51 protein-coding genes (2 of these 51 running past the window's edge) are annotated in these 54,457 nt (G+C 70.7%); 27 read left to right on the top strand and 24 right to left on the bottom strand.

Features of this window, described 5'->3' with window-relative positions; all coding sequences use genetic code 11:
- The 3 genes from ACODT0_RS24270 to ACODT0_RS24260 all read left to right on the top strand — a co-directional run.
- On the top strand, window positions 1-460 hold the end of the coding sequence (locus tag ACODT0_RS24270) for an MFS transporter (RefSeq protein WP_489042498.1). 848 nt of this gene lie to the left of the window's left edge; only the last 460 of its 1,308 coding nucleotides appear in the window; the start codon falls outside the window, past its left edge; it ends in the stop codon at window positions 458-460.
- Window positions 461-505: 45 nt separating this feature from the next.
- The gene (locus tag ACODT0_RS24265; RefSeq protein WP_489042497.1) at window positions 506-4,162 is read left to right on the top strand and encodes a hydantoinase B/oxoprolinase family protein; all 3,657 of its coding nucleotides are present in this window, start codon (window positions 506-508) and stop codon (window positions 4,160-4,162) included.
- Window positions 4,163-4,393: 231 nt separating this feature from the next.
- Complete coding sequence (locus ACODT0_RS24260) at window positions 4,394-5,470, top strand: hypothetical protein (RefSeq protein ID WP_489042496.1); 1,077 nt, start codon at window positions 4,394-4,396, stop codon at window positions 5,468-5,470.
- Between the two features lie 131 nt (window positions 5,471-5,601).
- Here ACODT0_RS24260 and ACODT0_RS24255 read toward each other — a convergent pair whose 3' ends face one another.
- Entirely contained in the window at window positions 5,602-7,305 is a 1,704-nt protein-coding gene (locus ACODT0_RS24255) for an electron transfer flavoprotein-ubiquinone oxidoreductase (protein WP_489042495.1), read from the bottom strand.
- Between the two features lie 138 nt (window positions 7,306-7,443).
- Here ACODT0_RS24255 and ACODT0_RS24250 point away from each other — a divergent pair, with 138 nt between their 5' ends.
- From ACODT0_RS24250 to ACODT0_RS24240, 3 genes are all read left to right on the top strand, one after another.
- Complete coding sequence (locus ACODT0_RS24250) at window positions 7,444-8,226, top strand: SDR family oxidoreductase (RefSeq protein ID WP_489042494.1); 783 nt, start codon at window positions 7,444-7,446, stop codon at window positions 8,224-8,226.
- 77 nt (window positions 8,227-8,303) lie between these two features.
- Window positions 8,304-9,134: an EamA/RhaT family transporter gene (locus tag ACODT0_RS24245; protein WP_412179531.1), complete on the top strand. Its 831-nt coding sequence runs from the start codon at window positions 8,304-8,306 to the stop codon at window positions 9,132-9,134.
- Window positions 9,131-9,553 (top strand): acyl-CoA thioesterase, encoded by a 423-nt coding sequence (locus ACODT0_RS24240; RefSeq protein WP_057597070.1) that lies wholly within the window; start codon window positions 9,131-9,133, stop codon window positions 9,551-9,553. The genes ACODT0_RS24245 and ACODT0_RS24240 overlap by 4 nt, the downstream gene beginning before the upstream one ends.
- A 16-nt stretch (window positions 9,554-9,569) precedes the next feature.
- On the opposite strand, the gene ACODT0_RS24235 is transcribed toward ACODT0_RS24240, so the two are convergent.
- Complete coding sequence (locus tag ACODT0_RS24235) at window positions 9,570-10,934, bottom strand: sensor histidine kinase (RefSeq protein WP_057597069.1); 1,365 nt, start codon at window positions 10,932-10,934, stop codon at window positions 9,570-9,572.
- Window positions 10,935-10,937: 3 nt separating this feature from the next.
- Entirely contained in the window at window positions 10,938-11,606 is a 669-nt protein-coding gene (locus ACODT0_RS24230; RefSeq protein ID WP_057597068.1) for a winged helix-turn-helix domain-containing protein, read from the bottom strand.
- A 164-nt stretch (window positions 11,607-11,770) separates the two neighbouring features.
- Here ACODT0_RS24230 and ACODT0_RS24225 point away from each other — a divergent pair, with 164 nt between their 5' ends.
- Together ACODT0_RS24225 and ACODT0_RS24220 are read left to right on the top strand one after the other, a co-directional pair.
- Window positions 11,771-12,469, top strand: a complete 699-nt coding sequence (locus ACODT0_RS24225; RefSeq protein ID WP_489042493.1) for a phosphatase PAP2 family protein — start codon at window positions 11,771-11,773, stop codon at window positions 12,467-12,469.
- Between the two features lie 57 nt (window positions 12,470-12,526).
- A complete protein-coding gene (locus ACODT0_RS24220) occupies window positions 12,527-14,281 on the top strand; it encodes a phosphoethanolamine transferase (protein WP_296737128.1) in 1,755 nt (584 codons plus the stop codon).
- 30 nt (window positions 14,282-14,311) lie between these two features.
- On the opposite strand, the gene ACODT0_RS24215 is transcribed toward ACODT0_RS24220, so the two are convergent.
- The 4 genes from ACODT0_RS24215 to eat are packed head-to-tail and all read right to left on the bottom strand — an operon-like array spanning window position 14,312 to window position 18,552.
- Entirely contained in the window at window positions 14,312-14,890 is a 579-nt protein-coding gene (locus ACODT0_RS24215; protein WP_489042492.1) for a peroxidase-related enzyme, read from the bottom strand.
- A gap of 50 nt (window positions 14,891-14,940) precedes the next feature.
- Window positions 14,941-15,726 carry an ethanolamine ammonia-lyase subunit EutC gene (eutC, locus tag ACODT0_RS24210; RefSeq protein WP_413763087.1) on the bottom strand — a complete coding sequence of 262 codons (786 nt, stop codon included), beginning with the start codon at window positions 15,724-15,726 and terminating at the stop codon, window positions 14,941-14,943.
- Entirely contained in the window at window positions 15,723-17,117 is a 1,395-nt protein-coding gene (locus tag ACODT0_RS24205) for an ethanolamine ammonia-lyase subunit EutB (protein ID WP_489042491.1), read from the bottom strand. The genes eutC and ACODT0_RS24205 overlap by 4 nt, the downstream gene beginning before the upstream one ends.
- 7 nt (window positions 17,118-17,124) lie before the next feature.
- Entirely contained in the window at window positions 17,125-18,552 is a 1,428-nt protein-coding gene (eat, locus tag ACODT0_RS24200) for an ethanolamine permease (protein ID WP_489042490.1), read from the bottom strand.
- A gap of 130 nt (window positions 18,553-18,682) precedes the next feature.
- Between eat and ACODT0_RS24195 the strand changes: the two genes are divergently transcribed.
- On the top strand, window positions 18,683-19,093 hold the full coding sequence (locus ACODT0_RS24195; RefSeq protein WP_057597061.1) for an FKBP-type peptidyl-prolyl cis-trans isomerase: 411 nt from the start codon (window positions 18,683-18,685) through the stop codon (window positions 19,091-19,093).
- Window positions 19,094-19,096: 3 nt separating this feature from the next.
- Here ACODT0_RS24195 and ACODT0_RS24190 read toward each other — a convergent pair whose 3' ends face one another.
- The 3 genes from ACODT0_RS24190 to ACODT0_RS24180 all read right to left on the bottom strand — a co-directional run bounded on the left by ACODT0_RS24190 (window position 19,097) and on the right by ACODT0_RS24180 (window position 22,747).
- Window positions 19,097-19,858: an SDR family NAD(P)-dependent oxidoreductase gene (locus ACODT0_RS24190; protein WP_422096628.1), complete on the bottom strand. Its 762-nt coding sequence runs from the start codon at window positions 19,856-19,858 to the stop codon at window positions 19,097-19,099.
- Between the two features lie 174 nt (window positions 19,859-20,032).
- On the bottom strand, window positions 20,033-21,631 hold the full coding sequence (locus tag ACODT0_RS24185; RefSeq protein WP_422096629.1) for an OpgD/OpgG family glucan biosynthesis protein: 1,599 nt from the start codon (window positions 21,629-21,631) through the stop codon (window positions 20,033-20,035).
- A 282-nt stretch (window positions 21,632-21,913) separates the two neighbouring features.
- Window positions 21,914-22,747 (bottom strand): class I SAM-dependent methyltransferase, encoded by an 834-nt coding sequence (locus tag ACODT0_RS24180; protein ID WP_489042488.1) that lies wholly within the window; start codon window positions 22,745-22,747, stop codon window positions 21,914-21,916.
- Between the two features lie 208 nt (window positions 22,748-22,955).
- Between ACODT0_RS24180 and ACODT0_RS24175 the strand changes: the two genes are divergently transcribed.
- Window positions 22,956-23,996 (top strand): molybdopterin-dependent oxidoreductase, encoded by a 1,041-nt coding sequence (locus ACODT0_RS24175; protein ID WP_489042486.1) that lies wholly within the window; start codon window positions 22,956-22,958, stop codon window positions 23,994-23,996.
- A gap of 24 nt (window positions 23,997-24,020) precedes the next feature.
- Here the strand turns inward: ACODT0_RS24175 and ACODT0_RS24170 are convergent, their stop codons facing one another.
- The 3 genes from ACODT0_RS24170 to ACODT0_RS24160 all read right to left on the bottom strand — a co-directional run bounded on the left by ACODT0_RS24170 (window position 24,021) and on the right by ACODT0_RS24160 (window position 27,990).
- Window positions 24,021-25,073: a M24 family metallopeptidase gene (locus tag ACODT0_RS24170; protein WP_365958941.1), complete on the bottom strand. Its 1,053-nt coding sequence runs from the start codon at window positions 25,071-25,073 to the stop codon at window positions 24,021-24,023.
- The gene (locus ACODT0_RS24165) at window positions 25,070-25,972 is read right to left on the bottom strand and encodes a nitroreductase (RefSeq protein WP_057597440.1); all 903 of its coding nucleotides are present in this window, start codon (window positions 25,970-25,972) and stop codon (window positions 25,070-25,072) included. The genes ACODT0_RS24170 and ACODT0_RS24165 overlap by 4 nt, the downstream gene beginning before the upstream one ends.
- Before the next feature lie 110 nt (window positions 25,973-26,082).
- The gene (locus ACODT0_RS24160) at window positions 26,083-27,990 is read right to left on the bottom strand and encodes a sigma-54-dependent Fis family transcriptional regulator (RefSeq protein ID WP_489042485.1); all 1,908 of its coding nucleotides are present in this window, start codon (window positions 27,988-27,990) and stop codon (window positions 26,083-26,085) included.
- 236 nt (window positions 27,991-28,226) lie between these two features.
- Between ACODT0_RS24160 and adh the strand changes: the two genes are divergently transcribed.
- The 5 genes from adh (at window position 28,227) to ACODT0_RS24135 (ending at window position 32,954) form a co-directional block, all read left to right on the top strand.
- Window positions 28,227-29,747, top strand: coding sequence for an aldehyde dehydrogenase (gene adh, locus ACODT0_RS24155; protein ID WP_057597438.1), 1,521 nt, complete (start codon window positions 28,227-28,229; stop codon window positions 29,745-29,747).
- Window positions 29,748-29,827: 80 nt separating this feature from the next.
- Window positions 29,828-30,217: a DUF779 domain-containing protein gene (locus ACODT0_RS24150; RefSeq protein WP_057597437.1), complete on the top strand. Its 390-nt coding sequence runs from the start codon at window positions 29,828-29,830 to the stop codon at window positions 30,215-30,217.
- 119 nt (window positions 30,218-30,336) lie between these two features.
- Window positions 30,337-31,683 (top strand): DUF2325 domain-containing protein, encoded by a 1,347-nt coding sequence (locus ACODT0_RS24145; RefSeq protein ID WP_489042483.1) that lies wholly within the window; start codon window positions 30,337-30,339, stop codon window positions 31,681-31,683.
- Between the two features lie 22 nt (window positions 31,684-31,705).
- Window positions 31,706-32,629 carry a LysR family transcriptional regulator gene (locus ACODT0_RS24140; RefSeq protein WP_489042482.1) on the top strand — a complete coding sequence of 308 codons (924 nt, stop codon included), beginning with the start codon at window positions 31,706-31,708 and terminating at the stop codon, window positions 32,627-32,629.
- A gap of 115 nt (window positions 32,630-32,744) precedes the next feature.
- Window positions 32,745-32,954: a TOBE domain-containing protein gene (locus ACODT0_RS24135; protein WP_057597434.1), complete on the top strand. Its 210-nt coding sequence runs from the start codon at window positions 32,745-32,747 to the stop codon at window positions 32,952-32,954.
- A gap of 27 nt (window positions 32,955-32,981) precedes the next feature.
- On the opposite strand, the gene ACODT0_RS24130 is transcribed toward ACODT0_RS24135, so the two are convergent.
- The gene (locus ACODT0_RS24130; RefSeq protein WP_489042481.1) at window positions 32,982-33,449 is read right to left on the bottom strand and encodes an ASCH domain-containing protein; all 468 of its coding nucleotides are present in this window, start codon (window positions 33,447-33,449) and stop codon (window positions 32,982-32,984) included.
- 124 nt (window positions 33,450-33,573) lie between these two features.
- Entirely contained in the window at window positions 33,574-33,714 is a 141-nt protein-coding gene (locus ACODT0_RS24125) for a hypothetical protein (RefSeq protein WP_172705439.1), read from the bottom strand.
- Between the two features lie 192 nt (window positions 33,715-33,906).
- Between ACODT0_RS24125 and ACODT0_RS24120 the strand changes: the two genes are divergently transcribed.
- Window positions 33,907-34,389: a GNAT family N-acetyltransferase gene (locus ACODT0_RS24120; protein ID WP_479670177.1), complete on the top strand. Its 483-nt coding sequence runs from the start codon at window positions 33,907-33,909 to the stop codon at window positions 34,387-34,389.
- 21 nt (window positions 34,390-34,410) lie between these two features.
- On the opposite strand, the gene ACODT0_RS24115 is transcribed toward ACODT0_RS24120, so the two are convergent.
- On the bottom strand, window positions 34,411-35,013 hold the full coding sequence (locus ACODT0_RS24115; RefSeq protein WP_261206766.1) for a LuxR C-terminal-related transcriptional regulator: 603 nt from the start codon (window positions 35,011-35,013) through the stop codon (window positions 34,411-34,413).
- Between the two features lie 95 nt (window positions 35,014-35,108).
- Between ACODT0_RS24115 and ACODT0_RS24110 the strand changes: the two genes are divergently transcribed.
- From ACODT0_RS24110 to ACODT0_RS24100, 3 genes are all read left to right on the top strand, one after another.
- Window positions 35,109-35,909, top strand: coding sequence for a CoA transferase subunit A (locus ACODT0_RS24110; protein ID WP_057595048.1), 801 nt, complete (start codon window positions 35,109-35,111; stop codon window positions 35,907-35,909).
- A 1-nt stretch (window position 35,910) separates the two neighbouring features.
- Entirely contained in the window at window positions 35,911-36,549 is a 639-nt protein-coding gene (locus tag ACODT0_RS24105) for a 3-oxoacid CoA-transferase subunit B (RefSeq protein ID WP_057595049.1), read from the top strand.
- A gap of 77 nt (window positions 36,550-36,626) precedes the next feature.
- Window positions 36,627-38,006, top strand: a complete 1,380-nt coding sequence (locus tag ACODT0_RS24100; protein ID WP_489042480.1) for a CoA transferase — start codon at window positions 36,627-36,629, stop codon at window positions 38,004-38,006.
- On the opposite strand, the gene ACODT0_RS24095 is transcribed toward ACODT0_RS24100, so the two are convergent.
- Genes ACODT0_RS24095 through ACODT0_RS24075 form a run of 5 tightly spaced genes read right to left on the bottom strand, consistent with a single transcriptional unit; the run spans window position 38,003 to window position 43,605 of the window.
- A complete protein-coding gene (locus tag ACODT0_RS24095) occupies window positions 38,003-39,169 on the bottom strand; it encodes a pyridoxal phosphate-dependent aminotransferase (protein WP_261206774.1) in 1,167 nt (388 codons plus the stop codon). The genes ACODT0_RS24100 and ACODT0_RS24095 overlap by 4 nt on opposite strands.
- Window positions 39,170-39,224: 55 nt before the next feature.
- Window positions 39,225-40,406: an enolase C-terminal domain-like protein gene (locus ACODT0_RS24090; protein WP_489042479.1), complete on the bottom strand. Its 1,182-nt coding sequence runs from the start codon at window positions 40,404-40,406 to the stop codon at window positions 39,225-39,227.
- Between the two features lie 13 nt (window positions 40,407-40,419).
- Window positions 40,420-41,403: a Bug family tripartite tricarboxylate transporter substrate binding protein gene (locus ACODT0_RS24085; protein ID WP_489042478.1), complete on the bottom strand. Its 984-nt coding sequence runs from the start codon at window positions 41,401-41,403 to the stop codon at window positions 40,420-40,422.
- A 26-nt stretch (window positions 41,404-41,429) separates the two neighbouring features.
- Window positions 41,430-42,677, bottom strand: coding sequence for an aminotransferase class V-fold PLP-dependent enzyme (locus ACODT0_RS24080; protein ID WP_489042477.1), 1,248 nt, complete (start codon window positions 42,675-42,677; stop codon window positions 41,430-41,432).
- A complete protein-coding gene (locus tag ACODT0_RS24075) occupies window positions 42,658-43,605 on the bottom strand; it encodes a dihydrodipicolinate synthase family protein (RefSeq protein WP_489042476.1) in 948 nt (315 codons plus the stop codon). The genes ACODT0_RS24080 and ACODT0_RS24075 overlap by 20 nt, the downstream gene beginning before the upstream one ends.
- Before the next feature lie 176 nt (window positions 43,606-43,781).
- On the opposite strand from ACODT0_RS24075, the gene ACODT0_RS24070 reads away from it, so the two are divergent.
- Window positions 43,782-44,750, top strand: a complete 969-nt coding sequence (locus ACODT0_RS24070) for a LysR substrate-binding domain-containing protein (protein WP_489042475.1) — start codon at window positions 43,782-43,784, stop codon at window positions 44,748-44,750.
- Here the strand turns inward: ACODT0_RS24070 and ACODT0_RS24065 are convergent.
- Window positions 44,747-45,646, bottom strand: coding sequence for a LysR family transcriptional regulator (locus ACODT0_RS24065; protein WP_057595057.1), 900 nt, complete (start codon window positions 45,644-45,646; stop codon window positions 44,747-44,749). The two genes, ACODT0_RS24070 and ACODT0_RS24065, sit on opposite strands and share 4 nt — an antisense overlap.
- A 253-nt stretch (window positions 45,647-45,899) precedes the next feature.
- On the opposite strand from ACODT0_RS24065, the gene ACODT0_RS24060 reads away from it, so the two are divergent.
- The 5 genes from ACODT0_RS24060 to mmsB are packed head-to-tail and all read left to right on the top strand — an operon-like array spanning window position 45,900 to window position 51,034.
- Entirely contained in the window at window positions 45,900-47,423 is a 1,524-nt protein-coding gene (locus tag ACODT0_RS24060) for a CoA-acylating methylmalonate-semialdehyde dehydrogenase (protein WP_261206788.1), read from the top strand.
- Window positions 47,424-47,455: 32 nt separating this feature from the next.
- Window positions 47,456-47,818: a lysozyme inhibitor LprI family protein gene (locus tag ACODT0_RS24055; RefSeq protein WP_261206790.1), complete on the top strand. Its 363-nt coding sequence runs from the start codon at window positions 47,456-47,458 to the stop codon at window positions 47,816-47,818.
- Entirely contained in the window at window positions 47,815-48,969 is a 1,155-nt protein-coding gene (locus ACODT0_RS24050) for an acyl-CoA dehydrogenase family protein (RefSeq protein WP_261206792.1), read from the top strand. The genes ACODT0_RS24055 and ACODT0_RS24050 overlap by 4 nt, the downstream gene beginning before the upstream one ends.
- Before the next feature lie 28 nt (window positions 48,970-48,997).
- The gene (locus ACODT0_RS24045) at window positions 48,998-50,113 is read left to right on the top strand and encodes an enoyl-CoA hydratase/isomerase family protein (protein WP_261206794.1); all 1,116 of its coding nucleotides are present in this window, start codon (window positions 48,998-49,000) and stop codon (window positions 50,111-50,113) included.
- Window positions 50,114-50,140: 27 nt separating this feature from the next.
- Entirely contained in the window at window positions 50,141-51,034 is an 894-nt protein-coding gene (gene mmsB / locus ACODT0_RS24040) for a 3-hydroxyisobutyrate dehydrogenase (protein WP_296729667.1), read from the top strand.
- A gap of 30 nt (window positions 51,035-51,064) precedes the next feature.
- On the opposite strand, the gene ACODT0_RS24035 is transcribed toward mmsB, so the two are convergent.
- Window positions 51,065-51,235, bottom strand: coding sequence for a hypothetical protein (locus ACODT0_RS24035; protein WP_172705438.1), 171 nt, complete (start codon window positions 51,233-51,235; stop codon window positions 51,065-51,067).
- A 151-nt stretch (window positions 51,236-51,386) separates the two neighbouring features.
- Between ACODT0_RS24035 and ACODT0_RS24030 the strand changes: the two genes are divergently transcribed.
- The gene (locus tag ACODT0_RS24030; protein ID WP_489042474.1) at window positions 51,387-52,709 is read left to right on the top strand and encodes a lytic murein transglycosylase; all 1,323 of its coding nucleotides are present in this window, start codon (window positions 51,387-51,389) and stop codon (window positions 52,707-52,709) included.
- A gap of 13 nt (window positions 52,710-52,722) precedes the next feature.
- Here the strand turns inward: ACODT0_RS24030 and ACODT0_RS24025 are convergent, their stop codons facing one another.
- Window positions 52,723-53,805, bottom strand: coding sequence for a S1C family serine protease (locus ACODT0_RS24025; RefSeq protein ID WP_489042473.1), 1,083 nt, complete (start codon window positions 53,803-53,805; stop codon window positions 52,723-52,725).
- 173 nt (window positions 53,806-53,978) lie between these two features.
- On the opposite strand from ACODT0_RS24025, the gene ACODT0_RS24020 reads away from it, so the two are divergent.
- Window positions 53,979-54,457: the 5' portion of a hypothetical protein gene (locus ACODT0_RS24020; RefSeq protein WP_489042472.1), read on the top strand. 382 nt of this gene lie beyond the right edge of the window; 479 of the gene's 861 nt are visible here — the first part of the coding sequence; the start codon lies at window positions 53,979-53,981; its stop codon lies off the right edge, out of view.

Here is a 54,457-nt window from a genome sequence, read left to right as displayed (position 1 = left end):
GGGCGGCTACCAGTTCATGTTCATCGTCGGCGCCTTCGTCGGCTACCTCTGCGGCGCCTACCTGTCGGACCGGCTGGGCCGCCGCCGCGCCTTCATCCTGTTCGCCATCGGCGCGGGCCTGCTGGTCTATGCCTACACGCTGCTGCCGATCACCGACGGCCTGATGCTGCTGCTGGGCTTTCCGCTCGGTTTCTTCATGTCGGGCATCTTCAGCGGCGCGGGCGCCTTCCTGGCCGAGCTGTTCCCCAACGAGCTGCGCGGCTCCGGGCAAGGCTTTTGCTACAACTTCGGGCGCGGCATCGGCGCCACCTTTCCGGCGCTGGTCGGCGTGCTGAGCGACCGCATGCACCTGTCGCTGGGCACGGCCATCGGCATCTGCGCGGCGGTAGCCTATGCGATCGTGGTGGTGGTGGCGCTGTGCCTGCCCGAGACCCGCGGGCGCGACCTGCGCCAGAACTGAACCGATTCCGCTCCCTTTTCTCGCGAAGACCTATCCTTGTTCCCCATGACCACGCAAACCCTTCTCCCGTCCCGCTGGCAGTTCTGGATCGACCGCGGCGGCACCTTCACCGACCTCGTGGGCCGCGATCCCGAGGGCGGCCTGCACACGCTCAAGCTGCTGTCGGAAAACCCCGAGCAGTACCGCGACGCGGCCGTCGAGGGCATCCGCCGCCTGCTGAAGCTGGCACCGGGCGAGGCCGTGACGCCCGAGCGCGTGGAGTGCGTGAAGATGGGCACCACGGTGGCCACCAACGCGCTGCTCGAGCGCAAGGGCGAGCCCACGGTGCTGGTCACGACGAAGGGCTTCCGCGACGCGCTGCGCATCGCCACCCAGGCGCGGCCGCGCCTGTTCGACCGCCGCATCGTGCTGCCCGAGCTGCTGTACCGGCGCGTGATCGAGGCCGACGAGCGCATCGACGCGCAGGGCGGCACCGTGCAGGCGCTCGACGAGGCGCCGCTGCGCGCGCAGCTGCAGGCCGCCTTCGACGAGGGCCTGCGCGCCTGTGCGATCGTCTTCATGCATGGCTGGCGCCACACGGCGCACGAGCTCGCGGCCGAAGGCATCGCGCGCGCCATCGGCTTCACGCAGGTGTCGGTGTCGCACAAGACCAGCCCGCTGATGAAGCTGGTGCCGCGCGGCGACACGACGGTGGTCGACGCCTACCTGAGCCCGATCCTGCGCCGCTATGTCGAGCAGGTGTCGCAGCAGATGCCGGGCGTGCCGCTGTTCTTCATGCAAAGCTCGGGCGGGCTCACGCAGGCGAACCGCTTCCAGGGCAAGGACGCGATCCTCTCGGGCCCGGCCGGCGGCATCGTCGGCATGGTGCGCACCGCGCTCGATGCCGGCCATGCGCGCGTGATCGGCTTCGACATGGGCGGCACTTCCACCGACGTGTCGCACTACGCGGGCGAGTTCGAGCGCTCGTTCGAGACCCAGGTGGCCGGCGTGCGCATGCGCGCGCCGATGATGAGCATCCACACGGTGGCGGCCGGCGGCGGCTCGATCGTCTCCTTCGACGGCGCGCGGCTGCGCGTCGGGCCCGAGTCGGCCGGCGCCAATCCCGGCCCCGCGAGCTACCGCCGCGGCGGCCCGCTGACCACCACCGACGCCAACGTGCTGCTCGGCAAGATCCAGCCCGCGCACTTCCCGCGGGTGTTCGGCCCGGGCGCCGACCAGCCGCTGGACCGCGACGCGGCCGAGCGCGGCTTCGCTGCGATGGCACGGCGCATGACCGAGGCCACGGGCCGCGCGGTCGGTACCGAGGAGGTCGCGAGCGGCGCGCTGCGCATCGCGGTGGCGAGCATGGCCAATGCGATCAAGCGGATCTCGGTGGCGCGCGGCTACGACGTCACGCAATACACGCTGCAGTGCTTCGGCGGCGCGGGCGGCCAGCATGCCTGCCTGGTGGCCGATGCGCTGGGCATGCGCAGCGTCTACCTGCATCCGCTGGCGGGCGTGCTCTCGGCCTTCGGCATGGGGCTGGCCGACCAGCTGGCGCTGCGCGAGCGCGCGCTCGAGCGCCGGCTCGACGCGGCGGGCCTGGCCGAGGCGCGCGAGGCGGCCATCGGCCTGGCCGGGCAGGCCGTGGAGGAACTGCGCGGGCAGGGCGTGGCGGAAGCCGCGATCGAGGTGCGGCATCGCGTGCAGCTGCGCTACGAAGGGACCGACACCGCGCTGCCCTGCGCGCTGCCGATGGACACGCCGGCCGCCGAAGCCATCGCCGCGATGCGCGACGAGTTCGAGCAGGCCTACCGCCGGCGCTTCGCGTTCCTGATGAGCGAGCGCGCGCTGGTGATCGAGGCGGTGGCGGTCGAGGCCGTCGGCGCCGGCGAGCGCACGCGCGCCGCCGCCGCGGCCGGCGCGGCCGAATCGCATGTGCCCGAGTCGCTCGCGGCCGTGCGCATGTACTGCGAGGCCGACGAAGCCGCCGCGGGCTGGCGCGATGCCGCGCTGTTCGACGAGGCCGCGCTGCGCCCCGGTGCGGTGGTCGACGGCCCGGCGATCCTGGCCGGGCGCAACGCCACCACCGTGGTCGAACCCGGCTGGCAGGCACGCGCCACGGCCGACGGCGTGGAGCTGCACCGCGTGCGCGAGCGCGCCACCAGCCATGCGATCGGCACGCGCGCCGACCCGGTGATGCTCGAGGTCTTCAACAACCTCTTCATGAACATCGCCGAGCAGATGGGGCTGCGGCTGCAGAACACGGCCTACTCGGTCAACATCAAGGAGCGGCTCGATTTCTCGTGCGCGCTGTTCGACGTCGAGGGCAACCTGATCGCCAATGCACCGCACATGCCGGTGCACCTGGGCTCGATGAGCGAGTCGATCAAGACCGTGATCGCCTGCAACCCCGACATGAAGCCCGGCGACGTGTTCGTGCTCAACGACCCCTACCACGGCGGCACGCACCTGCCCGACATCACGGTGGTGACGCCCGTCTACCTCGACGCGGCCGATGCACGGCCTTCGTTCTACGTGGCCTCGCGCGGCCACCATGCCGACGTGGGTGGCATCACGCCGGGCTCGATGCCGCCGTTCTCGAAGACCATCGGCGAGGAGGGCGTGCTGATCGACAACTTCAAGCTGGTGGAGGGCGGCCGGCTGCGCGAGGTCGAACTCCGCGCATTGCTCGGCGGCGGCGCGCATCCCTCGCGCAACATCGAACAGAACCTGGCCGACCTGCGCGCGCAGATCGCGGCCAACGAGAAGGGCGTGCAGGAGCTGCAGGCCATGGTGGCGCAGTTCGGCCGCGAGACCGTGGCGGCCTACATGGGCCATGTGCAGGACAACGCCGAGGAGTCGGTGCGTCGCGTGATCACGGCGCTCAAGGACGGCGAGTTCGTGCTGCCGCTGGACAACGGCGCGCGCATCCAGGTGCGCATGAAGGTCGATGCGGCCGCGCGTTCGGCGACGGTGGACTTCAGCGGCACGAGCGCGCAGTTGCCGAACAACTTCAATGCGCCGCGCGCGATCACGATGGCGGCGGTGCTCTATGTGTTCCGCACGCTGGTCGACGACGACATTCCGCTCAACGCGGGCTGCCTGAAACCGATCGAGGTCATCGTGCCCAGCGGCTGCATGCTGAACCCGTTGCCGCCCGCGGCGGTGGTGGCCGGCAATGTCGAAACCTCGAGCTGCGTGACCAATGCGCTCTATGGTGCGCTGGGCGTGATGGCAGCGAGCCAGTGCACGATGAACAACTTCACCTTCGGCGATGGCGCGCACCAGTACTACGAGACCATCTCGGGCGGTTCGGGCGCGGGCGAGGGCTTCGACGGCACGAGCGTGGTCCAGACCCACATGACGAACTCGCGGCTCACCGATCCGGAGGTGCTGGAGTTCCGTTACCCGGTGCGTCTCGACAGCTACAGCCTGCGTTCGGGGTCGGGTGGTGCGGGGCGCTGGCGTGGTGGTGACGGCGGTGTGCGGCGGGTTCGGTTCCTGGCACCGATGACGGCGTCGATCCTCAGCAATGGGCGGCACCATGGTGCGTTCGGTGGTTCGGGTGGCGAAGCGGGCGCGGTGGGGATCAATCGTGTGGAGCGGGCCGATGGAACGGTCGAGCCTCTGGATCACATCGGGCAGGTGCAGATGGGGGCGGGGGATGTGTTCGTGATCGAGACGCCTGGTGGGGGTGGGTGGGGCGCTGTTCAGGGTTGAGGCCTTGAGGTCTGGGGCGGGCGCGCGCCGACGGGGTACTCCCCTCCGCGAATGTCCCCCGGCCTGCGGCCTCCTCCTTTATTTCGCTGTGGGGAGTACCCCATCGACACGCGCCTGGACGCAATGGTTGTTGGGCCGCCGGCACCACCGCAGCGCCCCCGGTAACAAGAAAGGCGTGACCAAGCACGAACGCATTGGATAGGCACAGGAGCCTGCGCTACCCTCTCGCGCATGAAAGCGCTGCCCCCAGATTTTCTCGCGACCCTGCGCCTGCCCGTGCAGCACGAGGACGACCTCGATGCCCAGGCGACCTTCTTCGATCGCGATGCGGTGTCCGACTTCTACCGCGCGACGGTGAAGGAGGGCACGGGCGACGAGGTGCTGGAGGCCGCGACCGCGCTGCTGCCCGACCTGCATCCGCTGCGTGCCGCGCTGTTCGCGATTCTTTGCGGCGGGCTGGTGGAGAACGGCGCCGATCCGCGGTTGCTGTTTCCGGCGGCGCTGCGACGCCTGGCCCGACTGCTCGAATCGCTCGCACCCTATTGCGCCGCGGAGCCGATGGAGGACGACGAAGAAGAAGCGTCCGAGGAGGAGCCGGCCGACGTCCTCGCCTGGCGCGCCGCCGAAGCCGCGCTCGAAGCGCTGCCGCCGGCCGAGCGCCTGCAGGTCGAAGCGAGCCGGCAGGCGGTCGACCTGCTGGTGCTGCCGCTGATGGCGATGCTGATGCGCGATGTCCGCAACCATCGCGAGCTGCTGGCCGACGAGGCACTGTGCGCGCGCATCGAGGCGTTGTCGGTCAACGGCACCTTGCCCTTCGAGGAACTGCACTTCCTGCACCGCACCGCCCAGATGGCCTATGAGGACGAGCTGGTCGTGCTGCTGCCGGCCTCGAACGCGGGGATGATCGTGCGTGCCCACGGCATCAACAACAACTTCCACGCCTTCTCGCTGCTGCAGGAGCTGTTCAGCGTGCATGCGAAGACCCTGGGCATCCGGCAGCCGCTGGCCGATCGTCTCGGTGCCGACGACGAGCCGCGCGACAGCGATTCGGCCCAGTACCTCTGGCTGCAGGCCAAGGCCTATGCCGGTGGTGAACTCGTCGACCGCATGGCCTGGGCCTGGGGCGAGGGGACTTTGCGCGAGAACGCGCGCCGGCAGGGAAGGCTGGTGCTCGTCGCGCTGGAGACCGAGGACAAGCCCGCGCGCGGCTGGAACGGTTTCAACCAGGCCTTCCATTCGGAGCAGAAGCCACAGGTGACGGTAGTGCGCTTCCTCACGGCCGACGAGGTAGCCACCTACCTCGCCTGACCCCCGCAGCGAAATCAAGGAGGAGGCCGAAGGCCGGGGGACATTCGCGGAGGGAAGTACCCGCTGTCCTGTGCACGCGCCCCGAACGAAAACAAGAAGGCCCTCCGAAGAGGGCCCCAGAAGAACAGACCTTACATCCCCACGTAGTTGGGCCCGCCGCCCCCTTCAGGCGTGACCCACACGATGTTCTGCGTCGGGTCCTTGATGTCGCAGGTCTTGCAGTGCACGCAGTTCTGCGCATTGATCTGCAGCCGCTGCTTGCCCGCGCTGGCCTCGTCGGGCACGAACTCGTACACGCCCGCCGGGCAGTAGCGGCTTTCGGGGCCCGCGAACTTCGCGAGGTTGACGTTGACCGGCACCGACGCGTCCTTCAGCGTCAGGTGGGCCGGCTGCTGTTCCTCGTGGTTGGTGTTGCTGATGAACACACTCGAGAGCCGGTCGAAGGTGAGCTTGCCGTCGGGCTTGGGGTAGGCGATCGGCTGGCATTCCGAAGCCGGCTTCAGGTACTGGTGGTCGGGCTTGGTGCGGCGCAGGGTCCAGGGGATGTTGCCCTTGAGCAGCCATTGCTCGATGCCGTTCATCAGCGTCGCGACCAGCAGGCCCTTCTTGAACCAGGCCTTGAAGTTGCGCGCCTTCTTGAGTTCGGCATGCAGCCAGCTCTTCTCGAAGGCCGCCGGGTAGGCCGTGAGCTCGTCGTGCTGGCGGCCGGCCTGCAGCGCGTCGAAGGCGGCCTCGGCGGCGAGCATGCCGGTCTTGATCGCGGCATGGCTGCCCTTGATGCGGCTCACGTTGAGGTAGCCGGCCTCGCAGCCGACCAGCGCGCCGCCCGGGAACACCGTCTTGGGCAGCGACTGCAGGCCACCGGCCGTGATCGCGCGCGCGCCATAGCCGATGCGCTTGGCCGGCTTGATGCCCTTGGCCTCGTCGCCTTCGAGGTACCAGCGGATGTTGGGGTGCAGCTTCCAGCGCTGCATTTCCTCGAACGGGCTCAGGTAGGGGTTGCTGTAGTCCAGGCCCGTGATGAAGCCCATGGTGACCTTGTTGTCCTCCATGTGATAAAGGAAGGCGCCGCCGTAGGTGTCGCTCTTCATCGGCCAGCCGGCCGTGTGCAGCACGAAGCCGGGTTCGTGGCGCTTGGGATCGATCTCCCAGACTTCCTTGACGCCCAGGCCGTAGGTCTGCGGATCCTTGCCCTCGTCGAGCTTGAACCTGGCGATCAGCTGGCGGCCCAGGTGGCCGCGCGCGCCCTCGGCGAACACCGTGTACTTGCCCAGCAGCTCCATGCCGAGCTGGAAGTTCTCGGTCGGCTCGCCGTCCTTGCCGACACCCATGTTGCCGGTGGCGACGCCGCGCACGGCCCCCTTCTCGTCGTAGAGCACCTCGGCGGCCGGGAAGCCCGGGAAGATCTCGACGCCGAGGTTCTCGGCCTGCTGCGCCAGCCACTTGGTGAAGGCACCGAGGCTGATGATGTAGTTGCCGTGGTTCTGGAAGCAGTCGGGCAGGAAGGCGTTGGGCGTGCGCAGGCTGGCCTTCTCGCCGAGGAACACCATCGCGTCGTCGGTCACGGGCTGGTTCAGCGGCGCGCCGAGTTCCTTCCAGTCGGGCAGCAGCTCGTTGAGCGCGCGCGGGTCCATGATGGCGCCCGACAGGATGTGGGCGCCGGGCTCCGAGCCCTTCTCGAGCACGACGACGGAGACCTCCTTCTCGTGCTGGGCGGCGAGCTGCTTGAGGCGGATCGCGGTCGAGAGGCCGGCCGGCCCGCCACCGACGACAACGACGTCGTACTCCATGGCTTCGCGGGGACCGTACTGGGCAAGGATTTCGTCGTGGGTCATGGGGGTCTCGTCGATATGATGGGAGGCACTGGCGCTTCGTGGCTGCCGGGCATTTTATGCGGGCGCCACGGGCCGCCCCGCGGGGCGTGTCGCCCGTGTTTTCACGTCGCCTTGGCGACTCCACAGGAACAGCACTCCATGGCGTACAGCATCGATCTCTCGGGCCGCGTGGCCTTCGTCACCGGCGCCTCGAGCGGCCTCGGCGCGCAGTTCGCGAAAACGCTGGCGCGCGCGGGTGCCGCCGTGGTGCTCGCGAGCCGGCGCGTCGACAAGCTCAAGGAGCTGCGCGCCCGCATCCAGGGCGAGGGCGGCGACGCCCACGTGGTCGAGCTCGACGTGACCGACATGGCCAGCATCAAGGCCGCGGTGGCGCGCGCCGAGACCGAGGTCGGCGCCATCGACGTGCTGGTCAACAACTCGGGCGTGAGCACCACCCAGCGGCTGCAGGACGTGACGCCCGAGGACTACGACTTCATCTTCGACGCCAACCTCAAGGGCTCGTTCTTCGTCGCGCAGGAGGTCGGCAAGCGCATGCTGGCGCGCGCCAAGGGCGCGGCGCCGGGCACCTACATCGGCGGGCGCATCATCAACATCGCCTCGGTGGCCGGGCTCAAGGTGCTGCCGCAGATCGGCGTCTACGCCATGAGCAAGGCCGCGCTGATCCAGATGACCAAGGCCATGGCGCTCGAATGGGGCCGCTTCGGCATCAACGTCAACGCGCTGTGCCCGGGCTACATCGAGACCGAGATCAACGAATCGCACTGGAGCACCGAGGGCGGCGCCAAGCTCGTGAGCATGCTGCCGCGCAAGCGCGTGGGCAAGCCCGAGGACCTCGACGGCCTGATCGTGCTGCTGGCCAGCGGCCAGAGCCATTTCGTGAACGGCGCCGTGATCGCGGCCGCCGACGGGTTCGCGCTCTGAGCCCGCGCGCCTGGATCGGCATCGCGGCCGGCCTGGGCGCGGGCGCGCTCTGGGGGCTGGTGTTCGTCGTGCCGCGCATGGTCGGGCACTTCGCCATGGTCGACATCGTCTCGGCGCGCTTCGCCGTCTTCGGCGCCGTGTCGGCGCTGGCCGTGTTCGCGCGGCCAGCGGCGCGGCGCTGGCCCACGGGGCGCCAGGCGCTGGCCGCGCTCGGCCTCAGCGTGCTGGGCTTCAGCGGCTACTACCTGCTGCTGGCCTTCGGCATCGTGGCCGCGGGTACCGAGGTGCCGAGCCTCATCATCGGCACCATCCCGGTCTGGATGATGCTGCTGGGCCGCCCGCCGGGGCTGCGCATGGCCGCGCTGCTGCCCGGCCTGCTGCTCACCGGCGCCGGCATCGCGCTGATGATCTGGGGCGCCTGGTCGGCCCGGCAGGGCGGTGCGCACGGCGGCGGGCATTTCGCCTGGGGCATCGTGCTCTCGCTCGGCGCGATGGCGAGCTGGACCGTCTACGGCCTGCTCAACGCGGCCTGGCTGCAGCGCCACATCGAGATCCACGCGGCCGACTGGGCCAACTGGCTCGGCATCGCCACCGGCCTGGGCGCCATCGGCCTCTGGCTCGCGGCCGGCAGCGAGCTCGCGGCGCTGCGGGCCCAGCCCGATGGCCTGCTGTTCGTCGTGCTGGCGCTCGCGGGCGGCTTCGGCTCCTCGTGGCTCGCCACCATCCTCTGGAACCTCGCGAGCCAGCGGCTGTCGGCCAGCCTCTGCGGCCAGCTCATCGTGAGCGAGACGCTGTTCGCGCTGGTCTATTCCTTCGTCTGGGACGGCCGCTGGCCGCAGGCCACCGAGCTGGTGGCGGCGCTGCTGTTCGTCCTCGGCATCCTCGCCTCGATCAAGGCCCACCGATGAGAATCGAAATCCCCGAGAAGAAGAAACTGGTCTACGAAATGTCGATCCCGATCCGCTGGGGCGACATGGACGCGATGGGCCATCTCAACAATGCCAGCTACTTCCGCTACCTCGAGACCGCGCGCATCGACTGGATGCATTCGATCGGCTTCGAACCCGAGCCCGGCGGCGAGGGCATGGTGATCGTGAATGCCTTCTGCAACTTCTACCGCCAGATCGAGTACCCGGGCAACGTGCTGCTCAGGATGTACGTGAGCGACCCGGGCCGCACCACCTTCGAGAGCTGGGCCACGATGGCGCGCGCCGACCAGCCCGAGGTGATCTGCGCGGCCGGCGGGGCGACCACGATCTGGGTCGACTTCCCGAAGCAGAAGGCGCTGGCGCTGCCCGACTGGCTGCGCGCGCTGGTGAGCGACTGAGGGTTGGCGCCGGCCCTCAGGCCGGCCGCAGCACGATCCGTGCCTCGAAGCCGTGGGCCGCGCCCGCCGGTGGCGAAGCCAGCTCGAGCTTCGCGCCGTGCTTCTCGACGATGGTGCTCACGATCGAGATGCCCAGGCCGTAGCCGGCGCGGTCGGAGCTGTGGCGCACATGGCGTTCGCGCAAGGTCGCGAGCTGCTCGGCGTTGACGCCCGGGCCGGCATCGCGCACCGCGAGCACGCAGGGCGCCATCACCTCGATCACGACGCGGCCGTCGCCGCCGTAGCGCAGCGCGTTCTCCGCCAGGTTGCGCAGCGCGATCGCGAGCGCGTCGACATCGCCCAGGGCCACCGGCGCCACGCTGTCGGGCACCTTGAGCGCGAGGCGCTCGGCATGCTGAGGGTCCTGCCAGAACTCCTGGGCCACCGTGCCGGCCAGTTGCACCAGGTCGACCCGCTCGCGCGCGAACGAGGCGCCCGACTCGGCGCGCGAGAGCTGCAGCAGCTTCTCGGCGCGGTGGCTCAGGGTGCGCAGCGCGTCGAGCGCGGCCTGCACGTCGTTGCGCTGCAGGTCGTGTTCGAGCGCGGTCTGCAGCCGCAGCCGCGCGGCCGCCAGCGGCGTGCGCAGCTCGTGCGCGGCATTGGCCGCCAGCGCGCGCTCGACGTCGAGCGAATGCGACAGGCGCTGCAGCAGCAGGTTGACGTGGTCGCCGACGGTGCGCAGCTCGCGCGGCAGGTTCGGCAGGGCGATCGGGCGCAGGTCGGCGCCGCTGCGCTTCTCGATCTCGCCGGTGAGCTGCTGCAGCACGCGCAGCTCGGTGCGCGCCACGTTGCGCAGCACCAGCGCCAAGAGCGGCAGCACCGCGCCGAAAGGGATGATCAGCCCGAACAGCGTGCGGTTGAGCGCGCGGCGGCGCTCGTCGAGCGGATCGGCCACCTGGAAGAACAGGCCCAGCGTGGGATGGCGCACCGTGTAGATGCGCCAGTTCGGGTTGTTCGCGAAACCGGCCGCGAGCGGCACGTCGAAGGTGTCCTCGGGGGCCTCGGCCGAGCGCAGCAGCACGTGCTCGTGCAGGTCGACGATCTGGTAGATCACCGCATCCTCCGAGAACAGCTGCTTGGGTGCGATCAGCGGCGCGCGCGGCGCCTCCTCGCCGGGGTGCTGCAGCTTCTCGAGCTCCTGCACCGCCATCGCGAACATGCGGTGCGAGACCTCGACCAGTTCGTTGTCGAAGTTGTGGTTGATCTCGCGGTCCACATACCAGACCACCGCGAACACGCACAGCAGCCAGACGCCGCCGACCCACAGGATCAGCGTGCGGGTGAGCCGGCCGGCCAGGGTGTCGCGCTCGCTGCGCGCGCGAGGCCGCGCCGCTTCGGTCATCGGCTATTCCTCCTCGTCGGCCGAGAGCCGGTAGCCGAGCCCGCGCAGGGTCTGGATGTGGCTGCGGCCGAGCTTGCGCCGCAGCCGGCTGATGAAGACCTCGAGCGTGTTGCTGTCGGCTTCGTCGCCGAAACCGTAGAGCGCATCGGCGAGGTTCTCGCGCGTGTGGATGCGCTCGGGCCGCGTGGCCATCACGCGCAGCAGTGCCCACTCCTTCTGCGTCAGCGTCACGGGCTGGCCGTCGCGGCGCACGCGGTCGTGCGCGATGTCGATCTCGAGCGTGCCCAGCTGCAGCACGGGCGAGTTGCTGGCGCTGCGCCGGCGTTCCACCGCGCGCAGCCGCGCCAGCAGCTCGGCCGGGTCGTAGGGCTTGATCAGGTAGTCGTCGGCGCCGGCATCGAGGCCGCGGATGCGGTCGGTGACCTGGTCGCGCGCGGTCAGCACGATGACGATCGGCGGCTCGCGCAGCGCGCGCACCTGCGGCAGCAGCGACAGGCCGTCGCCGTCGCCCAGGTGCAGATCGAGCAGCACGGCCGCGTACTGCACCGAGAGCAGCGCGCCGCGCGCATCGGCCAGGCTCGGCGCCACGTCGACCACGAAGGCCTTGGCCAGCAGGTAGCCGCAGACTGCGTCCGCCAGCGCCACATCGTCTTCGACCAGCAGTATGCGCACGCGGTGGCACTCCTCGGATTCGGTGGGAAAGCCGCAGTCTAGCGTCCGGGACGCGGTCAGCTGGCGCTCAGATGGCTTCAGCTTCGGTTCATGTGGCTTCAGCCCTGGTTCATTCGCGCGGCCTAGGCTGGCATCCATTTTTGCCGATGGCCGCTTTTTCCTCGATGACTCGCCGCTTTCCGAACCTCCACCTCGGCGCCTGGACCCTGATCTCGTTCGCACTGCTGCTGCTCTGGGACGCCAGCGGCGCCGACCTGCCGCTGGCGCGCTGGATGGGCACGCCGATGGGTTTTCCGCTGCGCGAGAACCCGTTCCTGGTCCAGGTGATGCACACCGGCGCCAAGAACCTGAGCTGGGCGCTGCTGGTCGCGCTGTTCCTCGCGATCCGCTGGCCCGTGGGCTTCCTGCGGCGCCTCGACCGTGCCAGCCGGGCGCAGCTCGCGCTGACGGTGCTGGCCTCGGTGCTCGCTGTCAGCCTGTTCAAGCATGCGAGCCATACGAGCTGCCCCTGGGACCTGCAGGAGTTCGGCGGCATGGCGCACTACGTCTCGCACTGGTCCTGGGGCGTGCGCGACGGCGGCCCGGGCGGCTGCTTCCCCGCCGGCCACGCCTCCACCGCCTTCGCCTACCTGGGGGGCTACTTCGTGCTGCGGCGCGTCTCCCCTCGAATCGCCTCGACATGGCTGGCCGTCGCGCTGATCGGCGGCCTGCTGCTCGGCGTGACGCAGCAGTTGCGCGGCGCCCACTACATGAGCCATACCCTCTGGAGCGGCTGGGTCTGCTGGACCGTGGGCCTCGCCATCGACACCATGGTCCGTCGCGCCCGCCGCTCCGCGGACGTTGTTGCATTGCAGCAGGCCTGAACGCCGTCTGAACTTCGAGTTCAGGCTCCTTTCAGGCCCGCTTCCTATATTTGTCGCATGTCTGTCACGCGCATAGAGCCCGCGCCGCTCCGGTCCGGCATCCCATCGATCTCCGAACCCTCGCCGGGCCCCGCGCCCGCATCCTCGTGGGAGACGGTGCGGCAATGGCTGGAGCGGCCGCGATCGGCCCGGCAACTGGTGCTGTGGCTGGCCCTGTACCTGGGCGTGGCCGCCAACTGGCCGCTGTGGAACGAGCTGGCCCGTATCGGCGGCGCCCCCAGCACCTACCTGCCGACCATCGCCGCGATGAGCCTGCTGAGCTTCTGCGGCACGGTGGCCATGCTCTCGTTCACCGCCTGGTCGCGCTGGATGAAGCCCCTGTGGTTCGCGGTGGCCGTGCTGGCGGCGCTGGTGCAGCACTACATGCTCGAGTACCGCGTGGTCATGGATCCGACCATGATCGCCAACGTGCTGCAGACCGATCCCAACGAGGCGCGCGACCTGCTGAGCTGGCGCATGGGCTTCAACCTGCTGGTGGTGGTCGCGCCGGTCGGCGTCGTGCTGTGGTTCGCGCGCATCGTGCCGATGCGCTGGCTGTCGCAGCTCTGGCGCAACGCCGTGCTGCTGCTGCTCATGGTGGTCGTCGCGCTGGTCGCGGCCGTCGCCATGAACCGGCAGCTGGCGCCGCTGATGCGCAACAACGTGCACCTGCGCTACATGATGAACCCGATCGCCAGCCTCTATTCGACCGGCGCGGTGTTCATCAAGCCGCTGTTCAAGCGCAGCGGCAAGCTGATCCCGATCACCGCGGGCACCACGCTGGGCGCGAGCTACGCGGCCCAGCAGAAGCCGCCGCTGTTCGTGGTGGTGGTGGGCGAGACCGCGCGCGCCGATCACTTCGGCCTCAACGGCTATGCGCGCGACACCACGCCCGAGCTCGCGAAGCGCGGCGTGCTGAGCTACCGCGAGGTCTATTCCTGCGGCACCAACACGCTGGCCTCGGTGCCCTGCATGTTCTCGCCGCTGGGCAAGCAGGGCTACGAATCGCGCAAGGACGACTACGAGAACCTGGTCGACGTGCTGCAGGCCGCCGGGCTGGCCGTGTTCTGGCTCGACAACCAGGCCGGCTGCAAGGGCGTCTGTGCCCGCATTCCCAATGCCTCGGCCTTCGACAACCTGCCGCCCGCCACCAAGAGCGCGCTGTGCGACGGCGAGGAGTGCCTCGACGACGTGATGCTCGAGGGCCTCGATGCGCGCATCGCCGCGCTGCCGGCCGAGCGCCGCGCCAAGGGCGTCGTGCTGGTGATGCACCAGATGGGCAGCCACGGGCCCGCCTACTACAAGCGCTCGGGCGCCGACATGAAGCGCTTCCAGCCCGAGTGCAAGACCAATGCGCTCGCCGAGTGCGGCCACACCGAACTGATGAACGTCTACGACAACTCGATCGCGCAGACCGATCGCTTCCTCGGCCGCACCATCGACTGGCTCAAGGGCCAGTCGAAGCAGTACGACCCGGGCCTGCTCTACGTGAGCGACCACGGCGAATCGCTGGGCGAATTCGGCCTGTTCCTGCACGGCGTGCCCTACAGCTTCGCGCCCGAAGCGCAGAAGCATGTGCCGATGGTCACCTGGTTCAGCGAGGGGCTCGATGCGCGGCGCCAGCTCTCGCGTTCGTGCATGGAAGCCGGGCTCGACACGCCGTTGACGCACGACAACCTCTACCACACGGTGCTCGGTGTGATGGACGTGAATACGCCGACCTACAAGCCGGGGCTCGACATGCTGGCGTCGTGCCGCGGCAAGAAGGGGTAACGGATTCGGGATCGGACCTTCGATCCCGATCTACTTTTTCTCGCGCGGCAGTCGCCCCATCAGGAAGAACTCGGGATTCGGCTGCATGCCGCTGAAGCTCGCGAGCCGGTTGCTCAGGCCGAAGAAAGCGGTGATCGACGCGATGTCCCAGATGTCCTCGTCGTCGAAGCCGTGCGCGTGCAGCGGCGCGAAGTCGCTGTCGTCGATCTCGTGCGAGTGTTCGCAGACCTTCATCGCGAAGTCGAGCATCGCGCGCTGGCGCGGCGTGATGTCGGCCTTGCGGTAGTTCACGGCCACCTGGTCGGCCACCAGCGGCTTCTTCTCGTAGATGCGCAGCAGCGCGCCGTGCGCCACCACGCAGTAGAGGCACTGGTTGGCCGCGCTGGTGGTGGTCACGATCATCTCGCGGTCGCCCTTGGTCAGCGAGCCTTCCTCCTTGAGCATCAGCGCGTCGTGGTAGGCGAAGAAGGCGCGCCATTCGGCGGGCCGGCGCGCGAGCGCGAGGAACACGTTGGGCACGAAGCCGGCCTTTTCCTGCACCGCGAGGATGGCGGTGCGGATGTCCTCGGGCAGGTTCTCGAGTTCGGCGAGGGGGTAGCGGGTGGTCATGGTGTCTCCGGGTGGTTCTGCGCGCCATCATAGGCACGCCGGCCCGGTGGCTACGCGCCTGGCAGCGCCTGCGACCCACCACCCGCCTCCAGCACCGCCAGATCGCTCTCGTCCTTGAGCCCCACGCCGCTGAGCCCGCGCCGCAGCGCCTCGCGCATCAGCCAGGTCAGCTTGAAGGCGGCGAGCTCGTACGACAGGCCTTCGGGCCGCACGTTCGAGATGCAGTTGCGCTCGGCATCGTGGCGGCCCTTGCGCGGCGCGTGGGTCAGGTAGATGCCGAGGCTGTCGGGCGAGCTGAGGCCGGGCCGTTCGCCGATCAGCATCACGGAGAGCGTGGCGCCGAACAGCTCGGCTGCCTCGTCGGCGAGCGCGACGCGCGCCTGGGTCGCGATGACGACGGGGGCGAAGCGGGTATCGGGCGGCAGGTGAGGGCGCAGCGCCGCGAGCAGCGGCGCCGCGTGGCGCGCGACCGCGAGCGAGGACAGGCCGTCGCCGATCACGATGCAGACGTCGACCGGCGCATTCGCGCCGGCGCGCAGCCGGTCCGCGTCGCCGGCATCGAGCTGCCGTCCCAGGTCCGGCCGCCGCAGGTAGGTGGCGCGGTCCTCGGCGCGGCTGCGGGCACGCACGGTCCGCCAGCCGTCGTGCCGCAGCGCGGCTTCGAGCGCATCGACGTCGAGCGCCGCATGGATCGCGTCGCGCGCCATCGCATGGGCCCAGCCGAAGCGCAGGGTCTCGTCGGTCGGCATGCCGGCGCCGGCGCGCCCGAGCGCGAGCCGTGCGGGCGTGGCCGAGCGCCACTGGCCCCAGGGGTTGGGCGTGACAGCGTCGCTCATGAAGACAGCGCCGACAGGGCCCCCATGCCGGCCAGCAGCCGGTTGGAGGAGGGCGGCGCGATCCGCCCCGCCGCATCGGTGATCTGCATGCGCTGCAGCCAGGCCTCGAACTCGGGCGCGCGCTTCAGGCCCAGGGTCTGGCGCAGGAACAGCGCGTCGTGGAAGGAGGTGCTCTGGTAGTTGAGCATCACGTCGTCGGCGCCCGGAATGCCCATGATGAAGTTGATGCCCGCGGTGCCCAGCAGCACCAGCAGGTTGTCCATGTCGTCCTGGTCGGCCTCGGCGTGGTTGGTGTAGCAGATGTCGCAGCCGATAGGCAGGCCCATGAGCTTGCCGCAGAAGTGGTCCTCGAGGCCGGCGCGGATGATCTGCTTGCCGTCGTACAGGTACTCGGGGCCGATGAAGCCGACCACGGTGTTGATGAGCAGCGGCTTGTAGCGGCGCGCCAGCGCATAGGCGCGCACCTCGCAGGTCTGCTGGTCGACGCCGAAGTTGGCATTGGCCGACAGCGCGCTGCCCTGGCCGGTCTCGAAGTACATGAGGTTGTCGCCGATGGTGCCGCGCTGGAGCGACTGCGCGGCGTCGTGGGCCTCGGCCAGCAGCTCGGGCGTGACGCCGAACGAGAGGTTGGCCTTCTCGGTGCCCGCGATCGACTGGAACACGAGGTCGACCGGCGCGCCGGCCTCGGCCAGGCGCAGCGTGTTGGTGACATGCGTGAGCACGCAGCTCTGGGTGGGAATCTCGAAGCGCTGGATCAGCTCGTCGAGCATGTGCAGGAGGCGGCCGAGCACCGGCAGGCTGTCGGACACCGGGTTCAGGCCGATCACCGCGTCGCCCGCGCCGTAGAGCAGGCCGTCGAGCGTGGAGGCGGCCACGCCGCGCAGGTCGTCGGTGGGATGGTTGGGCTGCAGCCGCACCGCGAGGTGGCCGGGCAGGCCGATGGTGTCGCGAAAGCGCGTGACCACGTTGCACTTCTTCGCGATCGAGACCAGGTCCTGGTTGCGCATGAGCTTCGACACCGCCGCCACCATCTCGGGCGTGAGGCCCGGCGCGAGGGCCGTGAGCGCCGCGGTGTCCGCCTGCTCCGACAGCAGCCAGTTGCGGAAGTCGCCGACCGTGAGGTGCGAGACCGGCGCGAAGGCCTGCGCATCGTGCCCGTCGATGATCAGCCGCGTGATGTTGTCGCTCTCGTAGGGGATCAGCGCCTCGTTGAGGAACTGCGCGAGCGGCGTGTCGGCCAGCACATGGCGTGCGGCCATGCGCTGCTGCGCGGTGGCCGCGCCGATGCCCGCGAGGTAGTCGCCCGAGCGCGCGGGACTGGCCGCGGCCATGACCTGGCGCAGGTCGTCGAAGGAAAAGCCCTGGCCGGCGATGGTGGTGCGGTAGCGCATCGTTCGATCAGGCGGCGGGCGTGGAGGCCGGCGCCGACAGCATCTCGTCGGGCGCGGCCGCGCGGCGCTGCGCCGAGGTCGCGAGGAAGTAGCCGTAGGCCAGCGCCATCAGCACGAGGAACAGCAGGGTGAGCATCGGGTTGAACCACACCATCGCGCCGAGGCACACCAGGCCCAGGCCCAGCGCGATGGCGGGAAACACCGGGTAGAAGGGCGCGCGATAGCTGCGCGGCAGCGCGGGCTCGGTGCGGCGCAGCCTGAACAGCGCGGCCATCGAGACCAGGTACATCACGATCGCGCCGAGCACGGCCATGGTCACGATGTTGGCCGTGAGCGTCTGGCCGCCGAACTGCACCCATTCGTCGCTGAAGATCGCCACCACGCCGACGACGCCGCCGGCCAGCAGCGAGCGGTGCGGCGTGTCGAAGCGCGGGCTCAGGCCCGCGAAGTAGCGCGGCAGGTAACCGGCGCGCGCCAGCGCGAAGATCTGGCGCGAGTAGCCCATGATGATCCCGTGGAAGGAGGCGATCAGCCCGAACAGGCCGATCCACACCAGCATGTGCAGCCAGCCGCTGTTGTCGCCCACCACGGCCTTCATGGCCTGCGGCAGCGGGTCGTTGATGTTGGCGAGCTTGCGCCAGTCGCCCACGCCGCCCGCGAAGATCATCACGCCGAAGGCCAGCACCACCAGCGTGACGATGCCGGTGGTGTAGGCGATCGGGATCGTGCGGTGCGGATCGCGCGCTTCCTCGGCCGCCATGGCCGCGCCCTCGATCGCGAGGAAGAACCAGATCGCGAACGGGATCGAGGCGAAGATGCCCGCGATGGCCGCGCCGTTCAGCACGCTGCCGCCGGCCCAGCCGTTGGCCACGAAGTTGGCCATCGACCAGCCCGGCGTGACCACGCCCATGAACACCAAGAGCTCGAAGATCGCGAGCACGGTGACGAACAGCTCGAAGGCCGCGGCGATGCCGATGCCGATCCAGTTGAGGCCGATGAAGATCACGTAGGCGCCGAGCGCGAACCACTTCGGATTGATGCCCGGGAACTGCACGTTGAGGTAGGCGCCGATCGCCAGCGCGATGGCCGGCGGCGCGAACACGAACTCGATCAGCGTGGCGAAGCCGGCCACGAAGCCGCCATGCGGGCCGAAGGCGCGGCGCGCGTAGGCGAAAGGACCGCCGGCATGCGGGATGGCGGTCGAGAGTTCGGTGAAGCTGAAGATGAAGGTGGTGTACATCGTCGCCACCAGCACCGTGGCGACCAGGAAGCCCAGCGTGCCGGCGGTGTTCCAGCCGTAGCTCCAACCAAAGTATTCGCCCGAGATCACGAGGCCGACCGCGATGCCCCACAATTGCAGCGGGCCGAGCACTTTCTTCAGGTGGCCGGTGCCGCCGTGGGCGGGCATCGCCGAACTCGCTTCGGTGGAAGGCATGGGAGTTCCTCTCTCGGGGGATGTTGACAGTACCCCCGCCGCGAAGCAAGGGCCGTTCCACCGGGGGCGCTGGCGCTTCATGCGCGCTGGCCATAATCGGCCCTTTCCCACCATTCCCTCGAGGTATCCCGTGAAGTCCCTGTTCTGTGCCGCTCTCGTGTCCTTCTGCGCCGTGTCCGCCGCGTGGGCCCAGTCCGCGCCCGTCACCACGGCCAGCGGCCTGATCTACCAGTCGCTCAAGGAAGGCACGGGCGCCTCGCCGGCCGCGACCGACGTGGTCAAGGTGCACTATCGCGGCACCTTCCCCGATTCGGGCAAGGAGTTCGACAGCTCCTACAAGCGCAACGAGCCCACCGAGTTCCCGCTCAACGGCGTGATCCCGTGCTGGACCGAGGGCGTGCAGAAGATGAAGCCGGGCGGCAAGGCCAAGCTGACATGTCCGCCGTCGATCGCCTACGGTTCGCGCGGCGCGGGCGGCGTGATTCCGCCCAACGCCACGCTGAACTTCGAGATCGAACTGATCTCGGTGACCAAGCGCTGAGCTTCAGATCTGCGCCATGCCGCCATCGACGAAGAGTTCGGTGGCATTGACGAAGCTGCTGTCGTCCGAGGCCAGGAACACCACGGCCTTGGCGATCTCGTCGGGCGTGCCGACGCGGCCCAGCGGAATGGCCTGGGCCTGCGATTCGATGAAGCCCTCGACCTGCTCGGGCGTGAGGCCCAGCAGCTCGTAGGCCGGGGTCGGCACCACGCCCGGGCTGACCGCGTTGACGCGGATGCCGGCGTCCTTCAGGTCCACGGCCCAGCTGCGCGCGAAGCTGCGCACCGCGGCCTTGGTCGCGCTGTAGACGCTGAAGGCCGGCATGCCCTTGATGCTGGTGATCGAGGCGTTCAGCACGATCGACGAGCCCTTGGGCATCAGCGGCAGCGCCTTCTGCACGGTGAACAGCAGGCCGCGCACGTTGATGCCGAAGGTCTTGTCGAAGTGCTCCTCGGTGATCTGGCCCAGCGGCAGCAGGCTGCCGCCGCCCGCGTTGGCGAACAGCACGTCGAGCCGGCCCTTCTGCGCGCGGATGGTGTCGTAGAGGCGGTCGAGGTCGTCGAGCTTCGAGACGTCGCCGAGCACGCCCGTGACGTTGCGGCCGATGGCTTTCACGGCCGCGTCGAGCTCGGCCTGGCGGCGGCCGGTGACGAAGACGTGGGCGCCTTCGGCCACGAGGCGTTGCGCGGTGGCCAGGCCGATGCCGCTGGTGCCGCCGGTGACGAGGGCGATCTTTCCATCGAGCTTGAGCGAAGAGGTGGACATGACTTCTTTCCTTGGGTGATGCCGCGACGCGGCGTTGACAACGCAAGGAAGTTTGGGTGCCACCCCCGCGCGGACCAAGATGCCGCGCGTCACTTGTTTATTCACGAATCGCCAACAATCGGCCGATGGGCCCCGAGCGCTGCCACGCGTGCCGCCGATCGAAGGCGGATGGCCTCAGCCCGGCTGGTACTGGTACAGCCAGGTCTCGGTCAGCGTCTGGTCGCCGTTCTTCAGGTACAGCCGCATGTCGACCGGCTCGTTGCCCTCGGCCGTGAAGTCGAACTGCGCGCGCCAGTGGCCGGTGACGCCGTTGGGCACGGCCTCCGCGAAGATGTAGGAGAACTTGCCGCGCGAGGCCGTGAGCACCAGCTCGGGCTTGACGCCGAACGGGATGTTGGCGAGCGGCGCGCCGATGAACTCGACCATGAACTTGCGCACGCCCGGCGGCCGCGGCTGGCCCGGCTGGCCGCCGCGCCCGATGCGCGTCGCCACGCAGCGCGCCAGCGGCGAGGGATAGGGCTCCTGGTCGGTCCAGTGCAGGCGGTACTTGAGGTTGTAGCTGGCGCCGGCCTTGGCATCGGCCTTGGGCACCCAGAAGGCCACGATGTTGTCGTGGATCTCGTCGTCGGTCGGGATCTCGATCAGCTGCACCGAGCCCTCGCCCCAGTTGCCCAGCGGCTCGACCCACAGGCTCGGGCGCTTCTCGTAGTAGACGCCATCCTGGTAGTGATCGAAGGAACGGTCGCGCTGCAGCAGGCCGAAGCCCTTGGGCGCGGTGTCGGCGAAGGCCGAGGCGCGCGTCTGCGTCGGGTTGTTGAGCGGGCGCCAGATGCGCTCGCCCGCGCCGTTCCAGATCGCGAGGCCGTCGGAGTCGTGCACCTCGGGGCGCCAGTCGATCGCGGTGGGCTTGGCGGTCTCGGAATACCAGTACATCGAGGTCAGCGGCACCAGGCCCAGGCGCGCCACGTCGCGGCGCAGGAACAGGCGCGAGTCGATGTCCATGATCACGGCCTTGCCGCGCTGCATCACGAACTTGAACACGCCGGTGACGCTCGGTCCCTCGAGCAGCGCATAGACCGTCATCGAAGTCGTGTTGCCGGGCGCGGGCGTCTCGAAATAGAAGCGCGTGAAGGCCGGGAATTCCTCGGGCCGGTCGGGCACGGCCACCTCGAGCGCGATGCCGCGCGCCGACAGGCCGTACTGGTAGAGCTCGCCGATCGCGCGGAAGTAGGAGGCGCCGAGGAAGGCGACCCAGTCGTTCTTCTGCCAGTCGAGCTTGGCCTGGTCGCCCAGGCGGCTTTCCTGCAGGCGGAAGCCCGCGAAGCCGGCGCCTTCGGGCAGCGCGCGCGCGGGGCTGTCGGCGGGCATCGAGAAGTACGACGGGCTGTAGAGCACCTCGCGCGCGAAGCCGTCGCCGTCGGAGCTCTCGAGCACGTGCATGCGCACCGGCGTCTGGAAGAAGCGGCCGAGGTGGAAGAAGGTGACGGGGAAGGCGCCCGGACCGTCGCGGAACAGGGCGTTGGCCGGGTCGAACTTGAGCTTGCCGTGCGCGTCGTAGTCGATCTTGTCGAGCACCTGCGGCGCGAGCGGCGCCGGCGCGGCATAAGGCCGGCCGGCGAGGGATTTGGCCTCCGCGATCAGGTTGTCGAACGAGAAGGGCCGGGGCTGGCTCAGCTGCAGCCCGTTGGCGGCCAGCGCTTCGGCGGGCAGCCCGAGGGCGGCGAGGGCGGCGGCGGCGCTGCCGGCGGCAAGGAAGGATCGGCGATCAAGCATTGTTTTCTTGAGGGTTGCGATGGCTTTGGCGAGTTCGGGCGAACTCCGGGGAGTGGACGAAGGAGAGCAGGCGCCGGCGCGACGGCCGGGCGATCCTAATGCAGCGCGAAACTCCTCCGTCGTGAAGGCACCGGCCTGTGCCGGGAAGCGCAGGTTCGGTGGGCGGGACGAGACTGGAGCTTGCCCGCGCGGCGGCCCGCGGCGCGTCAGCCATTCCGCGCAAACGCCGCCGGACAAGGCCGGCGATGCGACGAAATTGTGCGTTTGTGTATCGGGCCGCGCTCAGCCCGCCGCATGCAGCGCATACACCGCGTACATCGGCACACCGAAGACGGCGCCGATCGCACGCGACAGCATTCCGTGCGGAAAGCCATAGCCGGTCATCACCTCATGGATGCCCGCGAGCCGCAGCCGCGGATGCGCGCGCGCCAGCTCGGCCGGCCGGCGCAGGCCCCAGCGGAACTGCGCGCCCGTGAGCCGCACCGAGGGATGCCGGTGCGCGCGGCCGGTGGCGAGCCAGCACATGGCATCGAAGGCCAGCACCGACCCCGCGGGCGCGCGCTCGCCGAAGGTCGCGAACACCGCCTCGACCTGCGCGGGCTCGAGGTACATCAGCACGCCTTCCGAGAACAGGAACACCGGCGGCCCGTCGCGCGCGGGCAGGCCGAGACCGTCCCACCAGTCGGGGGCCGTGAGGTCGAGCGGCCGCACCTCGTGGCGCGGCTCGTCGTCGGCCAGCAGCGCGCGGCGCACCGCGAGCACTTCGGGCAGGTCGGCATCGGTCATGTGCGCCTTGCCGTCGTCGAGCCATTGGAAGTAGTGGCTCAGGCCGCAGCCGAGGTTGACCACATGGCCGCCGGCATGCGCCTGCAGGAAGTCGCGCGCGAGCGCGCGGAAGCAGCGCGTGCGCGCCAGCACGCCATAGACCGTGGCGCGGTCGCGCGGCAGCGGCGGGGCCTGGTCCTCGAGCGTGGCCAGCAGGCGCGCCGCGCTCGCGTCGCCGATCGCCAGGCGCGGAAACATCGCATCGCCGAAGGCGCGCGCGGCCAGCGGGATGCGCAATGTGGAGGGCACGGCCGAGAGGCCGGAAGCGGGCAGGGCGGCGTCGGAGGGCATGCGGGGACCGGAAGTGAGGGCAAGGGCGAAGTCTCTCGCCTGATGAAGGGACGGGCAAGGGCGCACGCTGTTCAGTCGCGGCGGAGATCGGCCCTTCGCCGTATCCATACATGCACAGTGATGAATCGCATACGAATAGAGCTATTGGATTCGAATGAATTCGCTATGTAAGAATAAACATATCGAAAAACATGGAGACGAGGTGGATATGAAACATTGGTCCGCGGGCGTGATGTCCGGTCTGGTGGCGGTCGTGGTCGCCGGCTGCGGCGGTGGTGGCGATGGCGCGGTGTTCCTGCCGACCGTGCCGCCTCCCGCGCCCGCGCCGGCACCGCCATCTCCCCCTCCGCCGCCGCCGCCCGCGCCGCCGGCGCCCACGGTCAAGCTCGAGGGCGCCATCGACCGTCCCGCCGACTACGCCGAGGCCGACCTCGCCGCGCGCGCCGCCCTCACGCAGACGGTGAACTTCAACAGCGGCAGCACGCCGCAGACCCGCACCTACACCGGCACCAGCCTATGGTCGCTGCTGTCCGACGCGGGCCTCCAGGTCGACGCCACGCGCAAGAACGACCTGTTGAGCCGCCACGTGCTGGCCACCGGCGCCGACGGCTACCGCGTGGTGTTCGCGCTCGGCGAGCTGAGCCCCGACTTCGGCAACAAGCCGGCGATCGTGGCCTATGCCGAAACCACCGGCGCCGGCTCGGGGCCGCTGGCCGCGGCCGACGGGCCGTTCCGCGTCACCGCGCCGGGCGACATCAAGGGCGGGCGCTACGTCTCGCAACTCGTGCGGCTGCGGGTGCAGCCCTCGGCCGCCACCGCCGCCGGCACGGGCGGCGGGGTGTCCGCGAGCTTCGCGGTGTCGGGCGCGGTCACCACGCCGCTGAGCTTCGACCTCAAGGCGCTGCAGGCGATGGTGCCGGTCACCCAGACCGTGGGCGCCAACGTCTACACCGGCGTCAGCCTCTGGACGCTGCTCAACAGCCTGGGCCTGCGCCTGCCCGCGGGCAAGAACCCCAGCCTGTCGATGTATGCCGTGGCCACCGGCAGCGACGGCTACCGCGCCGCGGTCTCGCTCGGCGAGATCGATCCGGGCTTCGGCAACAAGGGCGCGCTCGTCGCCTACGACATGAACGGCGCGGGGCTCGGCGCGAACGGCGTCGCGCGCCTCGTGGTGCCGGGCGAGGTCAAGCAGGGTCGCTCGGTGTCGAACCTGGTCGCGATCGAGGTGTTCGCGGCGGACACGCCCTGAGCGGCCGCCGCGCGCGCGCCGGCCTCAGCGGGGCTGGCCGCGCGCGTCGACATAGGCCCAGGCCTCGAGGCCCGAAGCGAGCCGCACCCGCTCGCGCCGGTAATCCTCGACCTCGTAGGCATCCGACAGCGCGAGCTCGGCCGGCGTGATCGCGAACACCGCGCCGTCGACGCCGTCCTCGGCGCGGCCCGTGGGCACCACGATCGGATGATGGCTCTTGCCGCTGGTCGCGACCACGGCCGGATCGCGGATCGCGAGCCGCTCCAGGCGGTAGCCGGGCAACTGGTCGAGCCGGCCGGCCAGCAGCCGGCCGAAGGTGGCCATCTGCACCGATTGCAGTTGCAGCGTGCCGTACGAGAACAGCTGCTCCGTGGCTGCCCCGCCCGCGGCCGGCCGTGCCGCGTCGTCGGCGATCAGCAGGTCTTCGTAGAAGGCGCCGAAGGGCAGCGCGGGATGCGCGATCTGGATCTCGAGGATCCACAACCCGGTCGCGGGACAGAGGCCGAAATCGCCGAGCCGCCCGGCCTGGTAGATCGCATGCGGGAAGTCGCAGACGCGATGGCCCTTGATGTCGAGATTGAGGCGCCAGCCCATGGCCTGCGCGCGCTCGGCGGCGAAGGCATAGAGCGCCTGGCCGCTGAGCCGGTCGGCGCGCCAGCGCGCGGCGACCTCGTGCCACAGCGTGCGCGCGGCCTCGGCGCAGGCCGCCATCCGCGCGTCGTCGCCGACCACGAAGCTGTCGCCCGCGTCGCCCTCGTGGCCGTCCCAGACCGGACCGATGTCGATGAAGAAGATGTCGCGCTCGCCGAGCACGCGCGCCGGATCCGATTCCTCGCGGAAGGTCTTGAGCGTGTCCTCGCCGAAGCGCACGATGACCGGATGCCAGTTGCGCTCGATCTCCAGCTTCTGCAGGGTGGCGGTGGCGAGATCGCAGGCCTGCCGCTGCGTCATGCCCGGCCGCACGGCCGAGGCGATGCGGCGCACCGCGAGCTGCGACAGCGCGCGTGCGCGCTGCATGGCGGCCAGCGAGAACTTCGTGCCAGTGGCTTCGGTGCGGCTTGTCGGGAGGGTGCTCATCGTGACGGGTCGGAGTGGGTGAGGTCGGGGGAGGGCGTGGGCACGGTTGGCGGCGTCCAGGCCGACCAGACCTCGCCCGGCAGCGCGTGATCGCGCGCGGGCGGTGCCTCGGCCACGCTGCCGATGCTCACGAAGCCCGCGAGGAATTCCTCGGGACGCACGCCGAGTTCGGTGGCCAGCACCGGATCGAAGCAGCGCTCGCCGCTCAGCACGATCGCGCCGAAGCCCAGCTGGTGCGCGGCATTCAGCAGGTTGCCGAGCGCGGCGCCGGCGGCCAGCCACTGCTCGCGCGCCGGCACCCTGCTGCGCGCGCGCGGCACGACCACGAAGGCCAGCAGCGCGGGCGGGCGCGTCGCATGTTCGCGCGCGCGGCGCCGGTCGGAGGCCGAGGCCAGCGGATCGCGGCGCAGCTTCTCGGCCTCGAAGCGCTCGGCCAGCGCGGCGCGCTGCGCCTCGCGGAACTCGATCACGCGCCAGGGATGCAGGCCGCCATGGTCGGGCGCGCGCAATGCCGCCTGCAGCATCGCGTCGATGTGCTCGGCCGTGGGCGCGGGCGGGCGCAGCCGCTTGGGCGAGACCGAGCGGCGCTCGAGCAGCGGCGCCAGCGCGGCCTCGGTGCGCGAGGCCTGGAGTTCTTGCCGCAGGGCCTCGCTCTGCGCGAGAAAGCCGCGCGCCCAGGCCAGCACCTGCTCGCCCTGCGGCGTGAAGCCCTCGAAGCGCTGGCTGCGCTCGACGGACGGCTCGGAGGTGCGCAGCAAGGCATGGCCGTACTCGGCCTCGAGCGCCTGGAGGGCCTGCGCGAACTCGGCCGGCGACATGCGGCTGGCCTGGGCCGCGCGGCCCAGGTGGCGCTCGTCGGCGAGCGCGAGCAGGCCGTGGAGAGGGGTGGTGCTGATCATGGGGAACACGGAAGCGTGGAGGGGGCAGCGGATGGACAGCGAGCGATACGCTATATTTTAAAAAACATAACGAAAGGCGTGGCGCGCGCGGGGAATCTACCTGCCGCCGTTCAGTCCGCCGGCCGCCGGCCGCGCTCGCGCGCCAGGTGCCGGTAGACCGTGCTGCGGTGGATGCCGAGCCGGCGCGAGGCCTCGGCCACGTCGTGCCCGCAGTCCTGCAGCGCCTGCGCGATCGCCTGGCGCGTGATGGTCACGAGCGGCGGTGGGCTGCCGAAGGCGGGGCTCGCACCGTCCCGGACGGAGGCGGCCGCCGTCGCGGGCGTCGCGGGCATCGCGCGCAGGCTCGCCGGCAGCGCATCGACCCCGACCGCGTCGCCGGGCTCGGCCAGCGCGACCATCGAGCGCAGCACGCTGCGCAGTTCGCGCACGTTGCCGGGCCAGGGGCAGGCCGCGAGCGCCTCGAGCGCCTCGTCCTCCAGCCGCAGCTCGCGCGCGGCGCCGCCCGATTCGAGGAACAGCCGCGCGATCAGCGCATGCCGGTCGGCGCGCTCGCGCAGCGGCGGCAGCGCCACGGTGAAGCCGGCCACGCGGTACATCAGGTCGGCGCGAAAGCGCCCGGCCGCCACCAGCGCCGGCAGGTCGCCGTGCGTGGCGCAGGCCAGGTCGAAATCCACCGCCACGCCCTGGCCGCCGCCGAGCGGGCGCACCGTGCGCTCCTCGAGCACGCGCAACAGCCGCGTCTGCAGTGCCAGCGGCATCTCCGCGATCTCGTCGAGGAACAGCATGCCGCCATGCGCCTCGCGGATGCGGCCCGGCGCGCCGCGGCGGCGGGCGCCCGTGAAGGCGCCGTCCTCGTAGCCGAACAGCTCGGCCTCGATCAGGGTCTCCGGCAGCGAGGCGCAGTCGACCGCGACGAAGGGCCCCGCGCTGCGCCGGCTCGCGGCATGCAGCCGGCGCGCGAACACCTCCTTGCCACTGCCGGTCTCGCCGTTCACCAGCACCGGCACGCCCTGGTTCAGCACCCGTACCGCGCGCTCGAGCAGCGGCTGCACCTCGTCGGGCGGCGGCGCGGCGGCCGAATCCTCGGGCGTCCATTGGCGCCGCGCGCCGCGCGACAGCGTTTCGCCGGGCCGGGCCGAGCGTTCGAGCACGGTCGCGATCTGGCGGCCGCCCGGCAGCGTGAGCAGGCTGCGGCGGCGCTCCATGCGTGCCCAGTCGCGGCCGAGGAAGGCGGCGGCATCGAGGTCGAGCAGCTCCTGCCACGAGCGCCCGAACAGCTCGAGGGCCACGTGGTTGGCCGCGACGATGCGGCCGTCGGCGATCACCATCAGGCCTTCGCGCGCGGTGCCGATCAGCGAGGGCCGCGGATGGAAGCGCAGCAGGTGGCCGCTGGCCTCGCTGAGCATCATGCGGTGGCCGACCTGCTGCGCCGCCATGCGCACCAGCCCGAGCGCATGGCTGTTGACGCGCACCGTCTCGCCCGAGATGTCGAGCGCGCCCGCGACCTCGCCGCGGCCGGTGAAGATCGGCGCCGCCGCGCAGCCCAGCGTGCCGTTGCGCGCCAGGTAGTGCTCGCCGCCGAGCACCATCAGCGCCTCGCGCTCGGCCAGCGCGGTGCCGATGGCGTTGGTGCCGCGCTGGTGCTCCGACCAGCCGGCGCCCGGCCGCAGCGCGAGGCGCTCGGCCTTGGGCAGGAAGTCGGGGCTGCCGATCTCGTCGAGGATCAGGCCGCTGGCGTCCGACAGCACCACCACGCAGCCGTTGCCGGTGGCGTGCTCGGCCAGTCCGTCGAGCTCGGGCTGGGCGCAGTCGAGCAGCCGCATCGCCTGCTCGCGCCGCTCGCGCAGCAGCGCCAGCGCCATCGGCTCGCAGTCGCCGCCGCGCGGATCGACCGGCCGGCTGCGGCGCCACGAACGCGAGATGTGCGGCGCGATCCAGGGCTCCGGGTCGCGGCCCTGCACGAAGAAGAGCTCCCGGGCCTGTTCCACCTGCGACGAGGGCGATTGCGAGTCGGTCATCCACGGCTCCAGTCGGTTCGGGGTGCGCGCCGGTTCGCACCGGTTCGCCTTTCGCGACATGCTAACCGTCGTGTTCGCACGGATATGTCGCAGATTGCGAAAGAAAACCCTTGCGACAGGGCCTTGCCTCGGGCCGGCATGCTGGGGATTTCACCGAGACCGGCGGGTACGGGCCTTGCAGACCTTCGTGCGGGACGCCGCATGTCGCGGCGCCTGCAACACACATGGAGACACGCATGGACATGCTCGAACCGGGCAAATTCGGTACCGCGGTGCCGTTCAAAAAGCGCTATGGCAACTACATCGGCGGCGAATGGGTCGCGCCGGTGGACAACCAGTACTTCGAGAACATCACGCCGGTGACCGGCCAGGTCTTCTGCGAGGTGCCGCGCTCGAGCGCCGCCGACATCGACCGCGCGCTCGACGCCGCGCACAAGGCCAAGGCCGCCTGGGGCCGCACCTCGACCACCGAGCGCGCCAACATCCTCAACCGCATCGCCGACCGCATGCAGGAGAACCTGGCCGTGCTCGCGGCCGCCGAGACCTGGGACAACGGCAAGCCGATCCGCGAGACCACCGCGGCCGATCTGCCGCTGGCGGTCGACCACTTCCGCTACTTCGCCTCCTGCATCCGCTCGCAGGAAGGCGGCATCAGCGAGATCGACCACGAGACCTTCGCCTACCACTTCCACGAGCCGATCGGCGTGGTCGGCCAGATCATCCCGTGGAACTTCCCGATCCTGATGGCGGTGTGGAAGCTCGCGCCCGCGCTCGCGGCCGGCAACTGCGTGGTGATCAAGCCGGCCGAGCAGACGCCGGTGTCGATCCTGGTGCTGATGGAGATCGTCGGCGACCTGCTGCCGCCGGGCGTGGTCAACGTGGTCAACGGCTTCGGCGTGGAAGCCGGCAAGCCGCTGGCCTCGAGCAACCGCATCGGCAAGATCGCCTTCACCGGCGAGACCACCACGGGCCGGCTGATCTCGCAGTACGCGAGCCAGAACCTGATCCCCGTCACGCTCGAGCTCGGCGGCAAGTCGCCCAACATCTTCTTCGAGGACGTGATGGAGAAGGACGACGCCTTCTTCGACAAGGCGCTCGAGGGCTTCGCGATGTTCGCGCTCAACCAGGGCGAGGTCTGCACCTGCCCCTCGCGCGCGCTGATCCAGGAGTCGATCTATGACCGCTTCATGGAGCGCGCGTTGAAGCGCGTGGCCGCGATCCGTCAGGGCAGCCCGCTCGAGATGGAGACCATGATCGGCGCGCAGGCCTCGAGCGAGCAGCTCGAGAAGATCCTCTCGTACCTCGACATCGGCCGACAGGAGGGCGCGCAGGTGCTGATCGGCGGCGAACGCAACGCGCTCGGGGGCGACCTCAAGGACGGCTACTACGTGAAGCCGACCGTGTTCAAGGGCCACAACAAGATGCGCATCTTCCAGGAGGAGATCTTCGGCCCGGTGGTCTCGGTCACCACCTTCAAGGACGAGGAGGAGGCACTGGCGATCGCCAACGACACGCTCTACGGCCTGGGCGCCGGCGTCTGGAGCCGCGACATGAACCGCGCCTTCCGCATGGGCCGCGGCATCCAGGCCGGCCGCGTGTGGACCAACTGCTACCACCACTACCCGGCGCATGCGGCCTTCGGCGGCTACAAGCAGTCGGGCATCGGCCGCGAGAACCACCGCATGATGCTCGACCACTACCAGCAGACCAAGAACCTGCTGGTGAGCTACAGCGAGAACAAGCTCGGCTTCTTCTGATCCCCTGCCGCAAGGCACGCCCCGCGCGGCCCGAGACGGGACGCGCGGGGCGTTCGTGCATCCCCGAAGGAAGGCTTTCCATGACACAAGAAGTCCCGCGCGTGACCGCGACCGACGCGGCGCTGGCGCTGATCGACAGGCTCGCCGCGAAGCACGGTGCGCTGATGTTCCACCAGTCGGGCGGCTGCTGCGACGGCAGCGCGCCCATGTGCTATGCCCAGGGCGAGTTCATCGTCGGCGACTACGACCGGCTGCTGGGCCACATCGGCGGCATGCCGTTCTACATCAGCGGCCCGCAGTTCGAGTACTGGCAGCACACGCAGCTGATCATCGACGTGGTGCCAGGGCGCGGCGGCATGTTCTCGCTCGAGGGGCCCGAGGGCGTGCGCTTCCTGACCCGCTCGCGGCTGTTCACCGACGAGGAATGGGCCGTGCTCGAGGCGCGCGAGCGCGACGGCGTCAAGACCTGAGCCTGCCCGCGCCGCGGCAGCCTTCCGGCGGGCGACAAGCCCGCCGCTTGGCTTTCGTTATGTTGCGTCGTATATTGCGGTGTCGTTTTCGCCAGACCGCGCCTTCGCGCGCCCCGCCGATGCAGCAGCCGCCTTTCCGCCTTCTCGCCGCCGCCGATGCCGCGCTCACGCGCGTCGATCGCGCCGATTCGCCGCTGCGCTATGCCGCCGTGGAATGCTGCGCCACGCCCGAACCCGAGGCGCCGGAGGCCGCCGTGGCCGGCCGTGCGAGGCTGGCGGACCTCGACCACCATCTCCATTGCTCGGTGATCGGCACCTGCCTGAGCACGGCCGAGCTGCGCAAGCTGATGGCGCGCTTCGCCGACGTGAAGGGCGCCAGCGACCTCGACATCCACCACGACGCGGTGCGGCTGACCTCGCACGAGCCGCAGGTCGCGAAGGCGCTGCAGAAGGCGCTCGACCACCGGCATGCGCCGGCGCTGCAGCGCACCGCGAAGCTGGCCGATGCCGAAGCCCTGACCGCCTACTGGGACGAGTCGCTGCACCAGGGCGAGGTGCCCGGCGCCTACTGGGCCGTGCTGACGCACCGCAAGACCACGCCCGCGCTGCGCCAGCGCGTGTTCGGCGACGTCCACATGCTCTCGCACCTGGTCGGCGCGGCCAATCGCGCCGACATCCGCCGGCTGGTGGCGCTGGAGCGCGACAACGCCGAGCTGCGCGAGAAGCTCGACCGCCAGCAGCTGCGCTCGCAGGAACTGGTGGAGGAGCGGGACCGGCAGATCGCGGCGCTGCGGCGCGAGCTGATCGAGGCCACGGCCGCCGCGGCCCCCGACCGGCAGGAGCGGGTGGAGGAGACCGACCGAAGCGAGAAGGCGGCCGCGCTGATCGCGCTGCAGACCGCGCGCCGCGAACGCGCCGAACAGACCGCCGCCGCCGCGCAGGCCGAGGCGGCGCAGCTCGCCGAGACGCTCGAGCATCTGCGCCGCCACACCCAGGCGCTGGGCCGCGAGCTCGGGGCCGCCGAGCTGCAATTGCGGCTCAACGCGGACGATGGCGGGCGCAACGAACAGTCGGCGCAGCTCGACGCGCAGCTGCAGGGTCGCCGCATCCTCTACGTGGGCGGCCGGCCCAGCACCTATCCGGCGATCCGCGACCTCGTGTTGCGCCATGGCGGGGAATTCCGGCGCCACGGCGGCGGCCTCGAGGATCGTGCGGGCCTGCTGGCCGCGGCCGTGTCCTGGGCCCACGTGGTGGTCTTTCCGGTCGACTGCATCGACCACGAATCGGTGGACAACCTCAAGCGGCTGTGCACGCGCCAGCAGGTGCGCTACCTGCCGCTGCGCAGCGCGGGCATCGGCTGCTTCGCCGCGGCCTTCTCGGGGCCGGCGGAAGGCACGCAGGCACAGGGCGAGGGCAGGGAGGACGGGCCGTCCGGCACGTCGCCGATCTGCCCGCGGCACGGCTGAGCCGGGCGCGCGCCTCGCCCCGATGTTCATCCGCCAGCTGAACTACGTCGTCGCGCTCGCGCGCGAACAGCACTTCGGCCGCGCCGCCGCCGCCTGCAACGTCTCGCAGCCCGCGCTCTCGGGCGCCATCCGCAGCATCGAGGAAGAGCTGGGCGTGGTCATCGTGCAGCGCGGCCGGCGCTTCGAGGGCTTCACGGCCGACGGCGAGCGCGTGCTGGCCTGGGCGCGCCGCGTGCTCGCCGACTGCGAGGGCCTGCGGCAGGAGGCGCGCGCCGGCGGCAACGATCCCGTGGGCGTGCTGCGCATGGGCGCGATCCCGGCCGCGCTGCCGCTGGTGCCGCGGCTCACGCAGGACTGCCTGCGCCGGCATCCGCGGCTCAAGCACGAGGTCTACACGCTGTCGGCCGCCGAGATCCTGCGCAAGATCGCCGACTTCGAGCTCGACATCGGCCTGAGCTACCTCGACGACGACCGGCTCGGTGCCTTCCAGACCCTGCCCGTGTTCCGCGAGCGCTATGTGCTGGTGGCGGCCGACGAGGCCATGTTCGAGGGCGCGGCCTCGATGTCGTGGGCCGACGCCGCGAGCCTGCCGCTGTGCCTGTTCACCACCAACATGCAGTGCCGCCGCGGCATGGACGCGGCCTTCGCCGCCGCGGGCGTGAAGGCCGTGCCGCAGGTCGAGACCGATTCGATGACGGTGCTCTACGCGCACGTGCGCCAGGCCGGCCTCTACGGCATCCTGCCGCACAGCGTGCTGTGCCTGGCCGAGGGCGCCGAGCAGCTGCGCTGGCGGCCGATGTCGCCGCAACTGCAGCGCGACATCGGCCTGGTGGTGCTGGCGCAGCAGCCGCATGGAGCGGTGCTCGATGCCGCGCTGCGCAGCTTTCGCGACCTCGACCTGCAGGGGTGGGTCGACGGGTTGCTCGGCGCGCTGCCGGCCTCCTGAAGCGCGCGGCGTACCGGTCCGTGCCGGGCCGAGGGCGGGCACGCTACCATGCCTCGCGCCCCGGCGACGCGCATCGCGGCCGCCCGGGGGCTTTCACACCCAACCAGGAGCATTCATGAAGATCAGCGCACGCAACGTCCTTTCGGGCAAGGTCATTTCCATCGTCCGCGGCCCCGTCAGCACCGAGGTCACGCTCGAGATCGCGCCGGGCATCCAGATCGTCTCGACGATCACCAGCAATTCGGCCGATTCGCTCAAGCTGGCCGAAGGGCAGACGGCCTATGCGGTGATCAAGGCCTCGAGCGTGATGGTCGGCACCGACTGAGGTGCCGCGGCGCACGGCGCGCATCGCTCAGTCGCGCCAGACCATCTCGAAGGTCTCGCACAGCACCGGCATGCGCAGGTCGGGCCTGCGGCCGATGCGCTCGCACTCGCCGCTGAAGTACTGCCAGTGGCCTTCGCGCCAGTAGCGCAGCGAACCGTCGCCCTCGGCCTCGACCGCCGCGAAGTCCGCGCCGACCTCCTCGAAGGGCATCACCACCACCGCGCGCGTCTCGATCACGCACAGCGGCCGGCCGTGCCAGTCGGTCACCACACTGAGATCGCCGGGACGCGGCCGCGGGCGGCCCGTGGCGGCGAAGGACCATTCGAGGCTCGCGGTGCCGCGCTTGCGGCCCTCGAGCACGAGTTGCGCGAGCTCGGTGGCGCCGGCCTCGTTGTCGTCGAAGTGGAAGGCCTCGATGAAACGCCCGGATGCCTCGGCGCCGAGGGCCGCCTCGAAGCGTTGCCAGAAGGGAAGGATCTCGTCGGGAATCGCCATGCGCGTGCCTGCCAAAGGGCGCAGAGCATAGCGAAGAATGAGCGCTGAATGAGGGACGCCGTGGGCGCATCGTGCGATGCGTGGGGCGCGGCGCCCCTCGTTCAGCCCTGGCAGGGTGCCAGGGTCAGGCGCGCACGCCGAGCACCGACAGGATGACGGCGGCCAGCGTCAGCGCGACCGGTGCCTTGTGCACGGCGAGCACATGGGCATGCGCGGCCAGGCGCGATTGCAGAAGGGCCTTTTCGGAATGAAGGGCTGTGGTCATGAGACGACTCCTTGAACAGTGACGCGGACACCGTGTCCGCATGACTGCAACGATAGTCCTGCGACAGCGCCGTGGTTCGTGCCTTTCATCGACACGGCGTTTCCGTTTCGGCAACGATCGCGGGGAACCAATCGCCGGACGCCGCGCTCCGGCAGCCAGAATGCGGGCCGACGACATCGACAGGACACCCGCATGCCCGCCCCCGCCAGACGCCTTTCCGCCACCGCTATCCGTCCCTTCGGCCCCGGCGACGCGGTGCCGTGGACGCTGCTGCTCGCCGCCGACGGGCCGCGGCGCGAGATCCTCGTCTACCTCGGGCGCGGCGAGCTGTGGCTGGCCGAGCGAGCCGGCCGCGTGGTGGGCCAGATGGTGCTGATGCAGACCCGCGTCGGCACCTGGGAGGTGATGAACATCGCGGTGGACGAGGCACTGCGCGGGCAGGGCGTTGGCACGGCGCTGCTGCGCAAGGCGAAGGCGCTGGCCCGCGCGCACGGCGCGCGGCGGCTCGAGGTTGGCACCGGCAACAGCAGCCTGCGCGAGCTGGGCTTCTACCAGCGCTTCGGCTTCCGCCTGTGCGGCATCGACTTCGGCTTCTTCACGCGCCGCTCGGCGCGCGTGCAGAAGCAGGACGGCATCGTGCTGCGCGACATGGTGCGCCTCGCGATCGATCTCTGAGGCCGCCCTTCGGGCAGCAAGTCAGCCCGCGATCAGCTTCTGCACCAGCTCCGCCGTCGTGGCCGCCGCGTACTTGCGCATCAGCCGCGCTCGGTGCAGTTCCACCGTGCGGTGGCTGATGCCCAGTGCCTTGCCGATCTCCTTCGAGGTCAGGCCGCGCATCACCTGGGCCGCCACCTCGCGCTCGCGCGGCGTGAGCTGGGCCTTGGTCGCGCGGCGCGAGCCCAGGTCCTCGAAGGTCCAGATGCCCGACTCGTGCGGGATGGCGCGGTTCATCGCATGGCCGGTGACATGGCACCAGAAGGTCTCGCCCGCGATCGCGCCGTGCAGGCTGCCGAGGCGGCGCATCATGCGGTTGTCGGCGTAGTGCCCGCTGGCATTCATGATCGGCTCCATGCGCTTGCCGATGCGCTCGAACTCGGCGAGGCTGGGGTAGAGGATGCTGAACGAATGCCCCACCAGCGCGGAGGGCGTTGCGCCGAAGATCTCGCACACGCGCCGGTTGCAGGCCACGATGGCGCGGTGGCGCGACACCACCATCCCGACCGGGGCGTGCTCGAAGGCCAGCCGGTAGTCGATGTCGGGCGTTGCCGCCTCAGCCTTGCGATCGGTCGTCTCCTGCATCGGGGGTCACCATTACGAAATACTACGTATGCGGGTACGTAGTATCGTTCAGGGCTTTCCCACCCACTCTCGACACAGCCAATCAAGGAGCACGAGTGAACAAGATCTATCCCTCCGCCGAGGCGGCGCTCAAGGGGGTCGTGGCCGACGGGCAGATGCTCGCGGTCGGCGGCTTCGGCCTGTGCGGCATTCCCGAGGCGCTCATCGACGCGCTCAAGGATTCCGGCGCGCAGAACCTCACCGTGATCTCGAACAACGCGGGCGTCGACGGCTTCGGCCTCGGCAAGCTGCTCGAGACGCGCCAGATCAAGAAGATGATCGCCTCCTACGTGGGCGAGAACAAGGAATTCGAACGCCAGTACCTGGCGGGCGAGCTCGCGCTGGAATTCACGCCCCAGGGCACGCTGGCCGAGAAGCTGCGCGCCGGCGGCGCCGGCATCCCGGCCTTCTTCACCAAGACCGGCGTGGGCACGCAGGTCGCCGAAGGCAAGGAACTGCGCGAGTTCGACGGCGAGACCTACGTGATGGAGCATTCGCTGGTGCCCGACGTGGCGCTGGTCAAGGCCGACGTGGCCGACAAGTCGGGCAATCTGCGCTTCCGCCTGACGGCGCGCAACTTCAATCCCGCGGCCGCGATGGCCGGCAAGATCTGCATCGTCGAGGTCGAGAAGATCGTCGAGGTGGGCGAGCTGGCCCCCGACGACATCCACCTGCCGGGCATCTACGTGCACCGCCTGGTGCTCAACGCCACGCCCGAGAAGCGCATCGAGAAGCGCACCGTGAGCGCCGGCGTCGATGCCGCGGCCGCCAAGGTCGAGGCCCAGACGGCCATCGCCCAGGCCGCCGCCGGCAGCGAAGTGCCGGCCAAGGTCGTCAACAAGAAAGAAGGAGCCTGAGATGCCCTGGACCCAAGACCAGATGGCGGCGCGCGCCGCGCAAGAGCTGGAAGACGGCTTCTACGTCAACCTCGGCATCGGCATCCCGACGCTGGTGGCCAACCACACGGGCACCAAGGAAGTCTGGCTGCAGAGCGAGAACGGCATGCTGGGCATCGGCCCGTTCCCGACCGAGGACCAGGTCGACGCCGACCTGATCAACGCCGGCAAGCAGACCGTCACCACGCTGCCGGGCTCGGCCATCTTCGGCAGCCACGACAGCTTCGCGATGATCCGCGGCGGCAAGATCAATCTCTCGATCCTCGGCGCGATGCAGGTGAGCACCCAGGGCGACCTCGCCAACTGGATGATCCCCGGCAAGATGGTCAAGGGCATGGGCGGCGCGATGGACCTGGTGGCCGGCGTCAAGCGCGTGATCGTGCTGATGGAACACGTGGCCAAGAAGAAGGACGGCACCGAGGACTTCAAGATCCTCGAGAAGTGCACCCTGCCGCTGACCGGCGTGGGCGTGGTCGACCGCATCATCACCGACCTCGCCGTGATGGACGTGGTGCCCGAGGGCCTCAAGGTGATCGAACTCGCGCCCGGCGTGAGCTTCGATGCGCTGCAGGCCAAGACCGGCGCCAAGCTGATCCAGTAAGGCGAAGGCCGCAACGACGAACGAAGGGCAGGGCCGCGCGAGCGGGCCCTGCCTTTTTTCATTGGAGAGAACGAAAGATGAGCGCGAGCGACATCCTCCACGACCTCTGGCGCCAGGCCGGCCTGCCGGCCGACGCACTGCCGCTGGCGCGGCTCACGGGCGCCGACCCGGTGCTGCCGTCGTCCTTCGCGGTCGGCGCGGCGGCGCAGGGCAGCATCGCCGCGGCCGCGCTGGCGGCCTGCGAACTCGGCCATGCGCGCGGCGTGCCGCGCCAGGCGGTCGCGGTCGACATGCGCCATGCCGCGCTCGAATGCACCGGCTGGTTCAGCCTCGACGGCCGCGTGCCCGAGCTCTGGGACGCGTTCTCGGGCCTCTACCGCACCTCCGACGGCTGGGTGCGCATCCACGCCAACTTCGCGCACCACCGCGAAGGCGCGCTGCGCCTGCTGGGCCTCGATCCCGCGACGGCCGTGCGCGCCGATGCCGAGGCCGCGATGGCCGGCTGGCGTGCGCTCGACTTCGAGGATGCCGCCGCCGCGCGCGGGCTGGTGGCCACCGCGCTGCGCCGCTTCGACGAATGGGATGCCACGCCGCAGGGCCAGGCGATCGCCGCGCAGCCGCTGTTCACCATCGAGCGCATCGGCGACGCGGCACCGCTTGCATTGCCGCCGCTGCGCGAGGACCAGCGGCCGCTCGCGGGCCTGCGCGTGCTCGACCTCACGCGCATCCTGGCCGGCCCGGTCGGCGGGCGCGCGCTCGCGGCCTACGGGGCCGACGTGCTGCTGGTCAACTCGCCGCGGCTGCCCAACATCGAGGCCATCGCCGACACCAGCCGCGGCAAGCTGTCGACGCACGTGGACCTGCGCACCGACGAAGGACAGGCGGCACTGCGCCGGCTGGCCGGCGAAGCGCATGTGTTCGTGCAGGGCTACCGGCCCGGCGGCCTCGAGGCGCTGGGCTTCGGGCCGGCGCAGCTCGCGGCGCTGCGGCCCGGCATCGTCTGCGTCTCGCTCACGGCCTATGGCACGCAGGGCCCGTGGGCCGGCCGCCGCGGCTTCGATTCGCTGGTGCAGACCGCCATGGGCTTCAACCAGGCCGAGGGCGAGGCGGCCGGTGACGGCAAGCCGAAGCCGCTGCCGATGCAGATCCTCGACGAGGCAACGGGCTACCTGATCGCCTTCGGCGCGGCCGCCGCGCTGCATCGCCAGCAGCGCGAGGGCGGCAGCTGGCAGGTGCGCGTGTCGCTCGCGCAGACCGGCCACTGGCTGCGCGGACTCGGCCGCGTGCCCGGCGGGCTTGCCACGGCCAGGCCCGACATCGCGCCCTATGTGGAAACCGAGCCCTCGGGCTTCGGCGAACTCGCGGGCCTGCGGCACAGCGCGCTGCTCGCGCGCACGCCGGCTGCCTGGCCGCGGCCCTCGATGCCGCCGGGCAGCCATCCGGCGCAGTGGCCTTAGGCCCCGAGCGCCGCGCGCACCTTGTCGCCGAGGCCGCGCAACCGCTCCACCGGCTCGTTCGAGAACACGAAGCGCAGGTACTGCGCGCCATGGGTCTCGCCCCAGCCCTGCATGGCGGTGGCGCACACGCGTGCCTTCAGCAGCCGCTCGGAGAGCGTCTGGCCGTCGATGCCGAAATCGCTGGCGCGCAGCAGCATCGACCAGCCGCCGGCCGGCACGCCCACGGGCAGGCCGCGCAGCTCGTCGAGCAGCGTGTCGCGCCGCCGCTCGAGCTCGGCCACGTAGGGCGCCAGCGTGCGCGGCGACTGCGCGAGCGCGGTGGCGACCGCGTCCTGCGCGATGCCCACCGGCACCACCACGTTGGCCAGCGACACCGCCACCAGGTCGGGCATGTAGCGCTCGGGCGCCACGGTCCAGCCCACGCGCCAGCCGATCATGCGCAGCTCCTTGGCCGACGAGCCCACGGTGATGGTGCGCTCGGCCATGCCGGGCAGCCCGGCCGGATGGATGAGCGCGCGGCCGTCGAACAGCAGCCGCTCCATCGCGGCATCGAGGATCAGCGTCAGGTCGTGCTGCACGCACAGCGCGGCGATCGCGCACCAGTCGTCGGCGTCGAAGAAGCCGCCCGAGGGCATCGAGGGCGACATCAGCAGCATCGTGCGCACGCGCGGGCCCACGGCGGCGCGCAGCGCCTCGCGGTCGAGCTTCCATTCGCCGCCGGGCGTGAAGCGAAACGGCACGTACTTCGGCGTGCCGCCCGCGAGCCGGATGCGGTTGAGCAGGCCGGCATAGGTCGGGTCGGTCACCAGCACCTCGTCGCCGACCTCCACCGTGGCCAGCAGGGCATTGAGGATGCCCGAGAGTCCGCCGGCCGAGATCACGCAATGGCGCGCCTCGTAGGCCACGCCCGAGAGCTCGGACACATGGCGCGCCGCGACCTCGCGCAGCCGCGCCTGGCCGACGAAGGGCAGGTAGCTGTTGTCCGCGTCCTCGGTGGCGGCGCGCACGGTGCGCGCCACGGCCTCGGCATCGGGCGGGATGTCGACGTCGAGGTTCTCGAGCCGCAGGAAGGGCGGGCCCTCGGCGTCGTCGGCGATGGCGCCCATGCGGTCGACGCCGATGCCGGCGATGTGGGTCAGGCGGGCGGGGCGGTGGCGTGGCATGCGGGCGTCTCCTGGCAGGCGTTGTCCGCGCATTCTGCGGCCGGCGCGCGCGCGTTCACACCCCCAGGCCGGCCGCGAGTTCGCGGAAGATGCGGTAGAGCGCGGGCTGTTCCTCGAAGCCGATGCCCGGCGCCTCGGGCAGGGTGGCGTGCCCGTTCTCGATCCGGACCTCGCGGCTGAAGCCGCCGAAGGGGCCGAACAGGCCCGGATAGGACTCCGCGCTGCCGAGCCCCAGCCCCGCGGTCGCATGCAGCGACATCAGGTTGCCGCCGTGCGGCACGATGTTCTCGCGCGCCACGCCGTGGGCCCGTGCCAGCGCCACGATGCGCTGCAGCTCGAGCAGGCCGTAGGCCAGCGGCGGATCGGGCTGCAGCACGACGCGGCCTTCGAAGCCGCCGTAGCGCAGGAAGTTGGCGACCTCCTCGCGCGAGAACAGGTTCTCGCCGCCGGCGACGGTGCCCGCATAGGCCTCGCTGACCGCGCGGTAGGTCTCGAAGTCGGCCGGGTCGCAGGGCTCCTCGAGCCAGCGCAGGCCGTAGGGCGCGATGGCGCGCGCGAAGGCCAGCGCCTCGTCGCGCCCGAAGGCGCAGCTCGCGTCGAGCGCCAGCCGCGCGCCCGAGCCCACCAGTGCCAGCACCGACTCGATGCGCCGCAGCTCGGCGGCCAGCGGCAGGCCGCCGGCCTTGATCTTGAGCTCGGTGTAGCCGGCATCGAGATGGCCGCGCACCTCGTCGCCGAGCCGGGCCAGGTCGTCGTGGTCGCGGTAGAAGCCGCCGCCCACGTAGCAGCGCACCGAGCGCGCGGGTTCGATGCCGGGCTCGCCCATGCGCTGGGCCAGCACCCGGTACAGCGGCAGGCCGCGCATCTTGCCGACGATGTCCCAGAGCGCGAGTTCCAGCGTGCCGACCGCCATCGAGCGCTCGGCATGGGCGCCGGCCTTCTCGCGCCGCAGCATCAGGTCGAGCGCGCGTTGCGGGTCGACGATGCCGCTGTCGGGGTCGTTGAGTTCCGCGGGCGTGGCGCGCAGCAGGCGCGGGATGAAGCGCTCGCGCAGCGGCCCGCCGCAGCCGTAGCGGCCGAAGGAGTTGAAGGCATGGCCGACGACGCGGCGGCCGTCGCGGAACTGGTCGGTGACGACGGCCACCACGCTGGCGGTGATCTCGCTGAAATCGATGCGCGCGTTGCGCAGCGAGGAGGCGATGGGAACGGTGCGTTCCGCGATGCTGAGGATCTTCATGGGCGGTGCGGCATCAATCGACCACGGCGCCGGTGCTCTTCACGATCGGCCCCCACTTGTCGTACTCGGCCTGGATGAAGGTGCCGAAGCGCTCGGGCGTGGCATGCACGGGCGCGCTGCCGAGCCGCGCGATCTGCTCGCGCACGGCGGGCGTGTCGAGCGCCTGGCGCGCGGCCTCGTTGAGCCGCTCGACGATGGCGCGCGGCGTGCCCGCCGGCGCCATCAGGCCGTACCAGGCGAGCGCCTCGTAGCCGGGCACGCCGGCCTCTTCCATCGTCGGCACCCCGGGCAGCAGCGGCGAGCGCTGGCGGCCGGTGACGGCCAGCGCGCGCAGCCGTCCGGTCGCGAGGTTGGGCATGGCCGAGACCATGCTGTCGATCGCGAAGTCGATCTGCCCGCCCATCAGGTCGGTGGCCATCGGCGCCTGGCCCTTGTAGGGCACGTGCGTGAGCGCCACGCCGGTCATCGAACCGAGCAGCACCGCCGACAGGTGCTGCGGCGTGCCGTTGCCGGACGAGCCGAAGCTGTACTTGCCGGGGTTGGCCTTCAGCAGCCGCAGAAACTCCGCCGCGCTGCGCGCCGGGTGAGCGTCGTTGACCTCGAGCACCAGCGGCACCGCCGCGAGCTGCACCACCGGCACCAGGTCTTTCAGCGGGCGATAGGGCAGCTTCGGATAGAGCCAGGGGCTGATCGCCAGCGGCCCGCTCGAGGACAGCAGCAGCGTGTAGCCGTCGGGCTTGGCCTTGGCCACGACGTCGGTGCCGATGTTGCCGCCGGCGCCGACCCGGGCCTCGATCACCAGCGGCTGCCCGAGCGCGGCCTGCAGGCGCGGCGCGAGCAGGCGCGCGAGGGCATCCGAGGGACCGCCGACCGGGTACTGGATGACGACGGTGATGGGCTTCGAGGGATAGGCCTGCGCGGCGGCCGGCGGGCTCGCGGCGACGGCGGCGAACAGCGCGAGCGCGGTGGCCAGGCGGGCGAGGGGATGGGTCTTCATGCGTGTCTCCTTGTCGATGGAACGCGTCAGCGATGGACGCGGGAATTCGTGGTCTCGATCGCCTGCACGAGGCGCGCGATCTCGTCGTCGTCCGTGAGGTAGTGCGGCGTGAACCGCAGCACGCCCGGCAGGGCCGCGGCCTCGAGCGCCCAGCGCGCGTGCTGCGGGCCGACGAAGGAGGCGTGGACGCCCGCGTCGGCGAGGCGGCGGACGAAGGCCGCGCCATCGCCGAAGGCCTCGGGAAGGCGGTAGGTCAGCAGCGCGCTGCGATCGGGCTGGCCGGCCTCGAGCGGCTGCCAGCCGAAGCGTTCCTGCAGCGCATGCGCGAGGCGCTGGCGAATCAGCGCGTTCTGTCGCGCGATGCGCGCCGGGTCGACCGCGAGCGCGTAGTCGCAGGCCGCGCCCAGCGCCAGCCGCAGGCCCGGATGGAACTCGTGGCCCTCGAAGCGTCGCGCATCGGACCAGGGCCGCAGGTGTTCGGCATCCAGCCACTGCGCGCCGGCCACGTCGATGGCATCGGGCGTGCCCAGCGCTTCGAGCGCGCGTTCCGACAGGCACAGCACGCCCGCGCCGCGCGGGCCGCGCAGCCACTTGCGCGTGGGGAACACGAGCACGTCGCAGCCGAGCGCCTGCAAGTCGACCGGCCCCTGGCCCACCGCATGGCTGGCATCGAGGAACAGCAGGCCGCCATGCGCGTGCACGCAGCGCGCCACGCCGTCCATGGGCGTGGCCGCGCCCCAGGCGGTCGGTACGGCGGCGAGCGAGACCACGGGGCGGCGGCCGGCGGGTGCGTGGCGCAGCGCATGGTCCAGGCGCTGCGTCAGCGGCGTCGCGCCGGGCCGCGTGCCGATCACCGAGAAGCCGAGCCGCCGCTGTTGCGCCGCGTTCAGCAGGTGGAGCGCGTTCGCGCCGTATTCGTCGTGGGTCGTGATTACGTGAGGGGCATGGGCGGCGCTCATCGCGGTGGCCCAGGCCTGGCTCGCGGAGCCCAGCAGCGCGACCTGGTGCGGTTGCGCATTGACGAGCCGCGCCACGCTGGCGCGCACCGCATGCAGCGCGTCCGCATGCCGCTCGGCGGCGCGGTGCGTGCCCAGCGTGCGCTCGGCCTCGAGCCAGGCCTGCCATTGCGCGTAGACGGGCTCGGGCGGCAGGCTCGCCGAGCCATGCGCGAAGTGCGCGCCGGCGCCCCAGGCGGGTGTGTCGCGGCGCAGGCGCGCGAGCTCGGCTTCGGTGAAGGGCGCGGCCGCGACCGGTTCAGTGGCGATCGCCGGCATCGACGTCGAGTGCGGCGAGATCGAAAGCCTGGTCGCGCAGCGCCTGCCGCAGCGACTCCTGCCGCTGCGCATCGAGCGCCTCGAGCGGCGGCCGAACGCGCGCCCATTGCGCATCGCCCGTGGCCATCGCGATGGCCGACTTCATGGCGGGAATCAGCGGATGGGCCGCGAACTTCGCGCGCACCGCGTTGAGCGCCGCCTGCCGCGCATCGGCATCCGCGTCCTGCCACGTCTCGAAGAGGCGCACGATGGCGCGGGGATTGACGTTCGCGGTGGCCGAGATGCAGCCCGCGCCGCCGTGGCGCAGGGTGTCGAGCAGGAGGGTCTCGGTGCCCGCGAAGACCTCGAAGCCCGCGGGGCCGAACTGCCTGATGGTGCGCGCGGTGTAGTCCCAGTCGCCGCCGGTGTCCTTCATGCCGGCGACCGTGCCGGGGTAGCGCTTGAGCAGGCGCTCGACCAGCGCGTGGGAGAAGCCCACCTGCGCCACCGGCGGGATGTGATAGAGGTACAGCCGCAGGCCGCTGTCGCCGACCCGCTCGATCACCTCGCTGAAGAAGGCGAACAGGCCGTCGTCGGTGACGCTCTTGTAATAGAAGGGCGGCAGCGCCAGCACGCCGGCGCAGCCATGGTCGACCGCGCAGCGCGTGAGCCGCACCGCGTCGGCCAGCGAGCAGCTGCCGGTGCCCGGCAGCATGCGCGCGGCGGGCACGCCCGCGGCCACGGCCTGCCGCAGCAGCTCGATGCGCTCGTCGACCGAGAGCGAGTTGCCTTCGGAATTGGTGCCGAACATCGCGAGCCCGCAGTCCTGCGCCACCAGCCAGCGGCACAGCCGCAGGAAGCGCGCGGCGTCGGGCTTCAGCGCGGCGTCGAAGGGGGTGAGGACCGGGGCGAGCACGCCGCGAAGGCGTTGGGGAGTGGGGAGCGGCATCTGGATTCCAGCAAGGGTTCGGGGTGCCGGAATTCTTGGGGGCCGAGGCCTCCAGCGGGTTGCCGATCGGGCGCCGGGTTTTGCGAAAGCCGCAAAAGATCGGAATGCCGAAGTAGCCAGGCCTCGGTGGGGCGAAAGTAGACTCGGATGGCCGCCCACTTTTGAGAAAGCCGCAAATGATCGACCTGGTCAGCCTGAAGGATTTCCTGGTCCTGTGCCAGACGCGCAGCTTCAGCCGCGCCGCCGAACGCTGCCATGTGTCGGTGTCGGGACTGAGCCGGCGCATCCAGGGGCTCGAGCAGTGGATCGGCGCGCCGCTGTTCGACCGGCGCACCGCGGCGCTCGAGCTCACGCAGCCCGGCGAGCGGCTGCAGGCGATCTCCTCGGAGGTGGTCTATGCGCTGGAGGGGTTGCGCAAGTCGATCAAGGCCGATGGCGAGGACCGCCAGCTGCGCATCCGCTTCGCGGCGCCCCACATCATGTCGGCCGTGTTCTTCCCCGACTGGGTGCCGCGGCTGCACAACGACTTCCGGACCGCCAAGTTCAGCGTCAGCTCCGACAACCTGCCCGAGTGCTTCGAGATGCTGGCCGAGGGCTCGGCCGATTACGTGGTCGCGTTGTTCGACGAGGCCGGCGCCGTGGCCGCGCGCGCGGGCTCGGCCTGCGAGGCGGGCGACTGCCTGTCGCTGGAGCTGGGACGCGAACGGCTGGTGCCGGTGAGCGCGCCCAATGCCGCGGGCGGGCCGTTGTTCGACCTGCGCGATCCCGCCGGCGGGCCCGTTTCCTTCCTTGGCTATGCCGAGGAATGCCACCTCGGCTGGTCGCTGGCGCCGCTGCTCGAGCGCCATGGCGAACTGCGGCTGCAGCGCCACCACGAGGCCAGCCTGACCGACGGACTGCGCTTCATGGCGCTGTCGCGGCTGGGCGTGGCCTGGCTGCCGCAGGCGCTGGTGCGCGAGGACCTCGATGCCGGGCGCCTCGTGCGGGCCGGCGGCACTTCGCTCGAGGTGCCGCTGCGCTTCATGCTGATGCGCCGGCGCGCGCCGCTGGCCGAGCAGGCCGAGCGGCTGTGGCGCCATCTGGGCGAGCTGGTGCGCGCCGACGCGCCCGCGCAGGGCGAGCCGGTCCTCGAGGGCGTGGCTTAGGCGCCCGCATCGGGCAGCAGCAGGTCGCGCTGCGCCTGCGCGGTCTGCTGCAAAAACTCCCAGGTCGCTTTCATGCGCGCGAGGTGCTTGGTCTCGGCCGGCATCGACATCCAGAAGGTGCGCGTGAAGTTCGCCTGGCCCGCGAGCACCGGCTGCAGGCTGCCGTCGCCCTCGGCCAGGAAGGCCGGCAGCACCGCGATGCCCGCGCCCGCGGCCACCGCGCGGTGCTGCGCCAGCACGCTGGTGCTGCGCAGCGCGAAGCTGTCGGGGCGGTGCAGCTCGTCGAGGTACTGCAGCTCCTTGCTGAACAGCAGGTCGTCGACATAGCTGATGAAGGTGTGGCCGCGCAGGTCCTCGCGCGTGGCGATCGGCCTGTGCGCCGCGAGGTAGGGCTTCGAGGCGTAGAGGCGCAGCGTGTAGTCGCTGAGCTTGGTGACCAGCACCGGCCCGCGCGCCGGCCGCTCGAGCGAGATCACGATGTCGGCCTCGCGCCGCGACAGGTGCACCAGCCGTGGCATCGCCAGCAGGTCGATGGTCAGCCGCGGATGCTGGCGCGCGAACAGCGCGAGCTGCGGCGCCAGCACCGCGGTGCCGAAGCCCTCGGTGGCGCCGATGCGCACCAGCCCCGAGAGCCCTTCCTGCGAGGCCGGCGCCGTGCTCTCGACCGCGAGGAAGGCGCTCTCCATCGCCTCCACCTGCGGCTGCAGCCGCCGGCCGGCCTCGGTGAGCCGGTGCCCGCCGGCCTCGCGCGCGAAGAGCGGCGCGCCCACCTCCTTCTCGAGCGCCTGGATGCGGCGCGCCACCGTCGTGTGGTCGACCTCGAGCCGGCGCGCGGCGCTCATCAGCGTGCCGGAGCGCGCGAGTTCGAGGAAATAGCGGAGGTTGTCCCAGTCCATCAGTTCTTTCTGAATGCGGGAACCGGACGCAGAGGACGCGAAGGTTCCGCGAAGGACGCGAAAGAAATCAAAAAAGTGAATTCGTTTGTTTTGCGCTCTTCGCGGAACCTTCGCGTCCTCTGCGTCCTTGTTCCTGTGTTCTGCGTTTTTGCAAAACCCCAGCGCAATTTTGTCTATTGTCATAGCAAAACTGCAAAGCTACGATGCCCGCTGTTCCGCCGCCTTCGGCACCGCATTCACAGGAGACAAGCACATGGACGCCAGCACCCAGCCCTCGACCCAGATCGCCACCGTCAAGCTCTTGATCGGCGGCAAGTTCGTCGAGTCGAAGACCACCGAATGGCGCGACATCGTCAACCCGGCCACGCAGCAGGTGCTGGCCCGCGTGCCCTTCGCCACCCAGGATGAACTCGACGCCGCCGTCGCTTCGGCCAAGGACGCCTTCAAGACCTGGCGCAAGACCCCGATCGGCGCGCGCGCGCGCATCTTCCTCAAGTACCAGCAACTGATCCGCGAGAACATGGCCGAGCTGGCCGCGATCCTCACGGCCGAGCAGGGCAAGACCCTGCCCGATGCCGAGGGCGACGTGTTCCGCGGCCTCGAGGTGGTCGAGCACGCCTCGAACATCGGCAACCTGCAACTCGGCGAGCTGGCCAACAACGTGGCCAACGGCGTCGACACCTACACGCTGCTGCAGCCGCTGGGCGTGTGCGCGGGCATCACGCCGTTCAACTTCCCGGCCATGATCCCGCTGTGGATGTTCCCGATGGCCATCGTCACCGGCAACACCTTCGTGCTCAAGCCCTCCGAGCAGGACCCGATGGTCACGATGCGCCTGTGCGAGCTCGCGCTCGAGGCCGGCATCCCGGCCGGCGTGCTCAACGTGGTCCACGGCGGCGAGGCCGTGGTCAACGGCATCTGCGACCACAAGGACATCAAGGCGATCAGCTTCGTCGGCTCGACCAAGGTCGGCACCCACGTCTACAACCGCGCCACCCTGGCCGGCAAGCGCGTGCAATGCATGATGGGCGCGAAGAACCACGCCATCGTGATGCCCGACGCCAACAAGGAACAGACGCTCAACGCGCTGGCCGGCGCGAGCTTCGGCGCCGCGGGCCAACGCTGCATGGCGGTGTCGGTGGCGGTGCTGGTGGGCGACGCGCGTAAGTGGGTGCCCGAGCTGATCGAGAAGGCCAGGACCCTGAAGATCGGTGCCGGCACCGAGAAGGGCGTGGACGTGGGCCCGCTGGTCTCGTGCGCGGCGCACGACCGCGTCAGCAGCCTGATCGAACGCGGCCTGGCCGATGGCGCCGAGCTCGTGCTCGACGGCCGCAAGCCCAGCGTGCCCGGCTACGAGAAGGGCAACTTCGTCGGCCCGACGATCTTCACCGGCGTGAAGCCCGGCATGACCATCTATGACCAGGAGATCTTCGGACCGGTGCTGTGCGTGGCCGATGCCGAGACCATCGACGAGGCCATCGAGCTGATCAACAGCAACCCGAACGGCAACGGCACCGCGATCTTCACGCAGTCGGGCGCCGCGGCGCGCCGCTTCCAGGAAGACATCGACGTGGGCCAGGTCGGCATCAACGTGCCGATCCCGGTGCCGGTCCCGATGTTCTCGTTCACCGGTTCGCGCGCCTCCAAGCTCGGCGACCTGGGCCCGTACGGCAAGCAGGTCATCATGTTCTACACGCAGACCAAGACCGTGACGGCACGCTGGTTCGACGACAGCACCGTCTCGCACGGCGTCAACACCACCATCAGCCTCAAGTGAGGAAGCGCCTTCGCGTCGCGGCCTGGGGCGCGGTGGCGACGCTCGCGCTGCTCGCCGGCGGCGCGCGGGCGGCCGCCGACGCCGGCGCGGACGACTGCGATCCCAACGGGAACCAGCAGCAGATGAACGCCTGCGCGGCGCGCGATTTCCGCGCCGCCGATGCGGCGCTCAACATCCGCTATGGCGAGGTGATGAAGACGCTGTCGCCGTCGATGCGCACCGCGCTGCGCAACGAGCAACGCGCCTGGCTCAAGGGCCGCGACCCGGCCTGCAAGCGCGCGTCGAAGGCCAACGAGGGCGGCTCCATGTGGCCGCTGGTATTCAATTCATGCCTGGAGAAATCGACCCGGAAACGGACCGCCGAACTGGATCGCTGGAAGGGTCGCGAACAATGAACTTCGAACTGTCCGAAGAGCAGAACGCCTTTGCGCAGACCGCGCGCGATTTCGCGCAGGCCGAATTCGCGCCCCATGCGGCGCAGTGGGACGCCGAGGCCTTCTTTCCGAAGGAGGCCATCGCCAAGGCCGGCGAGCTGGGCTTCTGCGGCCTCTACGCGCCCGAGCGCATCGGCGGCCTCGGCCTGCCGCGGCTCGATGCGGCGCTGGTGTTCGAGGAGATGGCCGCGGTCGACCCCTCGACCACGGCCTTCATCACCATCCACAACATGGCGACCTGGATGCTCGGCACCTGGGCCACCGATGCGGTGGCGCAGCAGTGGGGCGAGGAGCTCACGAGCGGGCGCAAGCTGGCCTCTTACTGCCTCACCGAGCCGGGCGCCGGCTCGGACGCGGGCTCGCTCAAGACGCGCGCCGAGCTGCAGGGCGCCGAATACGTGATCAACGGCGGCAAGGCCTTCATCTCGGGCGCCGGTTCCACCGACGTGCTGGTGCTGATGGCGCGCACCGGCGGCGCGGGCGCCAGCGGCATCTCGGCCTTCGCGGTGCCGGCCGACGCGCCCGGCGTGAGCTACGGCAAGAAGGAACACAAGATGGGCTGGAACAGCCAGCCCACGCGCACCATCAATTTCGACAACGTGCGCATCCCCGCCGCAAACCTGCTGGGCAAGGAAGGCGAGGGCTTTCGCATCGCGATGAAGGGGCTCGATGGCGGGCGCATCAACATCGCGACCTGCTCGGTGGGCGCGGCGCAGGGCGCGCTCGACGCGGCGCGCCGCTACCTGCACGAGCGCCAGCAGTTCGGCAAGCCGATCGCGAGCTTCCAGGCGCTGCAGTTCAAGCTGGCCGACATGGCGACCGAGCTGGTGGCCGCGCGCCAGATGGTGCGGCTGGCAGCGAGCAAGCTCGACGCCGGCCACGCCGACGCCAGCACCTATTGCGCGATGGCCAAGCGCTTCGCGACCGATGCCGGCTTCAATGTCTGCAACGACGCGCTGCAGCTGCACGGCGGCTACGGCTACCTCAGCGAGTTCCCGCTCGAGCGGCTGGTGCGCGACACCCGCGTGCACCAGATCCTCGAGGGCACCAACGAGATCATGCGCGTGATCGTTGCGCGAAAATTGCTGGAAGGGGACAGCGATATCCGCTGACGCCCCACATCCGGAACCCCTCAAGACAATGACCGACTCCGTAGTTCTCTTCGACGAAATCAAGACCGCCGGCGGCCAGCGCTTCGGCGTCGCCACGCTCAACGCACCCGCTTCGCTCAACGCGCTGTCGGTGGACATGGTGCGCCTGCTCACGCCCAGGTTGCGCGAATGGGCGAAGGACGACGGCATCGTTGGCGTGCTGCTGCAGGCCGCGGGCGAGAAGGCCTTCTGCGCGGGCGGCGACCTGCGCCAGCTCTACCAGACGCTGCTCGAATGCGGCCCCGAACGCAACACCTACGCCGAGGACTTCTTCCGCGAGGAGTACGAGCTCGACCACCTGATCCACACCTTCCCGAAGCCCTTCCTCTGCTGGGGCCACGGCATCGTGATGGGCGGCGGCGTGGGCCTGATGTCGGGCTGCTCGCACCGCGTGGTGACGGCGCAGAGCCGCATCGCCATGCCCGAGATCAGCATCGGCCTGTACCCCGACGTGGGCGGCAGCTGGTTCCTGCGCCGCACGCCGGGCCGCACCGGCCTGTTCCTCGCGCTGACGGCCGCGAACCTCAATGCCGCCGACGCGATCTTCTGCGGCCTGGCCGACGTGCTGGTGCCGCAGGAGCACAAGGGCCAGGTGCTCGAGGCCATCGCCGCCGCGAGCTGGGCCGGCGAAGGCAAGGCCGACCGCGCCACGCTGTCGCGCATCCTGGCCAAGGCCGGCGAGGGCGCCGAACTGCCGGCCTCGAAGGTGCGCGAGCACTACGACACCATCAATGCGCTGATGGCCGGCGACGACCTGCTCGACATCGCGCAGCGCCTGCGCGGGCTGCAGAGCGACGACGCCTGGCTGCAGGGCGCCGCCAAGACCTTCACCAAGGGCGCGCCGAGCTCGGCCGCGTTGAGCTTCGAGCTCTGGCAGCGCGTGCACCGCATGTCGCTGGCCGAGGTGTTCCGCCTCGAGTACTGGGCCTCGCTGGGCTTCTGCGCGCACAAGGACTTCGCCGAGGGCATCCGCGCGGTGCTGATCGACAAGGACCGCAATCCCAAGTGGTCGCCCGCGAGCATCGAGGAGATCACCCAGGCTTTCATCGACGACCACCTGCGCCCGCGCGGCGAGATGCCGGCGGAGCTGGCCACGCTGAAATAAAGACACTCAATCCTTCGGAGACAACACATGAAGATCGCATTCATCGGCCTCGGCAACATGGGCGGCCCGATGGCCCTCAACCTGCTCAAGGCCGGCCACACGCTCAGCGCCTTCGACCTCTCGGCCGACGCCTGCAAGAAGTTCGCGGGCGAGGGCCTGCCGATCGCGAAGTCGGCGGCCGACAGCGTGGCCGATGCCGAGGTCGTGATCAGCATGCTGCCGGCCAGCGCGCACGTCGAGGGCCTGTTCCTCGGCGGCGCGGGCAAGCCCGGGCTGCTCGAGAGCATCCAGGCCGGCGCGCTCGTGATCGACAGCAGCACCATCGCCGCCGCCACCTCGCGCAAGGTGGCCGAGGCGGCCGCCGCCAAGGGCATCGCGATGATCGATGCGCCGGTGTCGGGCGGCACGGGCGGTGCGATCGCGGGCACGCTGACCTTCATGGTCGGCGGCGAGACGAAGGACCTCGAGCGCGCGCGGCCGGTGCTCGAGAAGATGGGGGCCAACATCTTCCACGCGGGCGCCGCGGGCGCGGGCCAGACCGCCAAGATCTGCAACAACATGCTGCTCGGCATCCTGATGATCGGTACCTCGGAGGCGCTCGCGCTCGGCGTGGCCAACGGGCTCGATCCCAAGGTGTTGTCGGAGATCATGCGCCGCAGCTCGGGCGGCAACTGGGCGCTCGAGAAGTACAACCCGATGCCCGGCGTGATGGAGGCCGCGCCGGCCTCGAAGAACTACGCGGGCGGCTTCGGCACCGACCTGATGCTCAAGGACCTGGGCCTGGCGCAGGAGAACGCGACCGCCGTGCGCGCCTCGACGCCGCTGGGCGGCATCGCGCGCAACCTCTATGCGGCACACAGCCTCGCTGGGCATGGCGCACTCGATTTCTCGAGCGTGCTGAAGCTGTTCCAGAAGCCCTGAGCCGGCACGGCTCGATGACGGACAGCGGCCTCAGTGCCGCTGTTTGCGCTTGTGGGCGGTCTTCTCGGCTTTCTCGAAGGCTTCGTCGCTGGGCGCGCCCTCGCTGCCCGGCTTGCGCATGTGCTCGCCGCTGCCGTGCTTGATGCGCTCCTGCTTGGCGTGGATGTTGGCGTAGAGGCCCTTGGTCTTTCGGGTCGGCATCGCTGGCTCCTTGCTTCGGAACCACCAGCGTGGCCACCGCGCATCGGCCGCCCGGCGCGCGCAGGCCGCGTCGCGGCGTAGGACATCTCGCGCGGCACGTCGTTGCCGCAGCCGGGCGCGGGGCCTTTGCGCGCATCGTCAGAATGGGGGCATGCCTCATGCCACTTCACGTCTACCGCATCGCCTGTCGTACCGCGCATCGGCGAGCCTGCTGCTCGCCGCCTTCATCGCGGGCTGCGCCGCGCCGCCGCCCGCGCGCACGCAGACCCAGCCCGCGCCTATCGCGCCGCGCACCGCCGCGCCTGCGCCCGTTGCGCCGGTTGCACCCGTCGCCGACGATGCCCGCATCCAGCAGGACTTCGAGCGCTGGGTCGCGCAGTTCCGCACCCAGGCGCGCGCCGCCGGCATCGACGAGGCCACCTTGCACAGCGCCTTCGACGGCGCGAGCTACCTGCCGCAGGTGGTGGAGCGCGACCGCAGCCAGGCCGAGTTCGTGCGCGCGGTCTGGGACTACCTCGACACGGCCGTCTCGCCCCAGCGCGTGACGCGCGGCCAGGAGCGGCTGCAGGCGCTGCGGCCCCAGCTCGATGCGGTGGCCGCGCGCTACGGCGTGCCGGGCGAGATCGTGGTCGCGATCTGGGGCATGGAGAGCAACTACGGCGCCAACTACGGCGACATCTCGACCATCGACGCGCTCGCCACGCTGGGCTTCGAGGGCCGGCGCGCCGGCTGGGCGCGCGAGCAGCTGATGGCGGCGCTGAAGATCCTGCAGCGCGGCGACATCCCGCGCGACCGCATGATCGGTTCCTGGGCCGGCGCGATGGGCCAGACGCAGTTCCTGCCGACCGTGTTCCTCGCGCATGCGGTCGATGCCGACGGCGACGGCCGGCGCGACATCTGGGACAGCATGGCCGACGTCACCGCCTCGACCGCGAACTTCCTCCAGCATTCGGGCTGGCAGGCCGGCCAGCCCTGGGGCGTGGAGGTGCGGCTGCCGCCGGGCTTCGACCTCGCGCGCGCCGACGGGCAACTGCGCCAGTCCGCGAGCCAATGGACGGCCGAAGGCGTGCGTGCGATGGACGACGCCACGCCGCTGCCCGCGCTGGCCGATGCCTCGATCCTGCTGCCGGCCGGCGCGCGCGGGCCGGCCTTTCTGGTCGGGCCGAACTTCCGCACCATCCTGCGCTACAACAACGCGACCAGCTATGCGCTGGGCGTGGGCCTGCTGGCGCAGCGCCTCGCGGGCGGGCCCGGCGTGCGCGCCGACTGGCCGCGCGACCTGCAGCCGCTGTCGCGCGCCGAGACGATCACGCTGCAGCAGGCGCTCAATGCGCGCGGCTTCGGCGCGGGCACGGCCGACGGGCTGCTCGGTCCGGCCACGCGCGATGCGATCCGGCGCTGGCAGCGCAGCGTGGGCGAGCCGGCCGACGGCTATCCGACCGTGCAGCTGCTGCAGCGCCTCGCCACGCCTTAGCGCTCATTCGCGCTCATTCGTCGGAGGTCGCGAGCGTGGCCTTCTGGCGCCGCGTCGCGCCCGCGCGCCACAGCGTGAGCTCGACCGCGTCGCCGGGCTGCAGGCGCTCGAGCACGGTCAGCACGTCGTCGGCGCTGCTGACGGCCGCGCCGTCGATCGCGGTGATCACGTCGCCCGGCACGATGCCGCGCTCGCCGCGCGCGAAGGCACGCAGGCCCGCGCGCGCGGCCGGGCTGTCGGGCTGCACGCGCAGGATCGCCACGCCGCGCGGCAGGTCGAGCGCGCTGTTGAGTTCCTTGGGCGCGTAGGTCAGGCCCAGCGCGGGCCGCACGAAGCGGCCGTCGCGGATCAGCCGCGGCACGATGCGGTTGACCTCGTCCACTGGGATCGAGAAGCCGATGCCCGCGCTCGCGCCCGAGGGGCTGAAGATGGCGGTGTTGACCCCAATCAGCCGGCCCGCCGAATCGAGCAGCGGGCCGCCCGAGTTGCCGGGGTTGATCGCGGCGTCGGTCTGGATCGCGCCGCGGATGGTGCGCCGGTTGACCGAATCGATCTCGCGGTTGAGCGCGCTCACGATGCCGGTGGTCAGCGTCTGGTCGAGCCCGAAGGGATTGCCGATGGCGTAGACCTTCTGGCCCACCTGCAGGTCGGCGCTGGTGCCCAGCGGCAGCGGCCGCAGCTTGGCCGCGGGCGCATCGATGCGCAGCACCGCGAGGTCGCGGTCGGGGAACACGCCCACCAGCTGCGCGCGGTGGCTGCTCTGGTCGGCCAGCGTCACGCGCGCGGCGGCCGCGTTCTGGATCACGTGGTAGTTGGTGACGATGTGGCCCTGCGTGTCCCAGACGAAGCCGGTGCCCGTGCCTTGCGGCACCTGCTGCACGTTGAGCGAGAACAGGCCGCGCTCCAGCCCGATCGAGGTGATGTTGACCACCGCGGGCGAAGCGGCCTTGAACACGGCGATGTTGTTCTGCTCGTCGGCCCCGAGCGCGCCGCGCGCGGCGATCGGGCGCGGCGCGGCCTCGGCGCGTGGCTGGGCATGGCCGGGGAGGGCGAGCAGTGTGGTCAGCAGGAGCGGGAGGAGGAAGAGGGTTCGCATGGCGCGGTGGGCATTGAACGGGAGCGGGGCGGACTTTAGCGGGCCGTGGTGACCGGCGATGGATTGCGATCCTCGCGGCGGCGTTCGGTTCTGCGCGCGGCGCGATTTTTCCGGCGCGCCCGGCTGGCGCTCGTCCGACGCGGCCCCACCGGGCCGGCGCCAATAATCGCGCCATGCTGTCGTTCCTCCGCTCCCGTCGCCTGGCCGCCCTGGCCCTCGGCCTTTCGCTCTCGCTGCTGCTGGCCGCCACGCCCGCCGCGGCCCAGGACCGCGCGCAGGCGCTGCTGCAGTTCGAGGGCGTGCCGGCGCGCTACCAGGCCGCCTACGCACCCGGCGCCGTGGCGCGCGGCGCCAGGCAGCAACTCGATCCGGCCGACGAGGCCATCGCGGGCGGCGCGCTCAAGGCGCTCGATGCCGCCTCGGCCCATGCCTTCGACGCGCATGCCGCGCTGGCCGCGGTGCAGGCGGCCGTGGCGGCGGCCGGGCAGGGTGGCGCGGCGCCGTCGCCCGCGGTGCTGGGCGCGGTCGCGCACCTCGCGAAGGTCCGCGCCGACTATGGCGCGATGGACGACGCGGCGCGCGCCGACTTCATCAAGCGCCAGCAGGCCAACCCGCCCGGGCCGGCGCGCACCGGGCTGCTCGATCGCATGGC

It is taken from the genome of Variovorax sp. FG153 (assembly GCF_057809595.1).
This window is presented reverse-complemented; position numbering and strand designations above follow the sequence as displayed.

What these genes read in the sequence shown, in the direction of transcription:
- ACODT0_RS24265 (WP_489042497.1), top strand. Translation starts at nt 506, where the DNA reads ATGACCACGCAAACCCTTCTCCCGTCCCGCTGGCAGTTCTGGATCGAC.
- ACODT0_RS24260 (WP_489042496.1), top strand. Translation starts at nt 4,394, where the DNA reads ATGAAAGCGCTGCCCCCAGATTTTCTCGCGACCCTGCGCCTGCCCGTG.
- ACODT0_RS24255 (WP_489042495.1), bottom strand. Translation starts at nt 7,305, where the DNA reads ATGACCCACGACGAAATCCTTGCCCAGTACGGTCCCCGCGAAGCCATG.
- ACODT0_RS24250 (WP_489042494.1), top strand. Translation starts at nt 7,444, where the DNA reads ATGGCGTACAGCATCGATCTCTCGGGCCGCGTGGCCTTCGTCACCGGC.
- ACODT0_RS24245 (WP_412179531.1), top strand. Translation starts at nt 8,304, where the DNA reads ATGGTCGGGCACTTCGCCATGGTCGACATCGTCTCGGCGCGCTTCGCC.
- ACODT0_RS24240 (WP_057597070.1), top strand. Translation starts at nt 9,131, where the DNA reads ATGAGAATCGAAATCCCCGAGAAGAAGAAACTGGTCTACGAAATGTCG.
- ACODT0_RS24235 (WP_057597069.1), bottom strand. Translation starts at nt 10,934, where the DNA reads ATGACCGAAGCGGCGCGGCCTCGCGCGCGCAGCGAGCGCGACACCCTG.
- ACODT0_RS24225 (WP_489042493.1), top strand. Translation starts at nt 11,771, where the DNA reads ATGACTCGCCGCTTTCCGAACCTCCACCTCGGCGCCTGGACCCTGATC.
- ACODT0_RS24220 (WP_296737128.1), top strand. Translation starts at nt 12,527, where the DNA reads ATGTCTGTCACGCGCATAGAGCCCGCGCCGCTCCGGTCCGGCATCCCA.
- ACODT0_RS24215 (WP_489042492.1), bottom strand. Translation starts at nt 14,890, where the DNA reads ATGACCACCCGCTACCCCCTCGCCGAACTCGAGAACCTGCCCGAGGAC.
- eutC (WP_413763087.1), bottom strand. Translation starts at nt 15,726, where the DNA reads ATGAGCGACGCTGTCACGCCCAACCCCTGGGGCCAGTGGCGCTCGGCC.
- ACODT0_RS24205 (WP_489042491.1), bottom strand. Translation starts at nt 17,117, where the DNA reads ATGCGCTACCGCACCACCATCGCCGGCCAGGGCTTTTCCTTCGACGAC.
- eat (WP_489042490.1), bottom strand. Translation starts at nt 18,552, where the DNA reads ATGCCTTCCACCGAAGCGAGTTCGGCGATGCCCGCCCACGGCGGCACC.
- ACODT0_RS24190 (WP_422096628.1), bottom strand. Translation starts at nt 19,858, where the DNA reads ATGTCCACCTCTTCGCTCAAGCTCGATGGAAAGATCGCCCTCGTCACC.
- ACODT0_RS24185 (WP_422096629.1), bottom strand. Translation starts at nt 21,631, where the DNA reads ATGCTTGATCGCCGATCCTTCCTTGCCGCCGGCAGCGCCGCCGCCGCC.
- ACODT0_RS24180 (WP_489042488.1), bottom strand. Translation starts at nt 22,747, where the DNA reads ATGCCCTCCGACGCCGCCCTGCCCGCTTCCGGCCTCTCGGCCGTGCCC.
- ACODT0_RS24175 (WP_489042486.1), top strand. Translation starts at nt 22,956, where the DNA reads ATGAAACATTGGTCCGCGGGCGTGATGTCCGGTCTGGTGGCGGTCGTG.
- ACODT0_RS24170 (WP_365958941.1), bottom strand. Translation starts at nt 25,073, where the DNA reads ATGAGCACCCTCCCGACAAGCCGCACCGAAGCCACTGGCACGAAGTTC.
- ACODT0_RS24165 (WP_057597440.1), bottom strand. Translation starts at nt 25,972, where the DNA reads ATGATCAGCACCACCCCTCTCCACGGCCTGCTCGCGCTCGCCGACGAG.
- ACODT0_RS24160 (WP_489042485.1), bottom strand. Translation starts at nt 27,990, where the DNA reads ATGACCGACTCGCAATCGCCCTCGTCGCAGGTGGAACAGGCCCGGGAG.
- adh (WP_057597438.1), top strand. Translation starts at nt 28,227, where the DNA reads ATGGACATGCTCGAACCGGGCAAATTCGGTACCGCGGTGCCGTTCAAA.
- ACODT0_RS24150 (WP_057597437.1), top strand. Translation starts at nt 29,828, where the DNA reads ATGACACAAGAAGTCCCGCGCGTGACCGCGACCGACGCGGCGCTGGCG.
- ACODT0_RS24145 (WP_489042483.1), top strand. Translation starts at nt 30,337, where the DNA reads ATGCAGCAGCCGCCTTTCCGCCTTCTCGCCGCCGCCGATGCCGCGCTC.
- ACODT0_RS24140 (WP_489042482.1), top strand. Translation starts at nt 31,706, where the DNA reads ATGTTCATCCGCCAGCTGAACTACGTCGTCGCGCTCGCGCGCGAACAG.
- ACODT0_RS24135 (WP_057597434.1), top strand. Translation starts at nt 32,745, where the DNA reads ATGAAGATCAGCGCACGCAACGTCCTTTCGGGCAAGGTCATTTCCATC.
- ACODT0_RS24130 (WP_489042481.1), bottom strand. Translation starts at nt 33,449, where the DNA reads ATGGCGATTCCCGACGAGATCCTTCCCTTCTGGCAACGCTTCGAGGCG.
- ACODT0_RS24125 (WP_172705439.1), bottom strand. Translation starts at nt 33,714, where the DNA reads ATGACCACAGCCCTTCATTCCGAAAAGGCCCTTCTGCAATCGCGCCTG.
- ACODT0_RS24120 (WP_479670177.1), top strand. Translation starts at nt 33,907, where the DNA reads ATGCCCGCCCCCGCCAGACGCCTTTCCGCCACCGCTATCCGTCCCTTC.
- ACODT0_RS24115 (WP_261206766.1), bottom strand. Translation starts at nt 35,013, where the DNA reads ATGCAGGAGACGACCGATCGCAAGGCTGAGGCGGCAACGCCCGACATC.
- ACODT0_RS24105 (WP_057595049.1), top strand. Translation starts at nt 35,911, where the DNA reads ATGCCCTGGACCCAAGACCAGATGGCGGCGCGCGCCGCGCAAGAGCTG.
- ACODT0_RS24100 (WP_489042480.1), top strand. Translation starts at nt 36,627, where the DNA reads ATGAGCGCGAGCGACATCCTCCACGACCTCTGGCGCCAGGCCGGCCTG.
- ACODT0_RS24095 (WP_261206774.1), bottom strand. Translation starts at nt 39,169, where the DNA reads ATGCCACGCCACCGCCCCGCCCGCCTGACCCACATCGCCGGCATCGGC.
- ACODT0_RS24090 (WP_489042479.1), bottom strand. Translation starts at nt 40,406, where the DNA reads ATGAAGATCCTCAGCATCGCGGAACGCACCGTTCCCATCGCCTCCTCG.
- ACODT0_RS24085 (WP_489042478.1), bottom strand. Translation starts at nt 41,403, where the DNA reads ATGAAGACCCATCCCCTCGCCCGCCTGGCCACCGCGCTCGCGCTGTTC.
- ACODT0_RS24080 (WP_489042477.1), bottom strand. Translation starts at nt 42,677, where the DNA reads ATGCCGGCGATCGCCACTGAACCGGTCGCGGCCGCGCCCTTCACCGAA.
- ACODT0_RS24075 (WP_489042476.1), bottom strand. Translation starts at nt 43,605, where the DNA reads ATGCCGCTCCCCACTCCCCAACGCCTTCGCGGCGTGCTCGCCCCGGTC.
- ACODT0_RS24070 (WP_489042475.1), top strand. Translation starts at nt 43,782, where the DNA reads ATGATCGACCTGGTCAGCCTGAAGGATTTCCTGGTCCTGTGCCAGACG.
- ACODT0_RS24065 (WP_057595057.1), bottom strand. Translation starts at nt 45,646, where the DNA reads ATGGACTGGGACAACCTCCGCTATTTCCTCGAACTCGCGCGCTCCGGC.
- ACODT0_RS24060 (WP_261206788.1), top strand. Translation starts at nt 45,900, where the DNA reads ATGGACGCCAGCACCCAGCCCTCGACCCAGATCGCCACCGTCAAGCTC.
- ACODT0_RS24050 (WP_261206792.1), top strand. Translation starts at nt 47,815, where the DNA reads ATGAACTTCGAACTGTCCGAAGAGCAGAACGCCTTTGCGCAGACCGCG.
- ACODT0_RS24045 (WP_261206794.1), top strand. Translation starts at nt 48,998, where the DNA reads ATGACCGACTCCGTAGTTCTCTTCGACGAAATCAAGACCGCCGGCGGC.
- mmsB (WP_296729667.1), top strand. Translation starts at nt 50,141, where the DNA reads ATGAAGATCGCATTCATCGGCCTCGGCAACATGGGCGGCCCGATGGCC.
- ACODT0_RS24035 (WP_172705438.1), bottom strand. Translation starts at nt 51,235, where the DNA reads ATGCCGACCCGAAAGACCAAGGGCCTCTACGCCAACATCCACGCCAAG.
- ACODT0_RS24030 (WP_489042474.1), top strand. Translation starts at nt 51,387, where the DNA reads ATGCCTCATGCCACTTCACGTCTACCGCATCGCCTGTCGTACCGCGCA.
- ACODT0_RS24025 (WP_489042473.1), bottom strand. Translation starts at nt 53,805, where the DNA reads ATGCGAACCCTCTTCCTCCTCCCGCTCCTGCTGACCACACTGCTCGCC.